Consider the following 40894-nt stretch of genomic DNA (forward strand, 5'->3'; position numbering starts at 1 on the left):
TTCAGGGATCTCATGGCGAGTGACACACCGCCGACCGCAGTTTTGTGCGGAAACGATGTTCTGGCTGTCGGCGCATTGAGACAGGCGCAGAAAATGGGGCTCCGAGTGCCTGAGGATGTGTCAATTACCGGCTTTGACGACATCGAAATCGCGCGCATTGTCATCCCTGCCCTGACAACGGTTCACGTGCCCCACCGCGAAATGGGTCAAAAAGCTGCGCAAGAGTTGATACGGATGATCGAAACGAACTCTTCGGGCCAGTCTTTGGAACTGTCGACCCATTTGGTTACCCGAGACTCCTTGCTTGGCCGCATACCCTAACGCTCAGAAAGGTCGGCGATTTGTCCCCGAGTTCATTGCGTGTGAAAGGCGCACCGGGCTGCGATTCAGTGTGACGTTCCGCTTTCATTGACCTGAATCAAAGCACGCAATGCGACCACATAGTGAAGTACGAATATATCATCGGGCCCGACGCTCACTTGCCTGACCCCAAGCAAATTTTCCGGTGATCAGTGATTCAGTGGTGTGAAAGTTAGCTCCGTGGGCGCGGCGAACGTGCGGCGCGCTCTCCTGCCGACTACCCTCTGGCTACTCGGCACTTATCGCATGCCAGTAAGTGCAAATGATCAAGGCGACGGGACCAAGCACGGAAACGTCGATGCCAACTTAAGACACGCGATGTAATCCAATTGGCGGATAGATGATGTCCATCGTTGAACAAAAGACACCAAAGCTGCGACGGGCGCTGACGACCCCGCTGCTCACGCTCTATGGGCTTGGAGTGACCGTGGGGGCTGGCATTTATGTGCTTGTTGGTGCGACGGCCGGGATAGCGGGCCCGTATGCCGCGGTTTCGTTCCTGATTGCTGCGCTTGTTGTTGCGCTGACCGCCCTGTCATACGCAGAACTGGCAACCCGATATCCTGTGAGTGCGGGTGAGGCCGCCTATGTCGAAGCTGGGTTTCAGAAAAGCTGGATGGCCGTGCTGGTCGGTCTCGCGGTGGCCGCCTCGGGCATCATCTCGGCCTCGGCCGTGGCTATCGGGGCCGCGTCGTACCTTCAAACGCTTACAGGTTTAGGCATTTCAAGTCTGACAATCGGTGTAGTTCTGATCATGGGGCTGATCGCCCTTTGGGGGATCACGCAATCGGTATTGGTGGCGGCAGTCATTACCGTCATAGAAATCAGCGGGCTACTCGTCGTTATTGGTTGGGGCCTGTCCCTTCCGGACCCTCAGGGCTATGCCCTCACCCAGATGGTTCCTGGGCTGGACCCAAACGCCTGGAGAGGGATATTGGCCGCTTCGCTTCTGGCGTTTTTCGCCTTTGTGGGTTTCGAGGACATGGCAAATGTCGCTGAAGAGGTTAAAGACCCCGCCGGAACAATCCCGAAAGCAATCCTGTTGACGCTTATTCTGGCCACGGTCTTGTATCTTGGTACGTCCATGACTGTTCTTTATGTGGTGCCGATCGATGTCCTTTCGGCGTCCGCCGCGCCGCTGGCCCTGATTTTCACGGACGCGCCCGAGGTTGTCCAGCAGGGGTTTTCGGCCATTGCCATCGTAGCCACAATCAATGGTGTTCTGATCCAGATGATCATGGCATCCCGCGTGATCTACGGGCTCGCGGACCGGGATCATTTGCCAAAGTTTCTGGCTAAGGTATCTCAGGTCACTCAGACACCAACGGTAGCGACAATCATGGTCATGGCGATAATCCTGTTGCTGACCCAAACGCTTCCAATCGCCATTCTGGCCGAGCGCACGTCGCAAATTGTTCTGGGTGTCTTTGTGCTGGTCAATCTTTCACTGATCCTTTTGAAGACCCGGGCTGAATTCAAAGAACCGCAGTTCCGCGTGCCACTTGTTGTTCCCCTCTTTGGGGTAGTGACCAGTTTGTTGCTTTTTGCGTCCGCGTTTCTGTAAGCCTGTATCATTAGGTCAAGGAAATCCTACGATGCGATTTACGTGAACATGACCACTGACCAGCCTTCTACAGGAGCGATGCTTTCTGCATGGTGGCATAGAACCTTTGTTGATCTGGCCCGACAGATGCAATGGTCCTACCTGCCACCGCTCATGGTCTATTTTGCCGCCGGTGTTTCTGGCCTGACATCGGTCGTCGGCGCCTTCTTTCTTAAGGACTACCTTAACCTATCCGCATCCTTTGTTGCGGGGCTGGCATTTTGGGCCGGGCTTCCCTGGATCCTGAAAATGCCGCTGGGTCATATCGTTGATCTGTTTTGGCGGTGGAAGTCATTGCTGATTCTATTGGGGGCAACCCTGATTACCTTGTCCCTGCTCACCATGTACGGGCTTGTAGCCTTTCCCGGGCATATGGCTGATGTGATTCCGCTGGAACACTGGTACATCATTGCCCTGCTCTTGGCGCCTTCCGGCTATGCCATTCAGGATGTTGTAGCCGACGCGATGACGGTCGAAGCCGTTCCAAAGATCAATCCCGACGGGCAGCCGTTTTCACCCGAGGAAACCCGTGCTCAGCATACAACAATGCAAACACTGGGCAGGATCGCCATTATCTCCGGATTCGCAGCCGTTGCGGCGGTCAACATCTGGGTGTTCTCGGGAACCGAAGGCATGCAGAAATCAGACCGCCTTGCATTGTATGGCAACGTCTATCTGATTGCACTTGTCATTCCTCTGTTGTCCGTCAGCGGCGTGGTCTTGCACAGTTTGATACAGCGTCGACGTCTTCGCCTAGGTCATCCCCCGCATACCCCTGACGAAACCACCGAGGTCAAATGGCCGATCCTGCTGGGCGGTCTCACCTTTGTCGTACTAAGCATTGTGTTGGGAACATCGAATTTCCAACTCGCTCAGGAAACTATATTTGCAGTCTCACTGAGTGTGATCTTGTACCTGATGTCACGCTTGGTGAAGGAACTGAACCTAAATCAGGCAAAGGCCCTGATTGGTACCGCAATAATCATCTTCGTGTTTCGCGCGGTTCCCCTGCCCGGGCCAGGGTTGACCTGGTTCGAAATTGACGAGTTGGGGTTTGACGAGCAGTTCCTGGCTATCCTGGCGCTTCTGACGTCCCTGCTTGCATTGGTCGGGCTGATCGTCCTGAGACCGTTTATGGCCAACCGCTCGATTGCGCAGGTCGTCATCATTCTAACCATCGCGTCGGGGGTCCTCGCCCTGCCCAACCTTGCGCTGTATTACGGCGTGCATGAATGGACGTCTGCGCATACCGGCGGGATCGTAGACGCAAGGTTCATCGCAATCCTCGACACCGCAGTTGAATCTCCACTGGGCCAAATTGCGATGGTTCCTATGCTGGCCTGGATCGCACGCAATGCTCCTGTGCATCTGAAGGCAACTTTCTTTGCCGTCATGGCGTCATTCACCAACATGGCCTTATCGGCCAGCAGTTTGGCAACGAAATACCTGAACCAGATTTTCGTGGTGTCGCGCGCGGTAACCGATCCGCAAACCGGTGTCGTCTCATCAATTGCCGATTACGGCCAACTTGGGCACCTGTTGATCGCCGTGGCCGTGATTTCTGTGATCGTTCCGCTGACGGTCGTATTCTTTGTTCAAAAATCGCCGTTCCAGACCAGTGATTGATTACTGGCTGGCAGTTTCATTCAGCAAGGTTTTCAGGTGCAAGACCGGAACCCCGATGTTTGAGCCTCCGAACTCTGGCAGGATCGCGGCGTTAATCGCGACCACCTCACCCTTGCGGTTCAGGGCCGGTCCTCCGCTTCCTCCTGAGGTTGTTTCTGCGTCATAAACAACTGCACCCGGACTTGTCTGTGCCACGATTCCTCGGCTGGCGAGCGGTTGAACCTGGTTTTGCGCAGATAACCGTGCGGCGATCGTCCAGAAATTGACGGACCCATCTTTCTCGAGCGTTTTTAGAAATTCCGGCCCCGCCTGCGCAATTAACGCTTTCAGGCCAGTAGGGTACCCCAGCAGAAAGACTTCGTCACCGCTGCGAGGAAGGTCATCGGCCAGTCGTAATCCCTGCCCTTCAATTCGGCTTGGATCAACCGACAAAAGTGCCAGATCAGCGGTTTCACTGAAGCGGTCCAAAGTAGCCTCGATCGGATCGGTCTGACCTGGCAGATAGGCCAGCAACCGCAGCATCTCGGCCTCAAGACCTGCGTTTTTCAGTGCCTGAGCCTTGTCGCCGGATGTCCAGGGCAAGGCAACGTGGCGGTTGGTGGCCATCAGCGGCGTACCCTCCAGCAGAAATCCGGTGCCGGTGAACTGGAACTCTGCGGGCTCACCTGTTGCCTCCGGTTCGATCCAGGGTTGACCGAAGGGTGTTTGCAGCTTCTCTCCGTTTGGCCCCAACACATGGCGCAGCAGTTTGCCGCTTTCGATATGACGCAATCCGTAGGCACCCTGAATGAAAGCCACTGATTGAGTAGACGCGGTGATGACCCGCGTGGACGCCCCTGCGCGCTGTTCAAGGGTACCCAAACGCTGCTCGGTAGATATCAGCTGATTCTGAAAGGCATCCCTCAACGCCACAAGGTCTTCGGGGGTTAGCACATCTTCCCGCGTCTGGCTAAGCATGGCCGCCACGGCTTCGATCTTGCGGGCTTCCTGTTGTAGACTGTCGGCCAGTCTCCGGTCGTTTTGATAAAGCAGGAACAGCAGACCTGCGATCAGCGCAATCGCGGCAACCACCGTAATCCTGAAGAACATAGTGGTTTGAGAAACAAGCCGTCGCCCACTCTCACGTAGCGCACCCGACATTCTTTGGGCAAAGGGCCGGCGACTTGACCGCGCATAAGCATAGGCGTCACTTAGGATATCCTCGACCGTGTGACGAATGGGAAACCTCTGAGTACAAATGCGATACCGGGATATCGGACCCAATTCGCCAAATTCGATCATGTCACCGTGTTTCAGCGTTGCCGACACAATCTTGTGGCCATTGACCCAGATGTCTTGCCCTGTCAGCGCGTTGAGCACATAGCCCCCCTCGGACCACTGAAGCGTTGCGATGTCTTCGTCATGGGGTGGTGTGTTGTCTTTCAGGCGCAGGCCTAGCGCACGGGCTTCGCCAACAGAAACAGTCAATGCGCTGTCGACAAGCCAGGAAATAGTTCCTCGGGACGGGCCCGTCAGGCTCTCCAGAAAGGCATGAACATCACCTGCGCAAGGCTCTTGGGGCGTTTTCGCGCCGATCTGATCCATTTCCCGCATAGTTGGGCTCTGCTTAACAGTGATGGGGTCACTCTATCATAAGACGCCCGGAATCCTACCAATCGCAAGGGGGATGCCCAAAACCGGAAATATCTACAGGCACAAGTCAATTTGGTGGAACGTCCCGACACGGCTGCAATGCCTGCCAGAGCAGACCTTCACCGGAAATCGCCGTCTGACCTGAGAGTTCTGGAGCGGGTAGCGGGAATCGAACCCGCGCGTTCAGCTTGGGAAGCTGACAGGCTACCATTACATCATACCCGCCGGCCCCTGAGATATAACCAGAGTTCCCCGACGCGCAAGCCGGATCGTTTCAGGTGGCCCGGAAAATGTCACTCGGTCCGCGCACGAAGACTGTCGATCAGCGAGTCATCAACATCCAAAGCCTGGATGGCCGCCTCAAGCGTGCGGCTGTCCAGATGTTGCGGGTTCAGATCGACCCCGGCTGAAAACGCTTTGACAATGGCCTTTATGGCGCTGATACGTGCGTATCTTTTGTTATTGGCTGGTATCACGTGCCACGGCGCCAGATCGGTTGACGTCCGGGCCAGCATTTCATCCACGGCGACCTCGGTATCATCCCATTTCTCGCGATTCCTGAAATCCTCGTACGTCAGCTTCCAGCGCTTCAGCGGGTTTCTCAGCCGTTCTGTAAACCGCTTCATCTGTTCATCTTCAGAGATGTGAAAGAACAGCTTGACGATCCGGGCACCATCATCGACCAGCATGCGCTCGAAATCATTGATTTCCTGATAGGCAGCGCGCCAGCGTGTTTCCGGGGTCAGGTTCTCGATCCTCTCGACCAACACGCGCCCGTACCAGCTGCGGTCGAACGCGGATATCGCACCGGACGGTGGCAAACGTTCCCAAAACCGCAGCAGGTAATGCCGGTTGAGGTAGTAGTTCCGGGGTGCCCCAATTGGCCAGACCTTAAAGCTGCGCGGGTCCAAAGCCTGGCTGATCCTACGAATGGTTCCCCCCTTGCCTGCCGCATCCCAACCCTCGAACGCCAGCACACCCTTGAGCCCGTGAAACAGATACGCTTGCTGAATCCTGGCCAGTTTGGCCTGAAGATCAATCAGTTGCTCGAAATACTCCTTTTTGCCCAACCGCTTGGTCAGATCCGCTTCTGAGAGGTTCGGGGGGTGATGTTTGCGCATGGTGCCACCTGATCGTTGCGTCCCAGATCAGGATATCCTGAACCCTTGCGTAAAATCGACATTGATCAGGGGCAAACGAAAAAGGCCGGGCACAGTGCCCGGCCTTTGCTGTTTTTTGTTGATGCAATCAGGCGCGGCGACGACGGCCACCACCGCGACGACTACCGGCTGCGCCACCGGCCTCGTCAGGTGATTTGTTGAACCGGATCCACTCGCCACCATGCGGGTCGTTGTTGGTCAGCAGGTTGGCAGCGCGGATGGCCTCCATCTCCTTACCGGCGCGCGGCTTGGTGGAGCCCAGGCCGAACATCTGAACGAACACCTCGTCATCCATGCCTTCGGGCAGGATGATGCCCGCCGCGGCAACGGCTTCTTTTTTCTCGGCAATCTTTGTCTGCGTCACTGGAAGTGCCACCGGGTTCATGATCGCCGAGGTCATGCCGGCACCCATAGCCATCGGCAGGAAGGCATTGTTGATGCCGTGGCGGTTCGGCAAGCCGAACGAGATGTTGGACGCGCCACAGGTGGTGTTCACGCCCAGCTCCTCGCGCAGGCGGCGGACCAGAGCAAACACCTGCTGACCGGCAGTTGCCATCGCGCCAATCGGCATGACCAGCGGGTCAACAACGATGTCATGCGCGGGGATGCCGAAATCGGCAGCGCGCTGAACGATCTTTTTGGCCACTTCGAAACGGACATCGGGGTCTTCCGATATGCCTGTGTCGTCGTTCGAGATCGCCACAACAGGAACGTTGTATTTTTTGACCAGCGGCAGAACCAGCTCCAGACGCTCTTCCTCACCTGTGACCGAGTTCAGCAGCGGGCGACCTTCCGCCGCCTCAAGACCCGCTTCCAGAGCACCGGGAACCGACGAGTCGATACACAGCGGAACTTCGACCAGACCCTGCACCAGCTCAACGATCTTGCGCATCAGTGGCGGTTCGGTCTCGTTCGGGTTGGGGTTCGAGTTGTAGACGACGCCCGCATTGATATCCAGAACGGTCGCGCCCGCCATCACCTGCGCCAGTGCATCCTTCTCGACGGTCGAGAAATCGCCTGCTTCCAGTTCGGCCGCCAGCTTTTTCCGACCGGTCGGGTTGATCCGCTCACCGATCACGCAGAACGGTTCGTCAAAGCCCAGGACGGCTGTTTTTGTTTTTGATTCTACGACTGTTCGGGTCATGTCCGTTCCTTAGGAGTTTGCAGGCTGCGCCGAGGCACCGCCGTTATTGATCGCCCAGTTGGCGTTGGTTTTGATCCCGCCCAGCGGGAAGAAGTGCACGTTGGTGATGTTGAAATCCGGGTTGGCCGCTTTGTGATTGGCCAATTCAGTCACAACATCGTTCGGCTCATAGGGCAGCAGAAGCTTCGACACATCCATGGCGCGCTTTTGCAGAACTTTCAGCGACGGGCCGACACCGCAGGCAATTGCGAACTTGATCAGGGTCTGCAGTTTGGCCGGACCGGCGATGCCGATGTGGATGGGCAGGTCGATCCCTGCCTCTTTCAGACTATCTGCCCAGGCGATGATCGGCTTGGCATCGAAGGCAAACTGGGTTGCCAGCGCCATCTCGGCATCCGTGGTCTCGTTAAATTTCTGTTTCCAGCGCAGGGCGTCATCGACATTCTTGGTGGACCCATCCGGATCGATGTCCTTGTTGCCTTCGGGGTGGCCCGCAACATGAAGACGCTTGAACCCTGCCTTGTCGAACAGACCGGTTTCCATCAGCTGCATGGAACTGTCGAAATCGCCATGCGGCTTTGTCACGCCACCGGCCAGCAACAGCGCCTGCTCGACGCCAGCCTCGCCCTGGTACATCGAAATCCAGTTTTCCAAGGTCGCCGCATCTTTGATGATCCGCGCCGGGAAGTGGGGCATGACAGGATAGCCTTCAGCCGCAATCCGCTTGGCTGTCTTGACCATGTCTTCAATCGGGGTGCCTTCGATATGGGCAATGTAGACGCGTGTGCCTTCGGGCAGCAGCGCGCGGAAATCCTCGACCTTTTCGGCGGTCCGCGGCATGACCTCGATCGAATAGCCTTGCAGGAAGGCTTCGACGGTCGGGTTCACAGGGCTGTTTTCGACCACATCACGTTTCTTGAAGTTCAGCAAAGCCATTGAGGCCTCCCATTAAGATCCGGGCTTATGCCCAACCGTCATTTGCGATCAGCGCTTTGATGCGGTTCTGATCGTATTCCTTTTCCAGACGCAGGGCCTCGGCCTCGGCTACTTCTGCCGGGTCGCCATCAACCGCAAAAGGCTCGGCCTTGCGCCATTCGGCCAGATAGGCATCACTGTCCTTGGCGTTTACCTTCATGGCGGCGCGGTCGATGGCTTGCTCGAACCGTTCTTCCAATTGCCGCTTCGCGCCGCGACGGCCTTTGCCGACGATGACCTGAGCGGGAATGTCGCGCCAGTACACGATGGTGACGTCAGGCATTACTGTGATTCCTCCTAACCCGATGGGCCGGTTCTAAACTTCAATGTGGGGATGGGTCGGTCGGTTTTCGACACCCGGCGCTTTTCAAGCGACGTTTTCGCCCACGGTGGCGTGGCGGGGTTTTAACCCGTCTCGCGGCGAAAACGCATACCAAAATTCTCATTGTCACTATGAGAGCGCTGCATAATGAACAAAAAGCCCCGGACGGCATGACCCGCCCGAGGCTTGATTCAGCGCGTCTTGCCAGGGTTAACCGACCAGCCCGCCGTCTTGACGAGTAACCGCAATAATGGCTGAACGTGGAACCGAGTTACCACCGTCGGGCCAGTGGCTGTTGCCGTCTTCACCGGGGTGCTGAATACCAACAAACATGGTGCGGCGATCCGGCGACCAGCTGAGCCCAGTGATCTCACACTCGTTCGGGCCAACCAGAAAACGACGGATTTCACCGGTAACCGGGTCGCCTGCCAGCATCTGGTTATTCCCCTGCCCTTCGAAGTCGCCCTCGTTGCTGTATTTGCCGTCGGTCTGGATCCACAGCAGGCCGTTGCTGTCAAACTTCAGCCCATCGGGCGAGTTGAACATGTTGTCGGCGTTGACATTGTCCGAACCGCCATACGCATCCTGATGCACGGTCGGGTTTCCGGCCAGTACATACAGGTCCCATCCGAAACCCGATGCGCCATGGTCTCCGCCTTCAGGACGCCAGCGCACGATCTGACCGTATTTGTTCGACTCGCGCGGATTCGGCCCGTTGACCGAAGTGTCGTCGCCACCGGCATTCGGTTTCACACCGCGGTTCTTGTTGTTGGTCAGGCAGCAATAGACCTCGGGCGCGTTCGGATTGGCTGCAACCCATTCCGGGCGATCCATAGTGGTCGCGCCCACGGCCGACGCTGCCTGTCGCGTATGGATGCAGATTTCGGCCTGCGACGTCATACCAGTTGTTTCGGGGGTCAGGTCCAGCCACTCACCAGTCCCGTCGTCGTTGAACTTTGCAACCGACAACGTACCGTTCTCAAGCAGCGCTTTCGTATCCACACCAGCGGCATAAACACCTTCCGAGACGAAGCGATACAGGAACTCACCCCGTTCATCATCACCCATGTAGACGACGACGCGACCGTCATTGTTCACAATGGCCTCGGCGTTTTCATGCTTGATCCGACCAAGCGCAGTCAGCTTGCGAGGCGTCGAGGCCGGATCGGTTGGGTCGATTTCGACAACATAGCCAGCGCGGTTCGGCTCGTTGGGGTTTTTCGAGACATCGAAACGCTCGTCAATTCCGGCCCATCCGTATCCCCAGTCCTTGGTCGAAACGCCATAGCGCTGAAGTTCGGCGCTGACCTCGTGGTTTTCGTCTTCAGCCGAGAAGTAGCCGTTGAAATTCTCTTCACAGGCCAAATACGTCCCCCATGGGGTCATGCCGTTGCCACAGTTGTTCCAGGTGCCCTTAGTGGCGGTTCCCGTCGGATCAGCGTGAGTTTTCAGCAGATCATGGCCCGCAGCAGGTCCTGTCAGTGACATGTCTGTCTGCGGCGTGATGCGGCGGTTATACGGGCTATCCTTAACAATGCCCCACTTGCCATCGGTAGCTGCAATCTCGACCACCGTCACACCATGCGCCATCATGCCTTTGGCAACATCGTCATCCGAGGCGGCCTTGGCGTCCGGGTTGTTTCCCCAAAGGATATCGCGATTGGTGTATTCGTTGTTTACGACCAGCAGAACGTGACCCTCGTGTAGAAACACATCCTGACCGTCGGTGTTATCACCAAATGCACGTTCCTGACTGGCGGCAGTTCCACGGGTGGCCGGATCGAATTCGGGCGCATCAGACCAAAGCGGATCGCCCCAGCGCACCAACACCTCGGCCTTGTAGCCCGGCGGCACGATGACGTCGTCGGCAGTTGACGCCGGAATCGCCTCGAACGCAAAACGATCTGCGGCTGCGCGCACACCAGTCGGGAGCAGCGACCCGCCCAAAGCCGTGAAACTTCCCATCGCCAATACGCCGCCAAGAAATCCACGACGTGACAAGGCACGCTCAACGACGCGGTCAAACTCACATTCCTCTGGGCGCGGGTTCACCATTTCATCGAATTCGTCAAAGGTCAGGATACGTTCATCTTTCATGGCAGGCTCCGTCTGCGGCTAATTGCAATCAAGAATCCCTCAACCGGGATCAAAGATCAAATCGCACCTCAGTATGAACGGCGTGTGACATCCAAACCAAATTTGAAATGGAAATCGCTTGCACGACGACGACGCCCCGCCTAGGGTCAAATCAACTCGAAAATCGGAGGGCGTTACGATGGCGCCCAAGCGTCCCAAAGGTGCGGGCGCGTTCCCGAAAGCGGTCGAAAGCCCCGCGCCGGCAAGACCCGATCCGGATGCCCTGTATGCGGCTCTGGATTTGGGAACAAATAGTTGCCGCATGTTGATAGCCCAGCCCAAGGGCAGCGGGTTTCATGTGGTTGACAGCTTCTCCAAGTCCGTGCAGCTGGGCGCGGGTCTGGAACGCACCGGACGTCTGTCGCGGGCGTCGATGGCACGCACCGTTCAGGCGCTGCGAATCTGTCAACAGAAGCTGAAGCGGAACAAAGTGAAACGGATGCGTCTGATCGCGACCGAGGCCTGCCGCCGCGCCAAGAATTCCCGCGAATTCATCTGGCAGGTCAAACGCGAAACCGGGCTGACGCTTGAAATCATCCAACCCGAAGAAGAAGCCCGTTTGGCGGTGATTTCCTGCGCCCCGCTGGTGTCCACCAAGACCGAACAGCTGTTGGTTGTCGATATTGGCGGCGGTTCGACCGAGCTGGTCTGGATCGACATTTCGTCCGTCCCTCGCCGTGACCGCCCGGCTGCGATCATGCGTTTGCATAACGGATTTCACACGGTCGACAGCCCTTTTCCGGCTGCAAAAGTCGTGGACTGGATCAGCGTGCCGCTGGGTGTTGCCACGTTGCGGGATCAGTTCAATGACGTCGAAAACGACGCCGCGCGGTTTGCGTTAATGAGCTGGTTTTTCGAAGAAAACCTGGCCGATTTCGCACCTTACAAAGATGAACAAACCCGTGAAGGTTTTCAGATCGTCGGCACCAGCGGAACTGTCACTACGGTTGCGGCATCGCATCTTGGCCTGAAGCGTTATGACCGGACCAAAGTTGACGGGCTGCGTATGACCAGTGACCAGATTGACAAAGTGATACGCGGGTATTTAGAACTCGGCCCTCATGGGCGCCGCCGGGATCCTCGGATTGGGGAAGACCGGCAGGCCCTGATCATGTCCGGCTCGGCCATTTTGCAGGCATTGTTGCGCTGTTGGCCCACTGATCGCCTTTCCGTGGCAGATCGGGGCCTGCGCGAGGGCCTGCTTTATGCGCAGATGAGCGCGGACGGGGTACTGGAAGACGGACCGTTCTGATGGCGAAGACACCAACTGGCAAAAACAACTCGGGGCGCGGGCAACGTGACCTGAAGGTAAAGGTAAAAACCGCACGTGGTCGCAAGCTGAGTTCGACCCGCTGGCTCGAACGGCAATTGAACGACCCCTATGTCAAGCGCGCCCAGACCGAAGGATACCGTGGGCGGGCCGCGTATAAGATCATGGAACTTGACGACAAGTTCCGCTTTCTCGTACCCGGAGCACGGGTTGTTGATCTGGGATGCGCACCCGGTGGCTGGTGCCAGGTTGCTGTCAAACGGGTAAACGCGCTTGGCGAAAAGTCAGGAAAACGGGTCGGAACGGTGCTGGGTATCGACTTGCAGGAAGTGGAACCGGTTGCGGGTGCCGATACCCATGTTCTGGACTTCATGGAGGATGACGCCGACCAGAAGGTCAAGGACTGGCTGGGTGGCAAGGCGGATGTGGTAATGTCGGATATGGCCGCGGCGTCCTCGGGTCACAAGCAGACCGACCATCTTCGGATCATTGCACTGTGTGAAACTGCGGCCCATTTTGCGTTTGACGTGCTGGAAGAAGGTGGCACATTCGTAGCCAAGGTTCTTGCCGGCGGCGCCGAAGGCGATTTGCAAAAACTTCTGAAGCAGAAATTTCAGAAAGTGGCGCATGTGAAACCGCCCGCATCCCGTTCGGACAGTTCGGAAAAATTCGTTGTGGCAACCGGATTTCGCGGCTGAACTTAATCTTCCAAACGGATACGGTTTCCGGTCAGACGTTGTTCGCGCAACGACGTGGCGGCCATACCCTGCAACATCAGTGTGTCCCCATGCGAAACATATACAGGCTCGCGATTGCGCAGCTCTTCAATGCGCTGCGCCAACGAAGCAGGGTTCGTTCCGGTTGCTTTCTGTCTTGTTGACTCAGCGGACATGCATCACCTCAAAACAACAGTTCCGAAATGCTGTTAGCGTAAAATCTTGCCGTGAAGATGGAACAAATCGGGCAAGCCTGTGCCGGATCAGGGGCCCAGTTGTTGCAACAATTGCAGCAAGGCCGGGTCATCGGGCAACCTGATCAAGGCTTCGCGCAAGGCGATACGTGCGGCTTCCGGGCCGCTGTTGATCTGCGCCAGCTGTACCACCATGGGCCACGCTTCGGCGCGTTGAGGGTCCAGCGCGACAACCTCACGAAATGCCCGTTCGGCGGCCGGGGCGTTGCGCAGCGTCAACGCCATGCCCCCCAGAACCAGATGCGTTTCCGGGGCATCCAGCCTGTTCGAGATCGCCGCCTGCCACTCGGCCATCCCTTCCCCGGCCAAATCCTGTTGCTGAGATGTCAGAGCTTGAGGAGGGATACTCAGAAATTCCTTGGCGGCGGCTATGCGAACGTTGCGAAAAGGATCAGACAAAAGGGGCTCTAACCTTTGGGCACGATCCGTTGGGCTCGCCTGACGCTGCAAGGCTGCTGCATTTGCGCGTAACAGCGGATCGTCTTCCTGCAACAGTGGCGCTGTATGCGCGGCAACCTCGGGCGAGCCGAAGGGTTGCAGCAAATACGCCGCTGTTGCGCGCACGATAGCGGGTTGCGAGGGATCCATTGTGACAGCAATCAAACCCTCTGGCGAATTCAACTGACGATCGGCAGCAGCTCTGAATACCGTACCAACATGCGCGCCCCTATTGTCTGTGTCAGGAAACCAGCCGTTGATCCGGCTGGCAGCCCAGGCCTGATCCTTATTCTGGTGGCAATCAGTGCAGGCATCAGTCCCTAATCCCAGATCCGGTCGCGGCACGCGAAAGCTGTGATCCCGGCGACCGTCCACACCCATATATGTGCGTTCGATCATGTGGCAGCTTTTGCACTGGGCGCCCGCGCTATCCATGACGTGACGATGGTGATTGGGTGTATCGTATTCCCTTTTCGCTAGCGTCGGGAAATCTGGGTTTCCGGCCGTGGAATGACATTGCGTGCAAATACCGTTGCCTTCGGCCTTCAACTGCGCGCTATGTGCCTCGTGGCAGTTCATGCATCCGACCCCTCGGGCATACATTTTGGATTGCAGGAATGAGCCGTAAACGTAGACCTCATCCAGTATCTGCCCGTCCGGATGATACGAACCGGGCCGCAACACAGCCAGGTTATAGGCATCATGATACGGGGTTCCCGGCAAGGGGTTTCCGTTGCCATGCGCCTCGCGCCGCGAATGACACCCTGCGCATTGCTGGATCTCGGTCTCGGTCTGGCCCTTGCCCCAGCTCATCGAGAAGCCTCTATCACTCAGCCCCTCGGCAACGCCCTGCCCTTTGGTCCAATCGATATGTGCCGATCCCGGTCCATGGCAGGCTTCGCAGCCAACACCAATCTCGGCCTGTCGGGAAGAGTATGTTCTGGATTGCGCGTCGTAGCTCTTTTCAAACCCAGTAGCGTGACATTCGGCGCAGCGCGCGTTCCAGTTCTTGTAAGGGCCCCTCCAGTGCAGCCCGTCTTCTGGTGGCAGATCCTGATCGGGGTATAAGTGGTACCAGCGCTTCTGCTGAGTATCCCAAACCACATCAAAACTTTGCAACCGCCCCGGTTCGGTTTCAAACAGATATTGTTGCAGAGGCGTAATCCCGACAACGGAATGCACATCATATTCCGTCGTCGCACCGTCTTTTTCCGTTACACGAGCTGTGAACACGTCTGCCTGTTTAGTAAATTCAACCGTCATCCCGTTCTGCACGAACCGGGTTCCATCGAAATCGGCGACCAGATGGCCGTCGCCAACTTCCGTCCAGGCCAAGGCATGATGAGACGAAGCCCATGCCTCGGCCTCGTGTTGATGGCAGTCCGAACATTGATCCGATCCGACATATTCCAGTGACTGCGCCTGCCCTTCACTTGCGAGGGTTAAGCAAGCCGCCAGAATGGCAAGTCTCATGCCATATCTCCTTCAGCGGCGTTCCGAAGGTCGATCAATGCGCCGTTGTATTCAGCGCCAAGGATCAGCATCGCAGAACACAGATACAGAAAGATCAGCGCAGCCATTGCCCCGGCCAAACCCGCATATGTGGCACTGTAGGTGGCGAACTGGCTGATATAGACTGAAAATGCCCATCCGCCAGCTGCCCACAAAACCAATGTCAGTATAACGCCGGGCAGGATCTGGGTCAGGCTGTGCCTGCGGGTTGGCAGAATTAGATGTGCCAGCAGGACGGTGCCTGCCGGAACGGCCACGGTAAACGTCCACCGCAGGCGATCTACGGACAGCCAGTCCGCTACCGGAGCTTCGGTATGCTCTGCCACCAGTTTCGTGTAGACCGGCAAGACCACCTCGACCGTTGCAATAACAAGGATTGCCGAACCGCCAAGGATAACCAGGACCAGACACAAAAGCCGGGTTTTCCAAAAAGGCCAACTGTCCTGATCGTGATAGGCCTGATTCATCGCGGCGCGTACTGCGGCAACCCCGTTGGAGGCAAAGTAGATCGCAAGCAGGCCACCCAGCGTAATCACGCCCGACCCCGCCCCAGCCAGAACCGCACGCAATTCGGCCACGATCGGGTCCGCAACATCCTTGGGCCATGCCCCGAATAGCAGATCAATCAACTCATCAGTGACATAGTCCTGTGACAATGCCCCGGCCAGCGCCACGGTGAACAACACAAAGGGAAACAGGGCCATCATCAGCGACATGGCGACGTGGCTGCTCATGACAGGTCCGTTTTTCCTGACGAACCGGCGAAGTGCCAGCCACAGTGCCTGAAGCGGGCGGCCAAACGGGGGAATCGTAGGCTTTGTCATCCTGCAACCCTAACCTGCCGAAATAAAACACAGAACCCGTCATCGGTATCAAAGTGACAAATGCCAATCTGCAAACGGCTGACAGCATTGCTAAAAACGGATTGCAGGTGCAGGATTGGATGAAGACGGGCGATCACCAGCCATCGTAAGAACAGATAAACAGGATACTGAATGATCCCGGATCAGGAAGATTTCACGGCTCGCCCCAGGCTAAAACTGTCTGTTGTCCGCGACACCTGCATTATCGCGACGCTGATAGTGTTGGGGCTTTATGCCGGGGCGAACTTTCTGATCCCTCTTGCCATGGCGCTGTTGGTCAACGTTCTGATCATAGCATTAAGCGACCGCGTCACCGCGCTGACCCGCGCTCCGGTCTGGTTGGCCAATATCGCCGGAGTGACCGTCGTTCTGGTAGGATTGTTCATGATCATGTACGTGCTGGGCAGTCAGGCAACGCAGTTTGCTCGGTCCGTCAGCACGTACGAAAACCAGTTCGACGGGGCGGTTGAGCGCATAACCGGTCTTGTCGGCAACGATGTCACCACTTTCATCCGCGACAATCTGGTCAGCATCGACATGACCTATGTCGCACGCCTGTTGCTGGGCAGCGCTACGTCCCTGCTAAACCAGTTCTTTCTGATCAGCCTCTATGTCGCGTTTCTGATGGCCGAGCGTCTGGCCTTTCGCAAGAAAATTCAACTTGCGGCTGGCGACCCCCAAACCGGCGCGGATTTTGCGACCATGCTTGATGCCATATCGATCAGCCTGCAACGATATGTTGGGGTTAAGACGCTGATCAGCCTGATCACAGCAGGCATCAGTTATTTTGTATTCAGGGTCCTTGGTTTGGAATATGCGGAAACCTGGGCCGTTTTGACCTTTGCTCTGAACTTCATTCCCTCGATCGGGTCGATTATAGCAGTGTTTTTTCCGGCCATGATCGCGCTTGTACAGTTTGATACGATCGTTCCGTTTCTGATCATCTTGTTTGGGTGCGGCACCCTTCAATTCCTGATCGGTAACTTCCTTGATCCGGCCATGCTGGGCCGTTCGCTGAACATGTCGACATTCCTTGTCATTCTGGCGTTGACCTTCTGGACAACTGTCTGGGGCCTGATCGGTGCATTCCTCAGCGTACCGCTGACGGTCTGCATCCTGATCGTGTTCAGCCACATCCCCGCTTTGCGCCCGGTTGCAATCCTGATGTCTCTGGACGGCCAATTGGGCGAGGAGGACAGTCAGGCGCGTGCGAAAAACTGAACCGCGGCGTGTGGCGTAGGCTTAAGTTCGTCGGGTGCCGTACACAGCGGCCAGCCTGTCCGCGAGTATTGGACCGCATAGCGGTGTCGCGACCCGAAACCTCAGGTCTGACAACTGGCTATCAATGCGCCCCGATCCAGCAGTCGAACCCGGCCATACCCCAGTTCGATTAACCCCAAATCCACAAGCCGGTGAAGGTTCCTGTGCAACGTCGGTTGCGATACAGCAATCATCGCCGCCAGATCGTCTTGGGAAACATCAATCCAGCTCTCGGTTTTCGAGGTTCCTTCGTCCAAGTGAAGCAACCTCAGGACCAGCCGCTTTTCCGTTCCCGTCACGGCCAGATTTGCCATGATGCGCAAAGCGGTTCGCATATTCTCATGCGTTAACGCATAGAAATCCCGGATGTAGTCAGGATTGTTCTGAATCAACCGCGAGATGCTCAGGTTAGGGAAAAACAAGGCTTGAGTGGCTTGCGTCGTGACAACACTGACCAGACGCAGTGCACCTGCAAACAATGCAAGATCGCCGATCCAGAACCCAGCGCCATCGCGGTGCAAAACAAACTCCTGACCGTCATCCGCGGGGGCCGTTATCTGCACACCACCGCTGAGAATCGCGTAGATTCCATTTGCCGGATCACCGTAGTGGTACAGAGTCTCTCCAGATTCTACCGATTTCGTTATGCCAAGGGCTGCCAGATCGGCCTGAAACTCTGACGAGCGTTCACTGAACCATCCGGTGTTTCGTAATAGCGTCAGATTATTCATTTTGTCTCACATTTGTACTTTGAGATATAATCATATGATGAGTTTCCGACGCAAGAACTGACCTATGCTGAAAACGTTCGATTCCCGGAATCTGATATTTTCGACATGGGAATCAACACATTGCTGCCGTGTTGTTCATGCGTTTGAACGCCGGAGATTTTATTTTCCAAGGGTCACTAAGATCCTATCAGATCAGGAGCAAACCATGTTACCTCCATGTTCGCCATCCGGCACCTGGCGCAGTAACTTGCGCCGACTTGCCGTGGTAACCGCCACGTTGACACTGGCCATACCCGCTTGGGCGCAGGACCAGAAACCGAATATCCTTGTGATCTGGGGCGACGATGTTGGTCAGTCCAACATCTCGGCCTACACGCGGGGTCTGATGGGGTATCAGACGCCCAATATCGACCGCATCGCCGAAGAAGGCATGATGTTCACGGATTACTACGGTGAGCAGTCGTGCACGGCCGGGCGATCATCTTTCATCATGGGGCAATCCGTTTTCCGCACGGGCCTGTCCAAAGTTGGCCTGCCAGGCGCTAAGGAAGGTATGCAGATCGAAGACCCGACCATTGCGGGACTTCTGAAAGCAGAAGGCTATGCCACAGGTCAGTTCGGAAAAAACCACCTGGGCGACCGAGATGAACATCTGCCGACAAACCACGGTTTTGACGAATTTTTTGGTAATCTCTACCACCTCAATGCCGAGGAAGAGCCGGAAAACATCGACTATCCCAATGATGCTGTTCTGCCCGATGGCAGAACCTTTCGGCAAGCTTTCGGACCGCGCGGTGTAATCAAGTCGACAGCAGGTGGTGAGATCCAGGATACCGGCCCGCTGACCAAGAAGCGCATGGAAACGGTCGACGATGAAACCGCGGCGGCAGCGATTGAATTCATACGCAAACAAGAGGAAAGCGGTACACCGTGGTTCGTCTGGTGGTCAGGCACCCGGATGCATTTCCGCACGCATGTTTCCGAAGAGAAATGGGCAAAAGCCAATAAAATCGTCGGCAAGCAGGTGGATGAGTATACGGCTGGCATGATCGAACACGATATGCATATCGGTGACTTCCTGACTGCGCTGGACGAGCTGGGCATTGCCGACAAAACCATCGTGTTTTACTCGACTGACAATGGTCCGCACATGAATACGTGGCCAGATGCCGCGATGACACCGTTCTGGGGTGAGAAAAACACCCAATGGGAAGGTGCATGGCGCGTACCTGCCATGGTTCGGTGGCCCGGCAAAATTGCCGAAGGCGCTGTGTCGAACGAGATCGTGCACCATATGGATTGGTTGCCGACATTCCTAGCTGCAGCTGGCAACGAAACCGTGAAAGAAGATCTTCTGGAAGGTGTCACCGTGGCCGAAGTTGGCGGCGGGCGTGACTATCGGGTGCATCTGGATGGCTACAACATCTTGCCGTTGCTGACCGGCGAAACAGACGAGAGCCCGCGCAGGGAAATCTTCTATTTCACGGACGATGGTGACCTTGCGGCACTGCGCTTCGGTGATTGGAAAATCACCTTCCTGGAACAGAAGGCATGGGCGACCTTGCGCGCCTGGATGGAGCCGCTGACCCCTCTGCGCGTGCCATTGATCACCAACCTGCGACGCGACCCGTACGAGCGTGGCTATCGCACATCGAACACCTACTATGACTGGATGCTCGACCGTGCCTACATGCTGGTACCTGCGCAGGCCTATGTCGCGCAGTTCCTTGAAACCTTCAAGGAATACCCACCCCGACAAGAAGCGGCGAGCTTCAGCCTCGACAAGGTGATGGAGAAGTTGACGTCACCTCCGGGCGCACCTTGAACCTGGCCGTTTGATCCAAGACACAGCAAAGCCGGAGTCCCGATATCGGGGCCCGGCGCTTCTCATTGGCGGTTGAAAATTGAGGAATAATCCGTGCGTCTGATTTTGATATTGTGCAGTGTGCTAGGAGCGACGGTCGCCATCGCTGACCCCTTGCCCTCTTGGAACAATCTAGAATCCAAAGCGAAAATCTTTTCGTTTATTGATGAAGTAACCGATCCTGCCTCAGCTCATTACGTGACGCCAGATGACCGGATCGCCGTATTCGACAATGACGGAACACTTTGGGCCGAACAGCCCGTGTATTTCCAGTTTATTTTTGCCATGGACCGACTGGCCGATTTGGCTGAGCAGGACCCGTCGATCCTGACAACGCCTGCACTGGAAGCTGCTGCAAAGGGTGATCTTGCGGCGATTCTTGAAGGCGGGCATGAGGCGCTGATCGAAGTTGTCAACGCCTCGCATTCGGGCACCAGCGTCGATGACTTTCAGGCAGGTGTTGCGCAATGGCTGGAAACCGAACGCCACCCTGGCACCGGCCTGCCCTATGACCAAATGACCTACCAACCGATGGTCGAGTTGCTGCGTTACTTGCGTGATGAGGGTTTCAAGACCTACATCGTATCCGGTGGCGGCATTCATTTCATGCGCGTCTTCGCCGAGGATGCCTATGGTATCCCACCGGAACAGATATTGGGAAGTTACGCAGACAGCACCTATAAGGTGATCGACGGCAGCCCGACGATTATCAAGGCGCCGGGGTTAGCCTTCATCGACGACAAGGAAGGCAAGCCGATCAACATCGAACGCACGATTGGCAGACGCCCGATTCTGGCCGTAGGCAATTCGGACGGAGATTTCGCTATGCTGGATTGGACAACGTCGGGTGATGGCCCGCGTTTGGGAATTCTGATCCACCACACGGACGCCGAACGCGAATGGGCCTATGACCGCGAAAGCCCGATCGGAAAGCTGGCAGACGGGCTGGATCAGGGTCCTGACAAGGGATGGATCATTGTCGATATGGCGCAAGACTGGTCGCGCATCTACACTGGGGCAAACTGAACGGCCCGAAAGACGTAAGACCCCATGTGGACAGCGCTGGTATCTATCTTTGTATTCACGTTGTACGTGGCTGCATTTGTGTTTTCGATCCGAGCGGCGCAAACCGCGCGGACACCGCAAGGTGCAGTTGGTTGGGTGGTCTTTTTGGTTTCAGCACCTTTCCTGGCGGTGCCATTATACCTTTTTCTGGGACACCATCGCTTTCACGGATATCGCATCGCGCGCCAGAAAAGTGAGCGGGTTGTTGAAGGGATCAAAACCTTTGCCGATTACTCAAGGCCCGATCCCTCCACAATGTCCATCAATCCGCGCCCGTTCGAGTTTCTGGCGCATCTCCCTGTGTCCAGCGGAAACGGTGCTCGGCTACTGGTTGACGGGCACGCCACATTCGACGCCATTTTCGACGCCATCGACAAGGCCAAGAACTATATCCTCATTCAGTTCTACATCATCAGAGACGATACGCTGGGCCGCAAACTGCAATCCAAGCTGATCGAGGCGACGAAGCGTGGGGTTCACGTCCGTTTCATGACCGATGCAGTCGGCAGTTATGGTTTGCCGCGCGCGTATCTGGATACCATGCGTGAAGCCGGGATTGATGTCGCCGACCCTCGTCAGCAACGCGGCCCGAATTTCCGGTTTCAACTGAATTACCGAAACCACCGCAAAACTGTCATTATCGATGGCGAGACAGGCTTTATCGGTGGCCACAATGTAGGCGAGGAATATCTGGGCAAACACCCGCATTTCGGCCACTGGCGCGACACTCACATAATGATGTCCGGTCATGTCGTCCGGCAATTACAGCTAATCTTCACCGAAGATTGGCATTGGGCGCATAACGAAGACCTGATTGATGAACTTGACTGGGCAGGCAGTGAATCCGAACAGAACATGAATGCCCTGCTGGTCGCGACCGGGCCCGGAGATGAAACCGAAACTGGTGCCATGATGTTCTTTGCGGCAATCGCCGAGGCAAAAGAACGGTTGTGGATTGCGTCGCCTTACTTCGTACCCGACATCGATGTCATGACAGCGCTGCAACATGCCGCGATGCGCGGGGTGGATGTACGCATCCTTGTTCCTGACATGATCGACCATCGCCTGCCCTGGCTGGCCGCGTTTGCCTATTTCGATGAAATCCGCGACTGCGGCGTGCGCGTGTTCCGCTATACCGGCGGGTTCATGCATCAAAAGGCGTTCGTTGTCGACGAGACGCTGGCCGCTGTTGGAACAACAAACCTCGACAACCGATCCTTCCGCCTGAACTTCGAAGCAATGGCGCTGTTCTTTGATGCCCGGGCCGCGCAGGCCGTCGACCAGATGCTACAAGAAGATTTCGAAACCAGTTACGAATTGACCCGCAGGTTACGTCAACAACCGGCCCACATCCGCTTTGGTGCGCCGCTGGCGCGGTTGTTTGCTCCGATCCTTTAGGAAAAGAACCTCTCCTGAAAGACGCGTGTCATCAGTGCGACCAAGTACGCGGTCGACAATCCAAACGCCAACAGCCCGGTGACCGAGGCAAACGAGCCGAAAATGCGCAGCCCTTCACCCAAAACGATGTCGCCGTATCCGAGCGTCGTAAACGTCACCAACGAGAAATAAATGGCCGAATTCCAGTCCGGCAAAACATTCAGCAATACCCAGACGATAGCCCAGATCCAGACCTGAATGGTGTGCGTTGCGATAATGAAGCCCAAGGCAACGGCAATTGGCCCCGCGGTTGCCACAAACACCCCGCGTGTGACCCATTTTTTGTCCATCTTGATTATGGACATCGTGCACCAAGTCAGAAAGAGAATCTCGATCAGGATGCAGATACCCAGAAAGGTACTGCCCCAAACGATCTGATGCAGCAACGTCATGTATTTACACCCTGATTTTCGGCCACGAACTGTCAGGGAACAATGACCTTTCAAAACGCAAGGCACAACCCCGCCACCGGAAAAGGTAGCCTGCGGCGAAAGGAACCGGAGTAAGGTCTGCACTGGACAGTTGGGAAGTCCAACGCACATCCTGTGCAAAAAGGGCGCTTCATGCTGTTGATCATCGACCGAGTTCAGAAAACTTACCCCGGCGGGCGGCCCGTTCTGCGCGACGTGTCTCTGACACTGGATCAGGGACAAACGCTTGCACTGACCGGTGAAAGCGGCAGCGGAAAAAGCACCTTGTTGAACCTGGCAGCCGCTCTGGACGATTTCGACAGGGGCGAGATCACGCTGGATGGCACGCCACTGTCCCCGTTGGACGATGCCGGGCGGGCCGGGTTGCGGCGCAGTAAGGTTTCGCTGGTGTTCCAGCAGTTCAACCTGATCCCATCGCTGACCGTGAGGCAAAACCTGTCCTTTCATGCCCGCCTTGCAGGTACCGAAGATGCCCAATGGTCCGGGCAACTGGCCGAACGGCTTGGGCTTTTGGATTTGCTGGACCGCTACCCCGAAAGCTTGTCGGGCGGACAGCAACAGCGGGTAGCCATCGGACGCGCCATGGCAGCGCGCCCGAAACTGTTGCTGGCGGACGAACCGACGGGCAATCTTGACGAAACCGCCAGCGCCAAAGTGCTGGACCTGATGCTGTCACTTGTGTCTGATACTGGCGCAGCTTTGCTGCTGGTGACGCATTCCCGGCAGATCGCGGCCCGTCTGGACACGCACCTACGCCTGAGCGGCGGGTGCATCCAATGACATCTGCCGTCGTCCAGGCCCTGCTGTCCCATTGGCGGGTGCATTGGTTGCAACTGGCAACGCTGCTGATCGGTATCGCCCTGGCAACTGGTCTGTGGTCCGCTGTACAGGCCATCAATGCGGAGGCCCGCGCCAGCTATTCCCGTGCCAACGCCCAACTGGCACTTGGGCAGTTTGACGAATTGCGCGATCCAGCCGGTTTCATCCCCATGTCCCGTTATGTCGACCTGCGTCGCGCAGGATGGCAGGTGGCCGCCGTACTGGAAGGCCCTTATCGGGTCGCTGGACGTACGTTGCGTTTGATGGGCGTGGATTTGGTGGCCTATCCCGCCCTGCCGGCAGTTACCGAGACCCAGCAAAGCGATGCGCCGCCCGACCCGGCGGACATATTGACTGCTCCGGGCCGCCTGCTGGTTTCGACAGAGTTGGAGCACTTGTTGCGCGGTCACGATACTCTGCCCCCAGTTCTCAGTACCTCTGCACTACCGCCAGATGTGATCCTGACGGATATCGGCGTTGCCGAACGTCTTCTGAATCAGCCCGGTGCAATCTCGCGGCTCATTATCCTGCCTGATCAACCCCGCGGGCTTCATTCCCTGACCGCGATCGCGCCAGAGCTGGAACGCATCAGCCCCTCACAAAAGATCGACACTGCTCAGCTGACCGACAGTTTTCATCTGAACCTGTCAGCCTTTGGATTGCTGTCCTTTGCGGTCGGCCTTTTTATCGTGAACGGCACGGTCGGGCTGGCCTTTGCACAACGCAGAGGCATCATCCGTACCCTGCGGGCATTGGGTGTTTCGATGCGATTGTTGGTCTGGCTGATCCTTGCCGAGTTGACTTTTCTGGCCCTGATCGGTGGGCTTGTCGGGTTGCTTTTGGGCTTCTTTCTGGCCGGAGCACTTCTGCCTGATGTCGCAGCCACGTTGCGTGGCCTTTACGGCGCACCAGTAACAGGGCAACTGACGCTGCAACTGCAATGGGTTTTGGCAGGGATCGCCATGGCAGTCTTTGGCACTTTGCTGGCCAGCGGTCACGCATTGTGGCGCCTGTCGCGTATGCCCCTGCTGGCAAGTCCGGGCGTTCAAGCGTGGCGGGGCGACCCCCGCGCGCGCCATCTTGCTGCGGCGATGGGTCTGATCATGATTCTGGGTGGCGGTTTGGCCTATGTCACTTTCGGGGGGCTGATCGCCGGGTTTGCCCTGTTGGCTGGCTTGCTAACCGGTTCAGCGTTGATGTTGCCTGCGCTTTTGTCTCTAACGCTTTCACTCTGCGGCCGCGCGGCGCGGGGGCCTGTTGCCCAATGGGTTTGGGCAGATATGCGGGCACAATTGCCCGGATTGTCACTTGCCCTGATGGCCCTATTGCTGGCCTTGGCAGCGAATGTCGGCGTAGGCACAATGGTATCCAGTTTCCGGCTGACATTCGTCGGGTGGCTGGACCAGCGCCTGACGTCAGAACTCTACCTGACTGCCAGCGACGACGATCAGGGGCGGGAAATCGCCGATTGGCTGCGCCCTCAGGTCGAAGCCATTCTGCCAATCCGAAATGTGGAATTGTCGCACGAGACGGGGCCTCTGTTTCTTTACGGTATCGTGGATGATCCGGTCTATCGGCAGAACTGGCCAGTGATCACCTCCACGCCGAATGCATGGGATGACGTCATGGCCGGGCGTGCGGTTCTGATCAACGAACAGCTTGCCCGACGTGCCGACCTTTGGCCCGAGGATGTACTTGCCTTATTGCCGGACCACATCCTGACCATCGCCGGGGTTTATTCGGATTATGGGAATCCTACCGGGCAAGCCATCGTCTCGATGGACCAACTGGACCGGGTCGCGCCGGGTGCGGAAACCCGCCGCTTTGGCATTCGTCTAAACACCGAAAAAGCAACGGAAATGGCGCAAACCCTGAGGGAACGGTTCAACCTTCCACGTCAGGCTGTCGTGCAGCAAGCCGCAATGAAGGCGCAGTCGCTTGCGATATTTGAGAAGACCTTTGTCGTGACCTCGGCTTTGAATGTGCTGACCCTCGGCGTGGCAGGATTTGCCATTCTCACCAGTCTGCTGACCCTGTGGACCCAGCGCCTGCCACAGATCGCACCGGTCTGGGCGCTGGGGCTAAACAGGGCGCAACTTGCAGCGCTGGAACTGTTGCGTAGCCTTTTGCTGGCGGCGTTGACCGCCTGTCTGGCGCTGCCACTTGGGCTTGTTCTGGCTTGGGTTCTGCTGACGGTGATCAACGTTCAGGCCTTTGGTTGGCGCCTGCCGATGTTCGTGTTCCCATGGGATTGGCTGTGGTTGTTCCTGTTGACCCTTCTTGCCGCCCTGCTTGCCGCCGCCCTGCCCGCGCTACGGATGCTGCGCCTGCCACCCGCCGATCTGCTGAGAGTGTTCGCCAATGAACGTTAGGACCCTCCTGTTCCTTCTTATGTGGCTCTACCCGATACCGCTTTGGGCGCAGGGCTACGCAGGTCTCGGCGGGTCGGCCGAAGGCTTTGACGTGCCAGTAGCCGGGTATGAGTTTGATTTCCCAAGAGACTACGGCCCCCACCCGGCCTACCGCATCGAATGGTGGTATCTGACCGCCAATCTCCAAGGGGACGACGGTCTGGACTATGGCATTCAATGGACCCTGTTCCGGTCAGCCCTGAAACCCTATGACAGCGACGGGTGGCAAAGTCCGCAACTTTGGATGGGTCATGCTGCTGTTACGACCCCCAAGGATCATTTTTTTACCGAGCGATTGTCACGCGGGGGGATTGGCCAGGCCGGTGTAACCGCACAACCGTTTGAGGCCTGGATTGATGAATGGCGCATGGCCGGATCGGATCTGGACAGCCTGTCGCTTACAGCAAATGGTGAAGACTTCGGCTATGATCTTTCACTGACTGCGCAAGGGCCATTGGTTCTTCACGGCAACGCGGGCTATTCGGTCAAATCCGCTGATGGACAGGCGAGTTACTATTACTCACAGCCCTTCTATACAGTCGAAGGCGTGCTGCATTTGCCGGATAGTGAAGTCCGTGTAACCGGTCAGGGCTGGCTGGATCGGGAATGGTCCTCACAACCTTTGGCGACGGATCAGAGGGGCTGGGATTGGTTCTCGCTCAGCTTTGAGGACGGCGACAAACTGATGGCTTTTCGCCTGCGCGGGGATCGTGGCGATTTCACCTCGGCCACCTGGGTCAATTCAGACGGCAGTACTGAAGCCATCCCCAACGGCTCAATCAGCCTCTTGCCGCTGAGTACCGATGAGGTCGCCGGACGCAATATCCCGACACACTGGCACGTCAATCTTCCGGACCGGGGCATAGACATTCAGGTCTCAGCCCTCACACCTGATGCGTGGATGGGAACCAGTTTCGAATACTGGGAAGGTCCTGTGACCGTAACCGGCAGCCAAAAAGGCGCTGGCTATCTTGAGATGACAGGCTACTGAACCCACCCGATATTCGTTCACGACCGGCGACGCGATCTTTTGCGCGCTGGAGGATCAGTCAGCGTACGACATACACCGAAACGTTGGAATGCCGAACCACACGCGCGGCATTCGGACCAAGCAGGTAGTCCTTCAAATCCGGCTTATGCGCGCCGATCACGATCAGATCGGAACCCGCGTTTTCGGCGGTTTTTAGGATCTCCTGATAGGCTGTACCTGTCGCAACCACATGCCGGATACTTTCATTGCGCTCCGCCCCCAATGCTGAAATGCACAACGCCGTCAGTTTGGCTTGCGCCTCTGCCAACGCCTTTTCGTGAAAATCGGATTCAAAGAACCCGGACACCCAGCTTTCCCCAAAATCGGGCAGCACAGTCACGACATCCAACTGTGCCCCCTCCAGATCCGCCAAAGCTACGGCTTTTTGCAAGACCGGAGCATCAATCTCGCCATTGCTGATATCAATGGCACACAGAACAGAACGTGTCATGCGGGCACCCCTTGTCTGGCGGCACGGCCGCGTTGCAGGAACGCGATAAGACCCAAGAAGATCATCGCTGGGATATACACCAGCTGCTTGGGCAGCTGTTCGGACGGTAAGCTGACCGAGGCCAGGCGTACGGGTTCATCGCCATAGTAGTCAAAGATGCCCAGATCGTCGGCGACCGGCGTGCCAAACAGCGGCTCGTCAAGCTTGACCAGCCCGTCCTCGGGAACCAGCAGCAGGCCCATCGCCTCAATCCGTGCAGCACCTCCTTCTTCGTCGCCCACAGTGACAACAACAGTTGTGTCCACCATCTCGAGCGTATCGAAATCGGGGCCCGCAACGACCAGGCGTACATCTGTTCCCGGTGGTGTCTGACCAATGGTTTCTTCGAATGCAGCGGGTTCAACTGATTTGAACGGAGGCGAGATACGATCCATGAAAAAGTCTGGTCGGAATAGGGCAAATGCCACCAGAACGAGCGCGACACTTTCATAGATACGGCTCCGGGTCAGGAAATACCCCATCGTGCCCGCCGTGAAGACCAGAATCGCTATGGTCGCGAAAACGGCCACCGTGATCCCTTCAAGCCATGTAACGTCGATCAAAAGAAGATCAGTGTTGAAGATGAACACGAAAGGCAGTGCCACAGTGCGCAGGCTGTAGAAGAACGCCGTGAAGCCGGTTTTGATCGCATCACCGCCCGACACGGCAGCAGCCGCGAAACTTGCAAGCCCAACGGGCGGTGTAACATCGGCCATGATCCCGAAGTAAAACACAAACAGGTGTACAGCGATCAGCGGTACAATCAGCCCGCTTTGCGCGCCCAGCTCAACGACTACCCCGGCCATCAACGAACTGACAACGATATAGTTCGCCGTGGTCGGCAGACCCATGCCCAGAATCAGACTTAGCAGCCCAACCATAACCAGCATCAGGATAAGATTGCCTCCCGACAGGAACTCTACCAGATCAGCCATAACCTGACCTACGCCCGTCAAGGTCACCGTGCCTACGATCACGCCCGCAGTGGCGGTTGCCAGCGCGATACCGATCATGTTCCGTGCGCCATCAATCAACCCTTGCCACAGGTCAGCGACGCCATCGACAAAGGTGTTCTTGAGATTGCTCTGCCCCCGGAAAAGAGCCTTGAGCGGTTTCTGCGTCAACAGGATTATGAACAGCAGGGCGGTCGCCCAGAACGCCGACAGTCCCGGCGATTTTTGTTCGATCATCAGGAAGTAAACCAGAACGATAATCGGCAGAAGGTAATGCAAACCTGCCTTATAAATATCAGCGATAACAGGAAGCGTGACCTCTTTTGCATTCGGGTCGTCCGGCTCAAGGTCCGGCACCTGAGCGGCCAGATAAAGCAATCCGACATAAATCGCGCAGACGATCAGGCTCAGCACAAGGCCTGCTGCAGACGGAACCCAGCTCGTTACAGCATCGACCGGGAATTGCGAGCCATAACAAAGCCCTGCAAACACCAGGAAGAAAGCCAACATACCCACAACGGTTCGCGCCAGATGCACGTCACGGTCGCCTAAAGTCGGCATGTTCCGCTTCACGGCTTCCAAATGCACGATATAGACCAGCGCGATGTAAGAAATCGCTGCTGGCAGGAACGCGTGGGTAATCACCTCGACATACGAAATGCCCACATATTCCACCATCAGGAACGCCGCAGCACCCATCACAGGTGGCATGATCTGACCGTTGACCGATGAGGCCACTTCGACCGATCCGGCTTGTTCACTGCTAAAGCCCACACGCTTCATCAGCGGAATGGTGAATGTCCCGGTTGTCACAACGTTGGCAATCGACGAGCCCGAGATCAGGCCGGTTGCAGCGGAACCAACGACGGCCGCTTTGGCCGGACCACCACGCAGGTGTCCGAGTGCACCAAAGGCCATCTTGATGAAATAGTTCCCTGCCCCTGCCTTATCCAGCAGCGCACCAAACAGCACGAACAGGAACACGAATTTGGTGGAAACGCCCAAGGCGATGCCAAACACGCCCTCCGACGTGATCCACATATGGCTCATGGCCTTTTTCAGACTTGCACCCTTCCATCGGATTACTTCCGGTACCCATTCGGATGCGCCAAAGAAGACATAGGCCAAAAAAATCGTCGCGATAATTGCCATGGCCGGGCCGAGCGCTCGACGCGCCGCCTCGAACAAAAGTAGCAACCCAAGCAACGCGACCCATTTGTCCGTATCGTCGGCCAAACCGCCCGCATTTACGATCTTGTCATAGAAAAAATAGCCATAAAGCGCGACGAACGCACCGACCAAGCCCATGATCCAATCCTGAACCGGAATATAGCCGCGCGGGCTGGACTTTAGTGCCGGATAAGCCGCAAAGGCCAGAAACAGAGCGAAGGCAAGGTGGAATTGCCGCGCATTGTTTACCACGCTGCCCGGCAACACGTAGTTTGCGAGCGGCGACGCAAGGATAACCTGAAAAATCGACCAAATCGCAGCTACAATCGCCAGGAAGACACCTACATTCCCGACCGGATTACGCCCGCCCGCGTCAGATGATGCGACCAGATCCTGAAGCTCTTCTTCGGAAAGCGGACGATTGGATTGAGTGTCGGAATTCATATAATGTCTCCCCGTCGCGACCATTTTTGGCCTTCTGAATTACCCGCTTTGTGCGGGTTTGGGTTGCAGGGCGCCCTTAGGCGCCCTGCCCTAGGTCTGGCTTACTGAATCCAGCCTTTTTCTTTGTAATACTTCTCGGCACCCGGATGCAGCGGTGCCGACAGGCCATCTGCGATCATCTCTTCGGGCTTGAGGTTGGCAAACGCCGGATGCAGCTTTTTGAAGTCTTCGAAGTTTTCAAAGACCGAGCTGACCACCGCATATACCGCGTCGTCCGACACATCTGCCGAAGTTACGAAAGTCGCGCCTACGCCGAATGTCTGGGTGTCGCCGTCAGAACCACGATACATGCCACCGGGGATGGTTGCAGTGCGGTAGAACGAATTGTCATTGACCAGCTTGTCCACGGCTTCACCGCTGACATTCACCAGAACCGAGTCACAGGCTGTGGTGGCTTCCTGAATAGAACCCGAAGGGTGACCAACGGTATAAACCATAGCATCGATCTGGTTGTCGCACAGGGCAGCCGATTGTTCAGCCGCTTTCAGCTCTGTCGCCAGTTCGAAATCATCGGTGGTCCAGCCCATTTCGCTCAGAAGAACTTCCATGGTGCCCCGCTGACCGGACCCGGGGTTCCCGATGTTCACGCGCTTGCCTTTCAGGTCTTCAAAGTTTGTGATGCCCGCATCGGCGCGGGCCACAACCGTAAATGGCTCGGGGTGGACCGAGAACACGGCACGCAGCTTTTCGAAGGGACCTGCCTCTTCAAATTTCGAGGAGCCGTTATACGCGTGATACTGCCAGTCGGACTGGGCAACACCGAATTCCAGTTCGCCTTCGCGAATGGTGTTGATGTTGTAGACCGAGCCACCGGTCGATTCGACCGAGCAGCGCACGCCGTGCTCCTTCCGGCCCTTGTTCACCAGACGGCAGATCGCGCCACCTGTCGGATAGTAAACACCGGTCACGCCGCCGGTACCAATTGTAATGAACTCTTCGGCATAGGCCGCCGGAGCCAACATGGCTGCGGTTACAAACGCGCCGAGGCTCATTTTGCTGCTGTTTTTCATTTCAATACTCCCACATATTTTTGTCTGGCAGTTGGAATTCAAATCGATGACCTGCCCATGAAACTGTGCCGATAACGATGATCGGCATGCCTCACAGCAGGTGCAACCTGTTGAATTTTCCAGTTTCTCCCAACCTCTTTGAGGGTTCATCCAGATACATTCAATGTCAAGGCCAGCGCCGACCTGACTCGCATCATTCCGCATATATGAGCGTAATTTTTGAATTTTCCCCTCTGGCACACAGGAAAACCCGCCTGATCGGTCTTCTTTATCTTTGCTCCCAAATTTGTTCAGGTCTGTTCAACAGCGGGTCGTATACGGCACCCTCATCCGGGATGAGGCTGATACCAGAGGCAGGAAAAGAACCGGACCAGAACGAAGAAATGAGAGTTAAGTGCCTAAGCACACGAAAAGCCCGAAAAGAAAAAACAGGAAGCAGGTTCCCCTAACCCCCTGTTTTTACTTTGGTACCCAAGGCCGGACTCGAACCGGCACGGTATCACTACCGGGGGATTTTGAATCCCCTGCGTCTACCATTCCGCCACTTGGGCCACGGACACTGGATTAGCGCCCATCAAAGGGAAGGTCCAGAGGCAAAAATCATCCATTATTCCATTTGTTACTGCCGTGATGGTTGACGGGCCGTCAGGTGCGTGGTTTGGCTTTCCCGGGTCGAGAACGGGATTTGAGTGCTAAATGTTGCGATCGCTTTATGACTGGACAATTCGTCTGGCGGAACACCCTCATGCGCTTTGGGCGCTGGCCGTAGTGGCTTTTGTCGAAAGCTCGTTCTTTCCAATCCCCCCCGACGTTCTGATGATTCCAATGATCCTGGCGCGCCCGTCGCGCGCCTGGCTGATTGCAACCGTAGCCCTGGTGGCTTCGGTTCTGGGCGGGATGCTGGGCTACGCGATTGGTGCGTTTTTCTATGAAAGCCTTGGGCAGCCCATTCTTGAATCCATGGGCAAGGCCCATGCGATGGAAGAATTCAACACCCGCTTCAACGATTTCGGGTTCTGGGCGGTACTGGCCGCCGGAGTGACGCCTTTCCCCTACAAGGTCATCACCATCATGTCAGGCTGGACAGGAATGCCGCTTGGAACATTCATCGCAACGTCGATACTGGCACGCGCGCTCAGGTTCTTCCTTGTTGCGGCCCTGCTTTGGGGCTTTGGCGAGCCGATCCGTGAATTTATCGAAAAACGCCTGGGGCTGATGTTCACCTTGTTCATCATCCTGTTGTTTGGCGGCTTCCTGGTGGTGAAATACCTATGACGAGACGTTCACAACTTATCTCACTGGCAGGTCTTGGTTCCCTGACCCTTCTACTGGCAGCTTTTGGCTTCCAGCATCTGGGCGGCCTAGCCCCGTGTAAAATGTGTCTCTGGCAGCGTTACCCGCATGGGGTCGCAATCGCGATTGGCGTTTTGGCGCTGGCCTTGCCAAGGCTGAACATCCTTCCACTCTGTGGCGCGATGGCAGCGGCTGTCACTTCGGGCATCGGGTTCTATCACGCCGGTGTTGAGCAAGGATGGTGGGAAGGTCCGACCAGTTGCACTTCCGGTAGCATTAGTGGGATGTCGAATGACGACCTGTTCGATCAGATTATGTCCGCGCCTTTGGTTCGCTGCGACGATATCCCTTGGGAAATGTTCAACATCTCAATGGCTGGATGGAATGCCATTGCCTCGGCTGTTCTGGTGCTGATCTGGCTCGCGGCGTGGCGGTCAGGCAGAGCCTAGAATTCGTCCAGTTCCGCATCCCAATACAGAAAATCGATCCAGCTTTCGTGCAAGTGATTGGGGGGAAATTTCCGACCAACATTGCGCAGTGCTTCGGCGTCAGGCTGGCGGGGCGGCTTACGCAGACTCATTCCTGCCTGACGCAGAGATTTTGACCCTTTGCGCAGATTGCACGGGCTGCACGCCGCCACAACGTTCTGCCAGCTGGTCACCCCACCAGCGGCGCGTGGCACCACATGATCAAAGGTCAGATCACCGCGACTGCCACAATACTGGCACCGGAACTCGTCTCTCAGAAATAAATTAAAGCGCGTGAAGGCCACGCGCTTTCTGGGTTTCACATAGTCTTTCAAAACAACGACCGAAGGTATTCGGATCTGCGTACTCGGGCTGCGAACCACTTCATCGTATTCGGCCACGATGTCGACCCGATCCAGCCAGGCCGCCTTGATCGCCTCTTGCCAGGGCCACAGGGACAACGGGTAATAAGACAGGGGGCGATAATCGGCGTTCAAAACCAATGCCGGATGATGCTTCAATGCACCTGGCTCCCTGACAAATTCGGTCCTGAAGTCTCCGTCCATATCAGAATCGCTCCTCGCTCTGCTCTGCCCTTTTTGACATCAGAGCGGGGAACACCCGCCCCGGCCTTAGTATGACTATATATCGTGTTAATACTCTGACAAGCCCTGATTTTCCACAATATGTCGCAAACTGGGTAATGCGAATCCGTAACAGGCACATGACAGTTATCCACAGCTTGCGCGGGGTGCACTCTTCGGGGTATGCGCACGTCATGTCCTGGTTCATTCGCTTCAACAAACCTTACGATGTACTGCCGCAGTTCACCGACCGCGACAATGCGGATGCTCCGCGCAGTACACTGTCCGATTTCATCGATCTGCCCGGGGTTTATCCCGCCGGTCGACTGGACCGTGACAGCGAAGGTTTGATGCTACTGACTGACCACGGCAAGTTACAGGCGCAGATCTCGGACCCCAAGCACAAGATGGCAAAAACCTATTGGGTTCAGGTCGAAGGTATTCCGGACGAAACCGCCCTGAAAGCGCTGCGAAACGGCGTCGAGTTCAAAGACGGCCTGACCCGTCCGGCGAAGGTGCGGCAGATCGACGAGCCAGACAACCTGTGGCCCCGCACCCCACCAATCCGCGAACGCGAGACTGTACCAGACAGTTGGATAGAACTGTCCATACGCGAGGGCAAAAACCGTCAGGTGCGTCGAATGACGGCCGCCGTGGGCTTGCCGACCCTGCGCCTGATCCGCTGTCGCATTGGTGACTGGACGTTGGACGATCTGGAACCGGGCCAGTGGGACAGCCTGCCCATGCCATCCCTGAACACCACACCGCAACGAAAACGCGACCGTCGACCACGCCGGTGACATACCCTGCCCTGATCTGCTAAACTTAGGTCATGAAACTAACTCCCGGAATACCGGCCCCTTCGGCGATTCTGGAAGCGTCGCTTTATGTCGATGATCTGGACGCAGCGGAACAGTTTTACGGCGAAGTACTGGGCCTGGACCGCATTCAGCGCGTCGCCGACCGCCACGTGTTTTACCGAATTGGCGGATCGGTCCTGCTGATCTTTAACCCGGAACAGACGGAACAGCCGCCCCTCAACCCGGACATGCCCGTTCCGCCCCACGGCGCCCGCGGTGCCGGGCATGTGTGTCTTGTACTGACCCGTGATGAAATCGCAGTGATGCGCAAGCACCTTCTGGACTGGAATGTCCCCGTAGACGCAGAATTTGACTGGCCCGGAGGCGCACGTTCCTTGTACGTGCGCGACCCGGCCGGAAACTCAGTCGAATTTGCCGAAGCGCATCTTTGGTCTTGATCCGATGCGGAACGCCGGGGTGTTCCGCTGATTTGATCTTACCGGCTAAAGGCTCAGCTTGTCGCGCATGAAGGCCAGGGCCACACTCAGCCCGTCCGGGGCGATTCCGTGCCCGGTGCCCTTCATGACATGGGCATAGACCTCTTTGAAACCGGCGGATTGCAGGGCCTCTGCCGCTTCGGGCAAGGATTGCGGCGGGACGACGTCGTCGGCATCGCCATGCACCAGCAATACAGGCATCCGGCTGACGGTTTCGTCTGCCAGAAGGTCCGCCTCTAGCAAACGTCCAGAGAAAGCGACAATTCCTGCCACGGGGTCTTCGCGGCGGGGCGCGACATACAGGCTCATCATCGTGCCCTGGCTGAAACCAAAAAGGACAACCTGTTCGGGCAGCAGGTCTTCATCCACCATCAGAGCATCCAGAAAGGCGTTGAAATCCTCGACCGCCATTTCCATGCCCCTGCGCGCCTCTTCCTCAGACGAACCGTCAATCCAGGGAATGGGAAACCACTGAAAGCCATTGGGCATTCCCGGGATCTGCTCGGGCGCGTCCGGGGCCACGAACAATGTGTCGGGCAGATGTTCACCCAGCGGGTCGGCCAAACCCAGCAGATCGGCACCGTTTGCGCCATAGCCATGTACGAACACCACAACCGAGCGCGTGTCGCCCGAAACAGGCTCTTTCCGGAGCGCATTCAAAACCCGTGTCATCTGATCCCTTCTCTTTGCTTTGCAACCCGGTAATAGGCCCACAGCACCCGCGCCGCAACCGAGCGCCAGGGCGACCAGGCCTCGGCCATCTTGCGCAGTTCTTTATCTGTTGGGCGGTTGGGCAGGTCATAAAGGATGCGCGCGGCCTCTTGCAGCGCCAGGTCGCCGGGGGCGATCACATCAGCGCGACCAAGTGAGAACATGGCGTATATCTCCGCGGTCCAGACGCCAATGCCTGACACTTGCGTCAGCGTGGTCAAAACTTCCGCATCAGAGGCATCACGTAACGCTTTGTAATCTATACGCGCTTCCGCCAAAGCCCTTGCATAGCGGATCTTCTGACGGCTTAACCCTACAGCCCGAAGATCGTCATCCGTTGCCCACATGATCTTACGCGGACCCGTCAGTTTGGCCTCTTGCAGGCGTTTCCATATTGCATTGGCCGAAGCCACACTGACCTGTTGGCTGACAATGGCACTCAGCAGTTGCGCGAACCCGTCGGGACGGCGACGTAACGGCAATGGGCCAGTCTGTTCCATTGCATAGGCCATGCGCGGACAGCTCTGGGCCAGCCATTCAGCCCCTTCCGCCACACAATCCGGCGTTTCGATGATGCGGCCAACAGGCATCTGGTCTCCCTGCTCGGTTGTCACTGGCACGTTAGGCGCATGTGCCGCAGATGCAACCGGGTTGTGCCGCAAACACTTAGCCGATAACCATTCGGCCATGACCATGATCTCGACCCTTCCCGATGACCGTCAGGCCAAACGCAATGTTGCTGTCTTGGTGGCGGCGCAGGCCATTCTGGGCGCGCAGATGCCCGTGATGTTCATCGTCGGTGGGCTGGCAGGCCAGTCGCTGGCGACCAATCCCTGCCTGGCAACATTGCCCATTTCGCTGATTGTTCTGGGATCGATGCTGGCAGCCACGCCAATCTCAGCCATCATGCAAAAATGGGGGCGTCGGGTTGGGTTCCTTGTCGGGGCAACCGCCGGTGCTCTGGGCGGGTTGATCAGCGCTTATGGGCTGTTCCTGGGCTCGTTTCCCATTTTTCTTGTCGGCAGCCTGCTGACCGGCATCTACATGAGCGCGCACGGGTTCTATCGCTTTGCAGCGGCAGACACCGCATCAGACGATTACCGCCCCAAAGCGATTTCCTATGTCATGGCCGGTGGGCTGGCGGCCGCTATAATTGGCCCGCAGATCGTCAAGCTCACATCAGAAGCTTATGTCATCCCGTTTCTGGGCACCTATCTGGCCGTCATTGGGATCAATGTTCTGGGGTCCGCCCTGTTCTTCTTTCTTGACATCCCAACGCCTGCAAAACCCACCGACACCGAGCCCAAGGGGCGGTCGCGACTGGAGTTGCTGAAAACACCCCGCATCGCCGTGGCCATCATATGTGCCATGGTATCTTACGCGCTGATGAATCTTGTGATGACCTCAACTCCGTTGGCCGTGGTGGGTTGTGGTTACTCGGCCAATGACGCGGCTGACATCGTCACCAGCCACGTGCTGGCCATGTATGTGCCCAGTTTCTTTACGGGTCACCTGATCGCCCGGTTTGGCATCGAAAGGATCGTGGCGCTGGGTCTGGCGATTCTTGCAGCCGCTGGACTGGTCGCCTTGCAGGGCGTTGATTTAGGGAACTTTTTCGTTGCTCTCATTCTTCTTGGTGTTGGGTGGAACTTTGGCTTTATCGGCGCGACCACGATGCTGGCCGCATCGCATGAGCCGCAGGAACGCGGTCGGATGCAGGGCCTCAACGACCTGCTGGTGTTTGGCGGAGTGACTATGGCTTCGCTGGCTTCGGGTGGATTGATGAACTGCTCGGGCGGTTCCCCGGTCGAAGGGTGGACAGCAGTCAATCTTGCTATGATTCCGTTGCTGACATTGGCAGGCGGGGCCTTGTTGTGGCTGGTTCTGCGACCGGCCGACCCGGAACGGGCCTGATCACCAGCGCCCGCTGCCCGCAGTCCACATCAAGGACAGTCGTTGCCGTATTTCTCCCGGAACAAGATCACCGGAGGCAACACGTTCTGGGCTAGCTATTGCTTGCTTCAAAATCCGTTCGGCCAACCACCCGGAATATAATGCCGGCCGTGCCTCGGCCGAAATCTCAGCCCGATGCGATCTGGCTTTTTGCAGGCGATTCAAGGCGGTTCCGGCCAAGGCACGCACCCCTTCAATGGTACCGTCCAAAAGCGGTATCCGCCCGCGTCGTTCCAATTCAGGAATAGCCCTCAACCAGTGCGACACCCCAACCGCATATCCAAAGTCACGCAACACAGTTTCATCGGCCGCCCCCAGCGCCTGGGCTGATGCAACAACCAATGAGCCCGTACTGTGATCGATGTAGGCGTCAAAGTGCTCCTGATCCTCGAACGGATCACGGTATATATCCCAACGCCTTACAGCCACATATTCATCCAAAACACCTGCCAGATGGGGCGAAAGTACCCGTGACAAGGGTGTTACCACCTCGTGCCGCCGTACGGTAGCCCCTTCTGCAATTTCCTGTAGCGCGTCACGCCACCATTGCAGCCGCATCTCGGCGATCATTGGCTCTTGCGTCACCCAGGGCGCGCGGGCAACTTCGACGTTCAGCGCGTAAATCGGGAACAGAACTGCACGATCTGCAACCGGTGCAGCCATCGCTGCGCGGAAACGATCTGGATCAGCCCGCTGCACAAGTGCCGCGCAGGCTTTGACGTCTTGGTCAAAGACCACGCTCACTCGGCTGCTGCCTTTTTCGGATCACAGTCGCGCACCAGTTTCCACTGAATCGCATCCAGAAGCGCCTCGAAAGACGCATCGACTATGTTCGCGCTGACGCCCACGGTCGACCAGCGCCGCCCCTGACCGTCTTCGCTGTCGATGATGACACGCGTGACCGCTTCGGTGCCGCCCTGCGTAATCCGCACCTTGAAGTCGACCAGACGCATATCTGACAGTACCTGCGAATACTGACCCAGATCCTTGGCCAGCGCCTTCGCAAGGGCGTTCACCGGCCCCCTGTCGCTGCCTGACTCGTCCATGGATTCACTGACAGACAGCTTCTTTTCACCATCCACTCTTACGACAACAACGGCCTCGGACAGGCTGACCATCTTGTTGTATTTGTTCTTACGCCGTTCAACGGTGACTTTGTAACGCTTGACCTCGAAGAACTCAGGCAATTGACCCAGCTCTTCCCGCGCCAGCAGTTCAAAACTGGCCTGAGCGGTGTCATAGGAATATCCATCCGCCTCGCGGGCCTTTATCTGGTCAAGGATGCGGCCAAGTGCGGGGTCACCTTCTTCAACACGCAAACCGGCCTCGGTCAAACGCTTGCGCAGGTTTGACTGACCAGCTTGGTTCGACATCGGAATGATGCGGGCGTTCCCGACGCTTGCGGGTTCCACGTGCTCATATGTCGATGGATCCTTGAGGATCGCGCTGGCGTGCAGCCCGGCCTTATGCGCAAAAGCCGACGCCCCGACATAAGCCGCCTGCTTGCTGGGCACCCGATTCAAAACATCATCCAGCATCCGGCTGATGCGGGTCAAACCAGCCAAAGCCTCACGGCTGACACCAATATCAAACTGCGACGCATAGGGTTCCTTCAGCAACAGCGTCGGGATCAAAGCGGTCAGGTTCGCATTGCCGCAACGTTCGCCCAAACCATTCAATGTTCCCTGAATTTGCCGTGCACCTGCCTCAACAGCAGCCAGAGAACAGGCAACGGCATTTTCGGTGTCGTTATGGGTGTGAATGCCCAGCCGATCACCGGGCAGCCCGGCTGCGATCACCTCGGATACGATCCGCCCGACCTCGGACGGCAAAGCGCCACCATTTGTGTCGCACAGGACAACCCACCGCGCGCCCGCCTCAAGCGCTGCGCGACAAACATCCACGGCATATTCCGGATCGTCCTTGTAGCCATCAAAGAAATGTTCCGCATCAAACAGCGCTTCTCGCCCCTGCGCGACGATATGCGCGACCGAGGCGCACACGTTTTCCGTGTTTTCTTCCAGTGAAATGCCAAGCGCGTGGGTGACGTGATAATCATGCGACTTGCCGACCAGACAAACAGCCTGCGTTCCCGCATTCATCACGGCTGCCAGCACATCGTCATTCTCGGCTGATCGTCCTGCGCGTTTGGTCATGCCGAACGCCGTCAACCGGGCCGAGGTCTTTGGGGCCACCTCAAAAAACGCGCTATCGGTCGGGTTGGCGCCGGGCCAACCGCCTTCGATGTAATCCACGCCCAATGCGTCCAGCGCCTGCGCGATCTGCACTTTTTCAGCGGTCGAAAACTGCACACCCTGTGTTTGCTGCCCATCGCGCAGGGTTGTGTCGTAGAGGTAGAGGCGTTCCTTGGTCATCAGACCTCCTCCAGCTTGGCAGCATCAAAACCGGCGCCCGGCACCAGTTCGACACCTTCCTTGCTCATTCGGACCTCAAGCCCTGCCGCAACATATGCTGCCTTCAAGCGATCAACTTCCGAGAAGTCCTTGCTTTGCATCGCGGTGGCTCGTGCTTTCGCCAAACGGTCCGCATGGGCGGTCAGGTCGACAGATGCGGTATCGGCCCAGTCGCCCATCTCAGACAAAAGCAAACCCAGCTGTTGCGCACTTGCCAACAGGCCTGCGGCGTCACCATCTGAAGCCAGACGGTAAAGCTCGCTCATGGCACCTGCCGTATTCAGATCGTCACTTAGTGCTGCGATGACTTCAGGTGCCGCGCTGGCTGCGGGCTCGATGCCCGCTGTCAGCGCCCGCCACTTGCGCAGCGTCGCCTCGGCCTCACGCGCCTTCTTCTCGGTCCAATCCATTGGCTTGCGATAATGCGTCTGAAGAAAGACGAAGCGGATCACTTCACCCGGCACGCCCTGCTCCAACAGATCGTGCACGGTAAAGAAATTGCCCAGCGATTTGGACATTTTCTTTCCTTCAACCTGCAACATCTCGTTATGCAGCCAGACCCGCGCGAATTCGCCATGCGGGTGCGCGCATTTGCTTTGGGCGATCTCGTTCTCATGATGCGGGAACATCAGGTCGTTGCCACCACCATGGATATCAAAGCTCTCGCCCAGCAGTTCATAGCTCATGGCTGAGCATTCGATGTGCCAGCCCGGACGTCCCCTGCCCCATGGGCTGTCCCAGCCCGGCAGTTCATCGGTCGAAGGCTTCCACAACACGAAATCCATCGGGTTTTTCTTGTATGGTGCCACCTCGACCCGCGCACCTGCGATCATGTCATCGACCGACCGGCCAGACAGCTTGCCATAGCTTTCTTTCCAGCTGTCGACCGCGAACAGAACATGACCTTCGGCGGCATATGCGTGGCCCTTGGCGATCAGGTCTTCGATCATCTCGATCATCTGGGCGATATACTGGGTCGCGCGCGGCAT

At 57.0% G+C, this 40894-nt stretch carries 37 protein-coding genes and 2 tRNA genes; 17 read left to right on the forward strand and 22 right to left on the reverse strand.

All coding sequences use genetic code 11. The annotated features are described in order from the left end of the window. From AC2FND_RS09265 to AC2FND_RS09275, 3 genes are all read left to right on the forward strand, one after another. Nucleotides 1-321, forward strand: a 321-nt coding sequence (locus tag AC2FND_RS09265) for a substrate-binding domain-containing protein (protein WP_496769317.1), incomplete at its 5' end; no start/stop codon positions are given. A gap of 382 nt (nt 322-703) precedes the next feature. Next, complete coding sequence (locus tag AC2FND_RS09270) at nt 704-1924, forward strand: APC family permease (protein WP_496769318.1); 1221 nt, start codon at nt 704-706, stop codon at nt 1922-1924. Nucleotides 1925-2002: 78 nt separating this feature from the next. Next, a complete protein-coding gene (locus AC2FND_RS09275) occupies nt 2003-3589 on the forward strand; it encodes an MFS transporter (protein WP_496769320.1) in 1587 nt (528 codons plus the stop codon). Here the strand turns inward: AC2FND_RS09275 and AC2FND_RS09280 are convergent, their stop codons facing one another. From AC2FND_RS09280 to AC2FND_RS09310, 7 genes are all read right to left on the reverse strand, one after another. Further along, nucleotides 3590-5182, reverse strand: a complete 1593-nt coding sequence (locus AC2FND_RS09280; RefSeq protein WP_496769322.1) for a trypsin-like peptidase domain-containing protein — start codon at nt 5180-5182, stop codon at nt 3590-3592. A 190-nt stretch (nt 5183-5372) separates the two neighbouring features. Next, nucleotides 5373-5446 (reverse strand) — tRNA-Gly (locus AC2FND_RS09285). Between the two features lie 68 nt (nt 5447-5514). Continuing rightward, nucleotides 5515-6342, reverse strand: a complete 828-nt coding sequence (locus AC2FND_RS09290) for a polyphosphate kinase 2 family protein (protein WP_496769324.1) — start codon at nt 6340-6342, stop codon at nt 5515-5517. A 127-nt stretch (nt 6343-6469) separates the two neighbouring features. Further along, nucleotides 6470-7525 carry a methyltetrahydrofolate cobalamin methyltransferase gene (locus AC2FND_RS09295; protein WP_209503863.1) on the reverse strand — a complete coding sequence of 352 codons (1056 nt, stop codon included), beginning with the start codon at nt 7523-7525 and terminating at the stop codon, nt 6470-6472. 9 nt (nt 7526-7534) lie between these two features. Next, on the reverse strand, nt 7535-8461 hold the full coding sequence (locus AC2FND_RS09300; RefSeq protein WP_267365938.1) for a methylenetetrahydrofolate reductase: 927 nt from the start codon (nt 8459-8461) through the stop codon (nt 7535-7537). A gap of 25 nt (nt 8462-8486) precedes the next feature. After that, nucleotides 8487-8783: a virulence factor gene (locus AC2FND_RS09305; protein WP_480869315.1), complete on the reverse strand. Its 297-nt coding sequence runs from the start codon at nt 8781-8783 to the stop codon at nt 8487-8489. Between the two features lie 249 nt (nt 8784-9032). Beyond that, a complete protein-coding gene (locus tag AC2FND_RS09310; RefSeq protein WP_496769326.1) occupies nt 9033-10919 on the reverse strand; it encodes a PhoX family protein in 1887 nt (628 codons plus the stop codon). A 178-nt stretch (nt 10920-11097) separates the two neighbouring features. On the opposite strand from AC2FND_RS09310, the gene AC2FND_RS09315 reads away from it, so the two are divergent. Beyond that, entirely contained in the window at nt 11098-12210 is a 1113-nt protein-coding gene (locus AC2FND_RS09315; RefSeq protein ID WP_496769328.1) for a Ppx/GppA phosphatase family protein, read from the forward strand. Next, entirely contained in the window at nt 12210-12926 is a 717-nt protein-coding gene (locus tag AC2FND_RS09320) for an RlmE family RNA methyltransferase (RefSeq protein WP_209596348.1), read from the forward strand. The genes AC2FND_RS09315 and AC2FND_RS09320 overlap by 1 nt, the downstream gene beginning before the upstream one ends. A 2-nt stretch (nt 12927-12928) precedes the next feature. Here the strand turns inward: AC2FND_RS09320 and AC2FND_RS09325 are convergent, their stop codons facing one another. From AC2FND_RS09325 to AC2FND_RS09335, 3 genes are all read right to left on the reverse strand, one after another. Beyond that, the gene (locus AC2FND_RS09325) at nt 12929-13120 is read right to left on the reverse strand and encodes a hypothetical protein (protein ID WP_496769330.1); all 192 of its coding nucleotides are present in this window, start codon (nt 13118-13120) and stop codon (nt 12929-12931) included. Nucleotides 13121-13207: 87 nt separating this feature from the next. Beyond that, nucleotides 13208-15109 carry a multiheme c-type cytochrome gene (locus tag AC2FND_RS09330; protein ID WP_496769332.1) on the reverse strand — a complete coding sequence of 634 codons (1902 nt, stop codon included), beginning with the start codon at nt 15107-15109 and terminating at the stop codon, nt 13208-13210. Next, nucleotides 15106-15972, reverse strand: coding sequence for a YihY/virulence factor BrkB family protein (locus AC2FND_RS09335; RefSeq protein ID WP_480472895.1), 867 nt, complete (start codon nt 15970-15972; stop codon nt 15106-15108). Before AC2FND_RS09335 ends, AC2FND_RS09330 begins: the two co-directional genes overlap by 4 nt. Before the next feature lie 171 nt (nt 15973-16143). Here AC2FND_RS09335 and AC2FND_RS09340 point away from each other — a divergent pair, with 171 nt between their 5' ends. After that, nucleotides 16144-17232: an AI-2E family transporter gene (locus AC2FND_RS09340; protein ID WP_209503854.1), complete on the forward strand. Its 1089-nt coding sequence runs from the start codon at nt 16144-16146 to the stop codon at nt 17230-17232. 101 nt (nt 17233-17333) lie between these two features. Here AC2FND_RS09340 and AC2FND_RS09345 read toward each other — a convergent pair whose 3' ends face one another. Next, nucleotides 17334-18002 (reverse strand): Crp/Fnr family transcriptional regulator, encoded by a 669-nt coding sequence (locus tag AC2FND_RS09345; RefSeq protein ID WP_496769334.1) that lies wholly within the window; start codon nt 18000-18002, stop codon nt 17334-17336. A 205-nt stretch (nt 18003-18207) separates the two neighbouring features. On the opposite strand from AC2FND_RS09345, the gene AC2FND_RS09350 reads away from it, so the two are divergent. From AC2FND_RS09350 to cls, 3 genes are all read left to right on the forward strand, one after another. Continuing rightward, nucleotides 18208-19827 (forward strand): arylsulfatase, encoded by a 1620-nt coding sequence (locus AC2FND_RS09350; protein ID WP_496769335.1) that lies wholly within the window; start codon nt 18208-18210, stop codon nt 19825-19827. Nucleotides 19828-19920: 93 nt separating this feature from the next. After that, entirely contained in the window at nt 19921-20892 is a 972-nt protein-coding gene (locus tag AC2FND_RS09355; protein ID WP_496769337.1) for an HAD family hydrolase, read from the forward strand. A gap of 24 nt (nt 20893-20916) precedes the next feature. Then, a complete protein-coding gene (cls, locus tag AC2FND_RS09360) occupies nt 20917-22329 on the forward strand; it encodes a cardiolipin synthase (protein WP_209596368.1) in 1413 nt (470 codons plus the stop codon). Here the strand turns inward: cls and AC2FND_RS09365 are convergent. Beyond that, nucleotides 22326-22760, reverse strand: coding sequence for an ion channel (locus tag AC2FND_RS09365; RefSeq protein ID WP_209596371.1), 435 nt, complete (start codon nt 22758-22760; stop codon nt 22326-22328). The genes cls and AC2FND_RS09365 overlap by 4 nt on opposite strands. 171 nt (nt 22761-22931) lie before the next feature. Here AC2FND_RS09365 and AC2FND_RS09370 point away from each other — a divergent pair, with 171 nt between their 5' ends. From AC2FND_RS09370 to AC2FND_RS09380, 3 genes are read left to right on the forward strand one after another with little or no spacing between them, the layout of a single operon-like run. Then, nucleotides 22932-23579, forward strand: a complete 648-nt coding sequence (locus AC2FND_RS09370; RefSeq protein ID WP_496769338.1) for an ABC transporter ATP-binding protein — start codon at nt 22932-22934, stop codon at nt 23577-23579. Continuing rightward, nucleotides 23576-25990 carry an FtsX-like permease family protein gene (locus AC2FND_RS09375; RefSeq protein ID WP_496769340.1) on the forward strand — a complete coding sequence of 805 codons (2415 nt, stop codon included), beginning with the start codon at nt 23576-23578 and terminating at the stop codon, nt 25988-25990. Before AC2FND_RS09370 ends, AC2FND_RS09375 begins: the two co-directional genes overlap by 4 nt. Next, the gene (locus AC2FND_RS09380) at nt 25980-27020 is read left to right on the forward strand and encodes a lipocalin-like domain-containing protein (protein ID WP_496769342.1); all 1041 of its coding nucleotides are present in this window, start codon (nt 25980-25982) and stop codon (nt 27018-27020) included. The genes AC2FND_RS09375 and AC2FND_RS09380 overlap by 11 nt, the downstream gene beginning before the upstream one ends. A gap of 58 nt (nt 27021-27078) precedes the next feature. Here the strand turns inward: AC2FND_RS09380 and AC2FND_RS09385 are convergent, their stop codons facing one another. From AC2FND_RS09385 to AC2FND_RS09400, 4 genes are all read right to left on the reverse strand, one after another. Then, nucleotides 27079-27510 carry a universal stress protein gene (locus AC2FND_RS09385; RefSeq protein WP_496769344.1) on the reverse strand — a complete coding sequence of 144 codons (432 nt, stop codon included), beginning with the start codon at nt 27508-27510 and terminating at the stop codon, nt 27079-27081. Next, nucleotides 27507-30116: a TRAP transporter permease gene (locus AC2FND_RS09390; protein ID WP_496769346.1), complete on the reverse strand. Its 2610-nt coding sequence runs from the start codon at nt 30114-30116 to the stop codon at nt 27507-27509. The genes AC2FND_RS09385 and AC2FND_RS09390 overlap by 4 nt, the downstream gene beginning before the upstream one ends. Before the next feature lie 101 nt (nt 30117-30217). Continuing rightward, nucleotides 30218-31186 (reverse strand): TAXI family TRAP transporter solute-binding subunit, encoded by a 969-nt coding sequence (locus tag AC2FND_RS09395; protein WP_480505077.1) that lies wholly within the window; start codon nt 31184-31186, stop codon nt 30218-30220. A 465-nt stretch (nt 31187-31651) separates the two neighbouring features. Then, a tRNA-Leu gene (locus AC2FND_RS09400) sits at nt 31652-31737 on the reverse strand. 145 nt (nt 31738-31882) lie between these two features. Between AC2FND_RS09400 and AC2FND_RS09405 the strand changes: the two genes are divergently transcribed. Both AC2FND_RS09405 and AC2FND_RS09410 read left to right on the forward strand, forming a co-directional pair. Continuing rightward, a complete protein-coding gene (locus AC2FND_RS09405) occupies nt 31883-32461 on the forward strand; it encodes a YqaA family protein (protein ID WP_209503842.1) in 579 nt (192 codons plus the stop codon). Continuing rightward, on the forward strand, nt 32458-32928 hold the full coding sequence (locus AC2FND_RS09410; protein WP_496769348.1) for a disulfide bond formation protein B: 471 nt from the start codon (nt 32458-32460) through the stop codon (nt 32926-32928). Before AC2FND_RS09405 ends, AC2FND_RS09410 begins: the two co-directional genes overlap by 4 nt. Here the strand turns inward: AC2FND_RS09410 and AC2FND_RS09415 are convergent. Next, entirely contained in the window at nt 32925-33512 is a 588-nt protein-coding gene (locus AC2FND_RS09415) for an HNH endonuclease (RefSeq protein WP_209503840.1), read from the reverse strand. The two genes, AC2FND_RS09410 and AC2FND_RS09415, sit on opposite strands and share 4 nt — an antisense overlap. A 212-nt stretch (nt 33513-33724) precedes the next feature. Here AC2FND_RS09415 and AC2FND_RS09420 point away from each other — a divergent pair, with 212 nt between their 5' ends. Then, nucleotides 33725-34330, forward strand: a complete 606-nt coding sequence (locus AC2FND_RS09420; RefSeq protein WP_496769349.1) for an rRNA large subunit pseudouridine synthase E — start codon at nt 33725-33727, stop codon at nt 34328-34330. Nucleotides 34331-34362: 32 nt separating this feature from the next. Continuing rightward, nucleotides 34363-34788 (forward strand): VOC family protein, encoded by a 426-nt coding sequence (locus AC2FND_RS09425; RefSeq protein WP_209596380.1) that lies wholly within the window; start codon nt 34363-34365, stop codon nt 34786-34788. A gap of 45 nt (nt 34789-34833) precedes the next feature. On the opposite strand, the gene AC2FND_RS09430 is transcribed toward AC2FND_RS09425, so the two are convergent. Next, nucleotides 34834-35499 (reverse strand): alpha/beta hydrolase, encoded by a 666-nt coding sequence (locus AC2FND_RS09430; RefSeq protein ID WP_267364470.1) that lies wholly within the window; start codon nt 35497-35499, stop codon nt 34834-34836. Next, the gene (locus tag AC2FND_RS09435; RefSeq protein WP_209596382.1) at nt 35496-36128 is read right to left on the reverse strand and encodes a DNA-3-methyladenine glycosylase family protein; all 633 of its coding nucleotides are present in this window, start codon (nt 36126-36128) and stop codon (nt 35496-35498) included. The genes AC2FND_RS09430 and AC2FND_RS09435 overlap by 4 nt, the downstream gene beginning before the upstream one ends. A 97-nt stretch (nt 36129-36225) precedes the next feature. On the opposite strand from AC2FND_RS09435, the gene AC2FND_RS09440 reads away from it, so the two are divergent. Continuing rightward, the gene (locus AC2FND_RS09440; RefSeq protein ID WP_209504886.1) at nt 36226-37452 is read left to right on the forward strand and encodes an MFS transporter; all 1227 of its coding nucleotides are present in this window, start codon (nt 36226-36228) and stop codon (nt 37450-37452) included. Here the strand turns inward: AC2FND_RS09440 and AC2FND_RS09445 are convergent, their stop codons facing one another. The 3 genes from AC2FND_RS09445 to AC2FND_RS09455 form a co-directional block, all read right to left on the reverse strand. Further along, entirely contained in the window at nt 37453-38229 is a 777-nt protein-coding gene (locus AC2FND_RS09445) for a squalene/phytoene synthase family protein (RefSeq protein ID WP_496769355.1), read from the reverse strand. Nucleotides 38230-38231: 2 nt separating this feature from the next. Next, nucleotides 38232-39866 (reverse strand): citramalate synthase, encoded by a 1635-nt coding sequence (gene cimA, locus AC2FND_RS09450; protein ID WP_496769351.1) that lies wholly within the window; start codon nt 39864-39866, stop codon nt 38232-38234. After that, on the reverse strand, nt 39866-40894 hold a 1029-nt coding region (locus AC2FND_RS09455), incomplete at its 5' end, for a cysteine--tRNA ligase (RefSeq protein ID WP_496769353.1). The genes AC2FND_RS09455 and cimA, both read right to left, overlap by 1 nt.

This window comes from Ruegeria sp. BHSB056 (assembly GCF_059613305.1).

Bases quoted from the DNA above. Each gene is read 5' to 3' on its own strand.
- AC2FND_RS09270 (WP_496769318.1), top strand. From the start codon at position 704: ATGTCCATCGTTGAACAAAAGACACCAAAGCTGCGACGGGCGCTGACG.
- AC2FND_RS09275 (WP_496769320.1), top strand. From the start codon at position 2,003: ATGCTTTCTGCATGGTGGCATAGAACCTTTGTTGATCTGGCCCGACAG.
- AC2FND_RS09280 (WP_496769322.1), bottom strand. From the start codon at position 5,182: ATGCGGGAAATGGATCAGATCGGCGCGAAAACGCCCCAAGAGCCTTGC.
- AC2FND_RS09290 (WP_496769324.1), bottom strand. From the start codon at position 6,342: ATGCGCAAACATCACCCCCCGAACCTCTCAGAAGCGGATCTGACCAAG.
- AC2FND_RS09295 (WP_209503863.1), bottom strand. From the start codon at position 7,525: ATGACCCGAACAGTCGTAGAATCAAAAACAAAAACAGCCGTCCTGGGC.
- AC2FND_RS09300 (WP_267365938.1), bottom strand. From the start codon at position 8,461: ATGGCTTTGCTGAACTTCAAGAAACGTGATGTGGTCGAAAACAGCCCT.
- AC2FND_RS09305 (WP_480869315.1), bottom strand. From the start codon at position 8,783: ATGCCTGACGTCACCATCGTGTACTGGCGCGACATTCCCGCTCAGGTC.
- AC2FND_RS09310 (WP_496769326.1), bottom strand. From the start codon at position 10,919: ATGAAAGATGAACGTATCCTGACCTTTGACGAATTCGATGAAATGGTG.
- AC2FND_RS09315 (WP_496769328.1), top strand. From the start codon at position 11,098: ATGGCGCCCAAGCGTCCCAAAGGTGCGGGCGCGTTCCCGAAAGCGGTC.
- AC2FND_RS09320 (WP_209596348.1), top strand. From the start codon at position 12,210: ATGGCGAAGACACCAACTGGCAAAAACAACTCGGGGCGCGGGCAACGT.
- AC2FND_RS09325 (WP_496769330.1), bottom strand. From the start codon at position 13,120: ATGTCCGCTGAGTCAACAAGACAGAAAGCAACCGGAACGAACCCTGCT.
- AC2FND_RS09330 (WP_496769332.1), bottom strand. From the start codon at position 15,109: ATGAGACTTGCCATTCTGGCGGCTTGCTTAACCCTCGCAAGTGAAGGG.
- AC2FND_RS09335 (WP_480472895.1), bottom strand. From the start codon at position 15,972: ATGACAAAGCCTACGATTCCCCCGTTTGGCCGCCCGCTTCAGGCACTG.
- AC2FND_RS09340 (WP_209503854.1), top strand. From the start codon at position 16,144: ATGATCCCGGATCAGGAAGATTTCACGGCTCGCCCCAGGCTAAAACTG.
- AC2FND_RS09345 (WP_496769334.1), bottom strand. From the start codon at position 18,002: ATGAATAATCTGACGCTATTACGAAACACCGGATGGTTCAGTGAACGC.
- AC2FND_RS09350 (WP_496769335.1), top strand. From the start codon at position 18,208: ATGTTACCTCCATGTTCGCCATCCGGCACCTGGCGCAGTAACTTGCGC.
- cls (WP_209596368.1), top strand. From the start codon at position 20,917: ATGTGGACAGCGCTGGTATCTATCTTTGTATTCACGTTGTACGTGGCT.
- AC2FND_RS09365 (WP_209596371.1), bottom strand. From the start codon at position 22,760: ATGACGTTGCTGCATCAGATCGTTTGGGGCAGTACCTTTCTGGGTATC.
- AC2FND_RS09370 (WP_496769338.1), top strand. From the start codon at position 22,932: ATGCTGTTGATCATCGACCGAGTTCAGAAAACTTACCCCGGCGGGCGG.
- AC2FND_RS09375 (WP_496769340.1), top strand. From the start codon at position 23,576: ATGACATCTGCCGTCGTCCAGGCCCTGCTGTCCCATTGGCGGGTGCAT.
- AC2FND_RS09380 (WP_496769342.1), top strand. From the start codon at position 25,980: ATGAACGTTAGGACCCTCCTGTTCCTTCTTATGTGGCTCTACCCGATA.
- AC2FND_RS09385 (WP_496769344.1), bottom strand. From the start codon at position 27,510: ATGACACGTTCTGTTCTGTGTGCCATTGATATCAGCAATGGCGAGATT.
- AC2FND_RS09390 (WP_496769346.1), bottom strand. From the start codon at position 30,116: ATGAATTCCGACACTCAATCCAATCGTCCGCTTTCCGAAGAAGAGCTT.
- AC2FND_RS09395 (WP_480505077.1), bottom strand. From the start codon at position 31,186: ATGAAAAACAGCAGCAAAATGAGCCTCGGCGCGTTTGTAACCGCAGCC.
- AC2FND_RS09405 (WP_209503842.1), top strand. From the start codon at position 31,883: ATGTTGCGATCGCTTTATGACTGGACAATTCGTCTGGCGGAACACCCT.
- AC2FND_RS09410 (WP_496769348.1), top strand. From the start codon at position 32,458: ATGACGAGACGTTCACAACTTATCTCACTGGCAGGTCTTGGTTCCCTG.
- AC2FND_RS09415 (WP_209503840.1), bottom strand. From the start codon at position 33,512: ATGGACGGAGACTTCAGGACCGAATTTGTCAGGGAGCCAGGTGCATTG.
- AC2FND_RS09420 (WP_496769349.1), top strand. From the start codon at position 33,725: ATGTCCTGGTTCATTCGCTTCAACAAACCTTACGATGTACTGCCGCAG.
- AC2FND_RS09425 (WP_209596380.1), top strand. From the start codon at position 34,363: ATGAAACTAACTCCCGGAATACCGGCCCCTTCGGCGATTCTGGAAGCG.
- AC2FND_RS09430 (WP_267364470.1), bottom strand. From the start codon at position 35,499: ATGACACGGGTTTTGAATGCGCTCCGGAAAGAGCCTGTTTCGGGCGAC.
- AC2FND_RS09435 (WP_209596382.1), bottom strand. From the start codon at position 36,128: ATGCCTGTTGGCCGCATCATCGAAACGCCGGATTGTGTGGCGGAAGGG.
- AC2FND_RS09440 (WP_209504886.1), top strand. From the start codon at position 36,226: ATGACCATGATCTCGACCCTTCCCGATGACCGTCAGGCCAAACGCAAT.
- cimA (WP_496769351.1), bottom strand. From the start codon at position 39,866: ATGACCAAGGAACGCCTCTACCTCTACGACACAACCCTGCGCGATGGG.